The sequence below is a fragment of the Weizmannia acidilactici genome (genome assembly GCF_008974225.1).
Classification (GTDB): domain Bacteria; phylum Bacillota; class Bacilli; order Bacillales; family Bacillaceae_C; genus Weizmannia; species Weizmannia acidilactici.
In genome coordinates this window covers 1-46874 of record NZ_BKZR01000027.1, presented here as the reverse complement: position 1 = coordinate 46874, position 46874 = coordinate 1, and the positions used below count along the sequence as shown (strand labels likewise).

General features: G+C 47.2%; 44 protein-coding genes, 1 pseudogene and 1 other annotated feature. Of the genes and pseudogenes, 7 read left to right on the top strand and 38 right to left on the bottom strand.

The annotated features are described in order from the left end of the window. Positions 1 to 39 precede the first annotated feature (39 nt). The 10 genes from rsmB to GBH70_RS10845 all read right to left on the bottom strand — a co-directional run bounded on the left by rsmB (position 40) and on the right by GBH70_RS10845 (position 11465). Positions 40 to 1380 carry a 16S rRNA (cytosine(967)-C(5))-methyltransferase RsmB gene (rsmB, locus tag GBH70_RS10890; RefSeq protein WP_151681068.1) on the bottom strand — a complete coding sequence of 447 codons (1341 nt, stop codon included), beginning with the start codon at positions 1378 to 1380 and terminating at the stop codon, positions 40 to 42. Next, a complete protein-coding gene (gene fmt / locus GBH70_RS10885) occupies positions 1373 to 2326 on the bottom strand; it encodes a methionyl-tRNA formyltransferase (protein ID WP_151681067.1) in 954 nt (317 codons plus the stop codon). The genes rsmB and fmt overlap by 8 nt, the downstream gene beginning before the upstream one ends. Next, a complete protein-coding gene (gene def, locus GBH70_RS10880) occupies positions 2323 to 2805 on the bottom strand; it encodes a peptide deformylase (protein ID WP_151681066.1) in 483 nt (160 codons plus the stop codon). Before def ends, fmt begins: the two co-directional genes overlap by 4 nt. A 23-nt stretch (positions 2806 to 2828) precedes the next feature. Next, positions 2829 to 5234, bottom strand: coding sequence for a primosomal protein N' (priA, locus tag GBH70_RS10875; protein WP_151681065.1), 2406 nt, complete (start codon positions 5232 to 5234; stop codon positions 2829 to 2831). Continuing rightward, entirely contained in the window at positions 5231 to 6439 is a 1209-nt protein-coding gene (gene coaBC / locus GBH70_RS10870) for a bifunctional phosphopantothenoylcysteine decarboxylase/phosphopantothenate--cysteine ligase CoaBC (RefSeq protein ID WP_151681064.1), read from the bottom strand. The genes priA and coaBC overlap by 4 nt, the downstream gene beginning before the upstream one ends. 163 nt (positions 6440 to 6602) lie before the next feature. Beyond that, on the bottom strand, positions 6603 to 6809 hold the full coding sequence (rpoZ, locus tag GBH70_RS10865; RefSeq protein ID WP_151681074.1) for a DNA-directed RNA polymerase subunit omega: 207 nt from the start codon (positions 6807 to 6809) through the stop codon (positions 6603 to 6605). A gap of 2 nt (positions 6810 to 6811) precedes the next feature. Then, a complete protein-coding gene (gmk, locus tag GBH70_RS10860) occupies positions 6812 to 7426 on the bottom strand; it encodes a guanylate kinase (protein ID WP_151681063.1) in 615 nt (204 codons plus the stop codon). Between the two features lie 2 nt (positions 7427 to 7428). After that, the gene (gene remA / locus GBH70_RS10855) at positions 7429 to 7713 is read right to left on the bottom strand and encodes an extracellular matrix/biofilm regulator RemA (protein ID WP_151681062.1); all 285 of its coding nucleotides are present in this window, start codon (positions 7711 to 7713) and stop codon (positions 7429 to 7431) included. Between the two features lie 15 nt (positions 7714 to 7728). Then, positions 7729 to 8604 (bottom strand): YicC/YloC family endoribonuclease, encoded by an 876-nt coding sequence (locus GBH70_RS10850; protein WP_151681061.1) that lies wholly within the window; start codon positions 8602 to 8604, stop codon positions 7729 to 7731. 179 nt (positions 8605 to 8783) lie between these two features. Beyond that, positions 8784 to 11465: a cation-translocating P-type ATPase gene (locus tag GBH70_RS10845; RefSeq protein WP_151681060.1), complete on the bottom strand. Its 2682-nt coding sequence runs from the start codon at positions 11463 to 11465 to the stop codon at positions 8784 to 8786. A 146-nt stretch (positions 11466 to 11611) separates the two neighbouring features. Here GBH70_RS10845 and GBH70_RS10840 point away from each other — a divergent pair, with 146 nt between their 5' ends. The 5 genes from GBH70_RS10840 to GBH70_RS17235 all read left to right on the top strand — a co-directional run bounded on the left by GBH70_RS10840 (position 11612) and on the right by GBH70_RS17235 (position 16881). After that, positions 11612 to 13321 (top strand): Rqc2 family fibronectin-binding protein, encoded by a 1710-nt coding sequence (locus tag GBH70_RS10840; protein WP_151681059.1) that lies wholly within the window; start codon positions 11612 to 11614, stop codon positions 13319 to 13321. A gap of 381 nt (positions 13322 to 13702) precedes the next feature. Further along, on the top strand, positions 13703 to 14677 hold the full coding sequence (locus GBH70_RS10835; RefSeq protein ID WP_151681058.1) for a bile acid:sodium symporter family protein: 975 nt from the start codon (positions 13703 to 13705) through the stop codon (positions 14675 to 14677). A 139-nt stretch (positions 14678 to 14816) separates the two neighbouring features. Then, a complete protein-coding gene (locus GBH70_RS10830) occupies positions 14817 to 15254 on the top strand; it encodes an Rrf2 family transcriptional regulator (protein WP_151681057.1) in 438 nt (145 codons plus the stop codon). Positions 15255 to 16176: 922 nt separating this feature from the next. Then, positions 16177 to 16329, top strand: coding sequence for a hypothetical protein (locus tag GBH70_RS17240; RefSeq protein WP_253693768.1), 153 nt, complete (start codon positions 16177 to 16179; stop codon positions 16327 to 16329). A 300-nt stretch (positions 16330 to 16629) separates the two neighbouring features. Further along, on the top strand, positions 16630 to 16881 hold the full coding sequence (locus tag GBH70_RS17235) for a hypothetical protein (protein ID WP_253693765.1): 252 nt from the start codon (positions 16630 to 16632) through the stop codon (positions 16879 to 16881). Between the two features lie 828 nt (positions 16882 to 17709). Here the strand turns inward: GBH70_RS17235 and GBH70_RS17230 are convergent. The 6 genes from GBH70_RS17230 to GBH70_RS10795 form a co-directional block, all read right to left on the bottom strand. Then, positions 17710 to 17967, bottom strand: a complete 258-nt coding sequence (locus GBH70_RS17230) for a GNAT family N-acetyltransferase (protein WP_253693762.1) — start codon at positions 17965 to 17967, stop codon at positions 17710 to 17712. 1 nt (position 17968) lies between these two features. Next, complete coding sequence (locus GBH70_RS17225) at positions 17969 to 18220, bottom strand: hypothetical protein (protein ID WP_253693759.1); 252 nt, start codon at positions 18218 to 18220, stop codon at positions 17969 to 17971. Positions 18221 to 18238: 18 nt separating this feature from the next. Beyond that, positions 18239 to 19369: an AI-2E family transporter gene (locus GBH70_RS10810; RefSeq protein ID WP_151681056.1), complete on the bottom strand. Its 1131-nt coding sequence runs from the start codon at positions 19367 to 19369 to the stop codon at positions 18239 to 18241. A 281-nt stretch (positions 19370 to 19650) separates the two neighbouring features. Continuing rightward, positions 19651 to 20991 carry an MFS transporter gene (locus GBH70_RS10805; protein WP_151681055.1) on the bottom strand — a complete coding sequence of 447 codons (1341 nt, stop codon included), beginning with the start codon at positions 20989 to 20991 and terminating at the stop codon, positions 19651 to 19653. Positions 20992 to 21004: 13 nt separating this feature from the next. Continuing rightward, positions 21005 to 21562 (bottom strand): 5-formyltetrahydrofolate cyclo-ligase, encoded by a 558-nt coding sequence (locus GBH70_RS10800; RefSeq protein ID WP_151681054.1) that lies wholly within the window; start codon positions 21560 to 21562, stop codon positions 21005 to 21007. Between the two features lie 223 nt (positions 21563 to 21785). Continuing rightward, on the bottom strand, positions 21786 to 22913 hold the full coding sequence (locus GBH70_RS10795; protein WP_151681053.1) for a transposase: 1128 nt from the start codon (positions 22911 to 22913) through the stop codon (positions 21786 to 21788). A gap of 116 nt (positions 22914 to 23029) precedes the next feature. On the opposite strand from GBH70_RS10795, the pseudogene GBH70_RS10790 reads away from it, so the two are divergent. Next, positions 23030 to 23931: pseudogene (locus GBH70_RS10790) on the top strand (nuclease-related domain-containing protein). 372 nt (positions 23932 to 24303) lie between these two features. Here GBH70_RS10790 and pyrE read toward each other — a convergent pair. The 19 genes from pyrE to pgeF all read right to left on the bottom strand — a co-directional run bounded on the left by pyrE (position 24304) and on the right by pgeF (position 43589). After that, complete coding sequence (gene pyrE, locus GBH70_RS10785; protein WP_151681052.1) at positions 24304 to 24927, bottom strand: orotate phosphoribosyltransferase; 624 nt, start codon at positions 24925 to 24927, stop codon at positions 24304 to 24306. Then, positions 24927 to 25634, bottom strand: coding sequence for an orotidine-5'-phosphate decarboxylase (gene pyrF / locus GBH70_RS10780; protein ID WP_151681051.1), 708 nt, complete (start codon positions 25632 to 25634; stop codon positions 24927 to 24929). Before pyrF ends, pyrE begins: the two co-directional genes overlap by 1 nt. Further along, positions 25627 to 26547, bottom strand: a complete 921-nt coding sequence (locus GBH70_RS10775) for a dihydroorotate dehydrogenase (RefSeq protein WP_151681050.1) — start codon at positions 26545 to 26547, stop codon at positions 25627 to 25629. The genes pyrF and GBH70_RS10775 overlap by 8 nt, the downstream gene beginning before the upstream one ends. Next, on the bottom strand, positions 26544 to 27317 hold the full coding sequence (locus GBH70_RS10770; protein ID WP_151681049.1) for a dihydroorotate dehydrogenase electron transfer subunit: 774 nt from the start codon (positions 27315 to 27317) through the stop codon (positions 26544 to 26546). The genes GBH70_RS10775 and GBH70_RS10770 overlap by 4 nt, the downstream gene beginning before the upstream one ends. Further along, positions 27314 to 30520 (bottom strand): carbamoyl-phosphate synthase large subunit, encoded by a 3207-nt coding sequence (carB, locus tag GBH70_RS10765; protein WP_151681048.1) that lies wholly within the window; start codon positions 30518 to 30520, stop codon positions 27314 to 27316. Before carB ends, GBH70_RS10770 begins: the two co-directional genes overlap by 4 nt. Beyond that, positions 30504 to 31601, bottom strand: a complete 1098-nt coding sequence (locus GBH70_RS10760; RefSeq protein WP_151681073.1) for a carbamoyl phosphate synthase small subunit — start codon at positions 31599 to 31601, stop codon at positions 30504 to 30506. Before GBH70_RS10760 ends, carB begins: the two co-directional genes overlap by 17 nt. Then, a complete protein-coding gene (gene pyrC, locus GBH70_RS10755; RefSeq protein WP_151681047.1) occupies positions 31598 to 32884 on the bottom strand; it encodes a dihydroorotase in 1287 nt (428 codons plus the stop codon). Before pyrC ends, GBH70_RS10760 begins: the two co-directional genes overlap by 4 nt. Then, a complete protein-coding gene (locus GBH70_RS10750) occupies positions 32885 to 33778 on the bottom strand; it encodes an aspartate carbamoyltransferase catalytic subunit (RefSeq protein ID WP_151681046.1) in 894 nt (297 codons plus the stop codon). A 319-nt stretch (positions 33779 to 34097) separates the two neighbouring features. Continuing rightward, positions 34098 to 34637, bottom strand: coding sequence for a bifunctional pyr operon transcriptional regulator/uracil phosphoribosyltransferase PyrR (gene pyrR, locus GBH70_RS10745; RefSeq protein WP_151681045.1), 540 nt, complete (start codon positions 34635 to 34637; stop codon positions 34098 to 34100). 162 nt (positions 34638 to 34799) lie between these two features. Beyond that, positions 34800 to 35711 carry an RluA family pseudouridine synthase gene (locus tag GBH70_RS10740; RefSeq protein WP_151681072.1) on the bottom strand — a complete coding sequence of 304 codons (912 nt, stop codon included), beginning with the start codon at positions 35709 to 35711 and terminating at the stop codon, positions 34800 to 34802. Continuing rightward, positions 35683 to 36180 (bottom strand): signal peptidase II, encoded by a 498-nt coding sequence (lspA, locus tag GBH70_RS10735; RefSeq protein ID WP_151681044.1) that lies wholly within the window; start codon positions 36178 to 36180, stop codon positions 35683 to 35685. Before lspA ends, GBH70_RS10740 begins: the two co-directional genes overlap by 29 nt. Positions 36181 to 36289: 109 nt before the next feature. Continuing rightward, the gene (locus tag GBH70_RS17220; protein ID WP_253693756.1) at positions 36290 to 36733 is read right to left on the bottom strand and encodes a hypothetical protein; all 444 of its coding nucleotides are present in this window, start codon (positions 36731 to 36733) and stop codon (positions 36290 to 36292) included. Next, the gene (gene ileS, locus GBH70_RS10725; protein ID WP_151681043.1) at positions 36720 to 39488 is read right to left on the bottom strand and encodes an isoleucine--tRNA ligase; all 2769 of its coding nucleotides are present in this window, start codon (positions 39486 to 39488) and stop codon (positions 36720 to 36722) included. The genes GBH70_RS17220 and ileS overlap by 14 nt, the downstream gene beginning before the upstream one ends. 94 nt (positions 39489 to 39582) lie before the next feature. Next, positions 39583 to 39804 (bottom strand) — a binding site (T-box leader). Positions 39805 to 39859: 55 nt separating this feature from the next. Continuing rightward, entirely contained in the window at positions 39860 to 40369 is a 510-nt protein-coding gene (locus GBH70_RS10720) for a DivIVA domain-containing protein (RefSeq protein ID WP_151681042.1), read from the bottom strand. 113 nt (positions 40370 to 40482) lie between these two features. Next, positions 40483 to 41259 carry a YlmH family RNA-binding protein gene (locus tag GBH70_RS10715; RefSeq protein WP_151681041.1) on the bottom strand — a complete coding sequence of 259 codons (777 nt, stop codon included), beginning with the start codon at positions 41257 to 41259 and terminating at the stop codon, positions 40483 to 40485. A gap of 73 nt (positions 41260 to 41332) precedes the next feature. After that, complete coding sequence (locus GBH70_RS10710; RefSeq protein ID WP_151681040.1) at positions 41333 to 41605, bottom strand: YggT family protein; 273 nt, start codon at positions 41603 to 41605, stop codon at positions 41333 to 41335. 5 nt (positions 41606 to 41610) lie between these two features. Beyond that, the gene (locus GBH70_RS10705; RefSeq protein ID WP_151681039.1) at positions 41611 to 42063 is read right to left on the bottom strand and encodes a cell division protein SepF; all 453 of its coding nucleotides are present in this window, start codon (positions 42061 to 42063) and stop codon (positions 41611 to 41613) included. A 21-nt stretch (positions 42064 to 42084) separates the two neighbouring features. Continuing rightward, on the bottom strand, positions 42085 to 42768 hold the full coding sequence (locus GBH70_RS10700; protein ID WP_151681038.1) for a YggS family pyridoxal phosphate-dependent enzyme: 684 nt from the start codon (positions 42766 to 42768) through the stop codon (positions 42085 to 42087). Beyond that, positions 42765 to 43589: a peptidoglycan editing factor PgeF gene (pgeF, locus tag GBH70_RS10695; RefSeq protein WP_151681070.1), complete on the bottom strand. Its 825-nt coding sequence runs from the start codon at positions 43587 to 43589 to the stop codon at positions 42765 to 42767. The genes GBH70_RS10700 and pgeF overlap by 4 nt, the downstream gene beginning before the upstream one ends. Before the next feature lie 287 nt (positions 43590 to 43876). Between pgeF and GBH70_RS10690 the strand changes: the two genes are divergently transcribed. Then, entirely contained in the window at positions 43877 to 44416 is a 540-nt protein-coding gene (locus tag GBH70_RS10690; protein WP_151681037.1) for a 3D domain-containing protein, read from the top strand. A 40-nt stretch (positions 44417 to 44456) separates the two neighbouring features. On the opposite strand, the gene GBH70_RS10685 is transcribed toward GBH70_RS10690, so the two are convergent. The 3 genes from GBH70_RS10685 to sigE form a co-directional block, all read right to left on the bottom strand. Next, on the bottom strand, positions 44457 to 44735 hold the full coding sequence (locus GBH70_RS10685; RefSeq protein ID WP_151681036.1) for a YlmC/YmxH family sporulation protein: 279 nt from the start codon (positions 44733 to 44735) through the stop codon (positions 44457 to 44459). A 479-nt stretch (positions 44736 to 45214) separates the two neighbouring features. Beyond that, the gene (sigG, locus tag GBH70_RS10680) at positions 45215 to 45991 is read right to left on the bottom strand and encodes an RNA polymerase sporulation sigma factor SigG (RefSeq protein ID WP_151681035.1); all 777 of its coding nucleotides are present in this window, start codon (positions 45989 to 45991) and stop codon (positions 45215 to 45217) included. 156 nt (positions 45992 to 46147) lie between these two features. After that, positions 46148 to 46867, bottom strand: a complete 720-nt coding sequence (gene sigE / locus GBH70_RS10675; protein ID WP_151681069.1) for an RNA polymerase sporulation sigma factor SigE — start codon at positions 46865 to 46867, stop codon at positions 46148 to 46150. Positions 46868 to 46874 lie beyond the last annotated feature (7 nt).

Sequence of the window (46874 nt, the reverse complement as noted above, 5' to 3'; positions counted from 1 at the left end):
ATAGTGATTGAAGTGTTTATGATCAGGCAAATATCAATTTTATTCCATCTCTTTTTTGCGGACGCTGGCGATGAAAAATCCATCCCCACCGAAATCCTGCGGAAAAATTTGCGTCCGGTACCCGTCCACATAATTCTCCATTGCTTCCGGCACATGCAGCGGATAAGGCTCAAAGCCCGGGTGCTGTTTCAAAAACGTTTCAATGGTCCCTTCATTTTCTGCGCGGTCCACCGTGCAGGTGCTGAACACCATAATGCCATCCGGCTTCAACAACCCCGCCATTTCCTCTAAAATTGAGAGCTGCACGTGTTGGAGCGTCTTCATATCTTTTATGTTTTTTACATATTTAATATCCGGCTTCCTCCGCACAACGCCGAGCCCGGAGCACGGCGCATCCACCAAAATACGGTCGAAAGATTCTTTTTCAAAATGCTGCCCTGCTTCCCGGCTGTCCATCACAACCGCTTCAATCTGGCTGAGCCCGAGCCTTTCCGCGTTTTCACGGATCAGCTTGATTTTGTGCGGATGCAAGTCAAGCGCGGTAACTTTTCCCGTTCCTCCAAGCTTTTCTGCAATATGGGTCGTTTTTCCGCCCGGCGCCGCACAGCAGTCGAGAATATGCTGTCCTTTTTGGATATCAAGTGCATATGCGACTGCCATAGAGCTTTCATCCTGGATCGTGATCAGGCCTTCTTTAAAACATACCGAGCGGGCAAGGTTTCCTTTCAACGACCGGACAGCTTCCGGGATCACCGGGCTCGGCTCAATTTTAAAGCCTTCGCGCCCGAGCCTGTCGACAACTTCTTCTACTGATGCCTTATTCACATTTACCCTAGCTGTTTGGACGGGAGGCGCCAAATTGGCTTCACACATCTCTTTTGTTGTCTTATAGCCGTATTCTTCCAACCATCTTTCAACAAGCCAGCGCGGGTGGCTCGTGGCCACAGACAATCTTTCAATCGGATCTTCTATTTCTTTAAAACTTGGGAGTCCCTTTCTTTGTATGGCCCGCAAGACCCCGTTGACCATCCCGGAGATCCCCTGATGGCCACGCTTTTTGGCGATTTCCACTGCTTCAAAAATGATTGCGCGGTCAGGGATTTTATCTAAGTATACCATTTGGTATAAAGACAAGCGCAACAAAATCCGCACCCATGTTTCGATTTTTTTCCGCAAAAACGGGGCGAGGAAAAAATCAAGCGTCTGTTTTCTCTGTAAGGTCCCGTAAGCAATCTCTGTTAAAAGCCCTGCATCCGGACCGGCAAAACCGTATTTTTCAATATAGCTGTTCAGCATCAAATTGCTGTACGACTGGTTTTTTTCCACAGTTTCCAAAAGTTCAAGGGCTGCTTCGCGGACGTTTTTCCTTACTTTATTCATCTTCTTCTCCAAATTTCATGCCGGCAGAAAAGTTAGAGCCGGCGCCGTTTAAAAATCGTGCTGCCGGCATCTTTTTCTTTCCGGCAGGCTGTAATTCTGTAATTTTTATCCCGGTCGTGTTACCTGTTGCAACGACAATCCCGTCCTTTTGCAGCTCAACGATTACACCCGGATCCATTTTTTGTGGAAGCGCCACTTTTTCGCTTTTCCATATTTTAATGGTTTTCCCGCCGAGAACGGTATACGCTACCGGCCAAGGGCAAAGGCCCCTGATCTGGTTATAGATGTCCTCCCCTGTTTTTTCCCAATTGATTTTTTCCTGCCCGCGCGTAATGTTATAGGCAAAAGTCGCTTTTTCCTCGTCCTGAGGAATGGCGGTAATTTCTTTCGCTAGGATTTTCGGAAGCGTCTCGGATAAAAGTTCCGCCCCAACTGCGCTCAGCTTCTCATGCAGCGTGCCGACATCATCGGTTTCATCGATGTCAACTTCCCTTTGGCTGATGATATCACCGGCATCAAGTTTTTCCGCCATATACATGATCGTAATGCCCGTTTTTTTCTTCCCCTGCAAAATGGCGTAATGGATCGGGGCCCCGCCGCGGAGCTCCGGAAGCAATGAAGCATGGACATTGATGCAGCCGTAAGGGGGCGCATCCAGCAAGGCTTTCGGTAGGATCTGGCCGTATGCGCAAGTCACAACCACATCCGGCTTCAATTCCAAAATCGGAGTGAGACTTTCCGACAGCCGCAGCTTTTCAGGCTGGTACACCGGAATATGGTGTTTTTCCGCTTCCACTTTGACAGGTGGAGTCGTTAATACGTGTTTTCTCCCAACCGGCCTGTCCGGCTGCGTGACAACACCGGCAATTTCATAACCATCGCGGATGAGCGCCTTTAAGACCGGTACGGCAAAATCAGGCGTCCCCATAAAAACAACTCTTGTCATTCGGCATCCGCCTCCTCAAACGTTAAATCTTCCTCATCAACATACTCGATAATTTTTGAAGTAAACAAAACGCCGTGCAGATGGTCAATTTCATGCTGCAAAGCGCGCGCCAGAAAATCTTCCGCTTCAATGATGAACGTTTTCCCCTGGGCGTTTTGTGCTTTCACTTTTACATAGTAAGCGCGCGAAACGGTACCGTAAACGCCCGGAAAACTCAGGCAGCCTTCTACATCGGTCTGTTCACCGCGCCTTGCGATGATTTTCGGGTTGACCAAATCAATTCTGCCGGTTCCATCTCCAATATCCACAACGGCAATTTGCTGCCCGATGCCTACTTGCGGGGCGGCAAGGCCGACCCCGTACGCTTCCTGCATCGTTTTGTACATATCATTTAAAACCGCCTTTAAAGAAGGGCCGAATTCCGTGACCCGTTTGCATTTTTTCTCCAAAATGGCGGCAGGGTATTTCACGATCTCCATATGAATCTCATCACTCGTCCCTTTTACATCATCATATTAGGATTGACATCAATCGAGATGCTTAATCCTTCCGAGGCAATTTGATGCTGGAAATGCTCCAGCAAAACGGTTAATGTTTCTTTCAGCCGCGTTTCCCGTTTGTATTTTATCAAACATTGGTAACGATATCTATTTTTCATCCGCGGGATCGGGCATGCTGCCGGGCCGAGAATTATCGTCCCGTCCGACACGCGCGACCGCACAAAGCGGGTGATTTTCTCCGCCGCGGATACGGCCTTCATCACATTTTCGTGGCTGACCGTAATCAAAGTTAAATAGTAGAAAGGCGGATACGACCCCATTTTGCGCATCATCATTTCCTGACGGTAAAAACGCCCGTAATCCTGCTCACCGGCGAATTGGATGCTGTAATGCTCAGGCGTGTACGTCTGGACGACAACTTCCCCTTTCAATTCATGCCGCCCAGCACGCCCGCTCACCTGCGTCAGAAGCTGGAATGTTTTTTCGGAAGCCCTGAAATCAGGCAGGTGCAGCATTGTATCGGCATTTAACACGCCGACAAGGGTGATGTTCGGAAAATCAAGCCCTTTGGCAATCATTTGCGTCCCGAGCAAAATATCGGCCTCCCCGTCCGCAAAACTTTTCAGCATCCGCTCATGTGCCCCCTTGCGTCCGGTCGTATCGACGTCCATCCTGATGACGCGTGCTTCCGGCAAAAGTCTGCCCAACTCTTCTTCCACTTTCTGCGTACCTGTCCCGAAGTAGCGGATGTGGGGGCTTCCGCATTCCGGGCAGGCAGTGGGTACAAACGTTTCATATCCGCAATAATGGCATTTCATTTCGTTCGTGGACCGGTGGTAAGTCAGTGATATATCGCAGTTCGGGCATTGCAGCACATAACCGCAGTCCCGGCACATGACAAAGGAGGAATATCCCCTTTTATTCAGAAGCAAAACAGTCTGCTGCTTTTTCTCAATCCGATCCTTCAGTTTCCCGAAAAGTTCCTTTGAGAACATAGAACGGTTGCCCGCGCGCATTTCTTCCCGCATATCCACAATAGAAACTTTCGGGAGCGGGTGGTTGTTCATACGTTTTTCCATTTTCAGCAATGTATAGACGCCTTTTTGTGCGCGCGCAAACGATTCAAGCGACGGCGTGGCGCTTCCGAGAATGACCGGACAGTGGTGGTTCCGGCTCCTGAATATTGCCACGTCCCTGGCATGATAGCGCGGATTGTCTTCTTGCTTGTAGCTGTTTTCATGCTCTTCATCAATAATGATGATGCCGATATTTTCAAAAGGAGCAAAAATCGCCGACCGCGCCCCGACGACCACTTTTGCTTCTTTTCGGGTGATTTTTCGCCACTCATCATATTTTTCGCCGATCGAAAGGCCGCTGTGCAAAACAGCAACGTCATTTCCAAAACGGCTTTTAAAACGATGGACCATTTGCGGCGTCAGCGAAATTTCCGGGACAAGCACAATCGCTTCTTTTCCTTCATTGAGCACTTCCTGGATCGATTGTAGGTAGATTTCCGTCTTGCCGCTTCCGGTTACCCCATAGAGCAAAAAAATTTCGCTCCTTTTCTCATGGATGGCGGAAAGAACCGGGGCAATCGCCTGCTTTTGTTCGCTTGTCAAAGTATGCGGAACGCTCCTTTGAAAATTCCGGTCTGCATATGGATCCCGGTACAATTCTTCGCTTGTTTCTTCCAGCCACCCTTTTTGGAGAAGGGTTTTGATGACCGACGGGGACACGCCGGAAACCTCGGCCAAATCACTTACGGTTGCCTTTATTTTCGGATTTTTCATGAAAAATTCTAGCACTTGCTTTTGTTTCCTGGCATTTCCCGAAATTTCTTCAAACCGCCTTCGGATTTCTTCTTCAGAAAGCGGGCAGGAAATCATGCGGACGGTTTTTTTATTGGCTTTGTTCTTCACTTCGTAGACGACCTCAACCGTCCCGTTTTTCGCTTCTTTTTGCAAAAATGGCAAGAGGCCGCGCTGATCGGCTTCTTTCCAGTCGATTTCATCCTTCTTTCCAAAAACCTCGTCGAGAAACGGGTTCTGATGTCCATCCATCCTCCGCACCCGTTTTTCGTACTTTGCTTTCATGGCTGCCGGCAGCATCGCCTGGTAAGCGGAAATTTTTAAACAAAGTGTTTCGCTTGCGAGCCAGTCCCCGAGCGCAAGCAGTTCTTTATTCAGGACAGGAGCGAGGTCCTGCGGTTCAATGATTTCACGCAAATGCCCAACTTCGGTGCTGCCCTTTATGCCGGCCACAAACCCCTGTACAGTCCGCGGGCCAAAAGGAACGATAACCCTCATGCCAGGCTGGATCACATTTTCCCATTTTTCCGGAATAAGATAGTCAAAACATTTATCCGTCTGCATGGCCGGAACGTCTACAATGACACTTGCAATCTTCATTTTCCGCCGTCCTTTTCGATCTCGTTGCAAATTTCGCGTAAAATTTCCCTTGCTGTTTCATGTTTGGACAGAAGCGGAAGTTCCCGTTTCGAGCCGTCCCGTTTAAAAATCGTAACAATATTCGTATCCCCGGCAAAACCGGCCCCCTGCCGGCTGACATCGTTGGCGACGATCATATCGGCACGCTTCCGTTCCAATTTATCCAGGGCATATTTTTCCAGATTGTCCGTTTCCGCGGCAAACCCGACCAAAAACGGCTTGTCCGCTTTTTCGCCCAATTCTTTTAAAATATCTTTTGTCCGCTTCAGTTCGAGCACAATGTTGCCCGGCTGCTTTTTCATTTTTTTATCCAGTACATTTACCGGCGTATAGTCCGCAACCGCAGCGCTTTTAATAATGATATCCGCTTCCTTGTAGCGTCCCATTACAGCTTCGTACATATCCGCCGCGCTCTCCGCTTTTACCACTTCAGCGCCGTGCGGGGCTTTTAAATTGTCCACACTTGTGACAAGCACAACCTTTGCACCCATTTTTGCGGCTTCGTCAGCGATCGCAAACCCCATTTTTCCGGACGAACGATTTGAAAGGAATCTTACAGGATCGATTTTTTCGATCGTCGGGCCGGCAGTAACGAGTACGGTTTTCCCGAATAAAGGTTTAGTCGCCCCTCTGAAAAAATCTTCAATGCGCGCGGCGATTTTCTCCGGTTCTTCCAATCTCCCTTTTCCGGTATAGCCGCAGGCAAGATGCCCTTCTCCCGGTTCGATCAAATGGTATCCAAAGCTTTGCAGCATTTCCATATTGCGGCGGACAACCGGGTGACCGTACATATGTACATTCATTGCCGGCGCCACCCAAACCGGCGCAGTGGTTGCCAATATTGTCGTCGTCACCATGTCATCAGCGATCCCGTTCGCCATTTTTCCGATGATGTTGGCCGTTGCCGGCGCGACAAGTACAAGATCGGCCCAGTCGGCCAAATCGATATGGGCAATTTTCTCCGGATGTTTTTCATCAAACGTATCCGTGTACACATCGTTCCGGGAAAGCGCTTGAAACGTTAAAGGCGTGACGAACTGACAGGCCGATTTTGTCATGATCACCTTTACGACCGCGCCGGCCTGCGCCAGTTTGCTAGTGAGCGCAGCCGCTTTATATACGGCAATGCCGCCCGTGACGCACAATAATATTTTTTTTCCTACCATCAGTAAGCCCCCTGTTTGGATTCTATCGGTAAATCATTCAGCTATGTTCATTCTAGCAAAAAAGCAAATATAAGAAAAAGGGCTGACGCAACTCTGGCCAGTCCCTGCTAAGCGTTTCATTTTCCATCCCATTCCGGCGCCAAAGCCGGGTCCTGCTTTCGGATTAGGAAGCCGGTTCATCTTGTTTAATCCGAAGCGCGCCGACATAAATTTCTTCAAGCGCCTTTCCTACATTTTTATCCGAAACATATTTTTCCAGCACTTCATTATGGTGTTCCTGCAACTCGCGAGCGCGTTTTGCCGCAATTGTGACAAGGGAGTATTTCGAATCGATGATTTTCAGCAGTTCGTCAATGGATGGATAGAGCATGTTCATTCAACCTCCAAAAGTTTTTTATACAGCTTGGCGACGCGCGAAGTTCGGCAATGTTCAGCAACGACAATTGCTTTAATTTTTTCGCAGGCGTTCTCTATTGTATCATTTTCCACGACATAATCATACAAATTCATCATTTCAATTTCTTTGCGGGCTTTCTCCATGCGGCCGCGAATCAGTTCCGCAGATTCCGTACCTCGCTGTGTAATCCGCGTCTCCAGCTCGGAAAGGCTCGGCGGCGCAAGGAAAATAAACAGGCCGTCCGGAAATTTTTCACGGACCTGTTTGGCACCCTGCACTTCGATTTCCAGAAAAACATCTTTTCCGGCTTCAAGCGTTTCCTCGACATAATCAACCGGCGTCCCGTAATAATTACCGACGTATTCTGCATACTCAAGCAGTTTTCCCTGCCTGATCAGCTCTTCAAATTCTTCGCGTTCTTTAAAAAAATAGTCCACCCCGTCAATTTCGCCTTCCCGCGGTTTTCTTGTCGTCATCGAGATGGAATATTCAAATTTCGTATCCGGCTGCGAAAAAATCGCTTTCCTTACTGTCCCCTTCCCGACACCGGACGGGCCGGATAACACAATCAGCAGTCCTTTTTTCTCCAATTCTATACCTCCTCGCCATCTGTTTCCCTGTCGCTGACACGGTGCGCCACCGTCTCCGGCTGCACAGCGGAGAGAATCACATGGCCGCTATCCATCATAACCACTGCGCGGGTTTTTCTTCCGTAAGTCGCATCAATTAAAGTGCCGCGGTCCCGCGCATCCTGGATCAGCCGCTTAATCGGGGCCGATTCCGGGCTCACAATCGAAATGATGCGGTTTGCCGAAATGATATTGCCGAAACCGACATTAATGAGTTTTACCAATTTTATCCTCTCCCCACTCGCCATTGATATAGTACAATTTCATTCTATATTTTGTACTTGCTCGCGCATCTTCTCAAGCACCGACTTCAGTTCCACAACGGCTGTGGAGATGGCGGAAGCATTCGCTTTCGAGCCGATCGTATTGACTTCCCGGTTCATTTCCTGGATCATAAAATCCAGCTTCCTGCCAATCGGTTCATGAAGCGCCAAAGTCTCACGAAACTGCAGCAGATGGCTCTCAAGCCTTGTGATTTCCTCATGAATATCGGATTTTTCGGCAAACAGCGCCGCTTCCTGCACAATTCTCGCTTCATCCAGCTGGCCGTTTGTGATTTCCTGCATCCGTTTTTCAAGCTTTAACATGTATGTATGGACCAGTGTTGCAGCGTGCGCTTTTATTGTTTCCAACAGTTTTGAAAGGGACTGAAGATGGTTTTCCAGATCCCGCTGCAGCTGGGCTCCTTCTTTTTCGCGCATCAACCTCAACTGCCCGGCCGCCTCCCTGCAGGCCTCCATAACAAGCGCGATAATCTCTTCATTGTCCTCTTCTATTTCTTCTATTGTAACTAAATCTTCGTGATTTAATAACTCACGGATGCCAAAACCTGATTCAATTCCGTATTTATCGCGGAGCCGGCTTAAAAACCGGTGATACTCATCGAGCAAATCCCAGTCGACCCGCAGCTGCCGCTTGACAAGCCCCTCGCCTGAGATCGTGACAAATACATCCACGCGGCCACGCTGGATATAGCGGCCGATGATTTTCTTCAGCTGGTCTTCTATTTTCACAAGCTGTTTCGGCATTCTCATTTGGTATTCGCAAAAGCGATGGTTGACAGACTTTATTTCTACCGTCACACTGAACAACTGTGTCTGCTGCCGCCCCCTGCCGTAGCCCGTCATGCTTAAAACCATCTTCTCACGCCCAATCTTATAACATCTTCCGCATTTTTACCGGCAAAATCGCTTTTATGGAGATTATACCGCGCCGGTTTTAAGAAGAAAAGGAAATTTTAATCGGGACTGTTTGGTGATTTTCTCCAAAAAGAAAAGTAATAGAGGTATCCCTATTACTTTTAAGATTATAGCATAGTTTAAGCTTTTTTTCTTATATAATATGTTCCGGCAAGCAAAAATGTCGGGATTGCACTCATACAAAGAATGAGCAGCCAATCACTTGGTAAAATCGGAAGCGTATGGAAAACCGGCTGGAGCGCAGGCACATAAATCACAACCAGCATCAGCAAAACTGATGACAGGACAGCCATAACAAGATACAGGTTCCCGAACGGGTTTCGCGCCAGCACAGAACGCTCGCTGCGGCAGTCAAACACATGGATCAGCTGGGCGAGGACGAGCGTGGCAAAAGCAACGGTCTGCGCATAAGCCAAATTGTCAGTATTTTGATAATAAACCGTCATAAAGGCGACCAATGTAACAAGCCCAATCAAAAATCCGCGCGAAACCACTTTCCATCCGAGCCCGCGCGCAAAAACGCCTTCGCGCGGGTGGCGAGGTTTCCGCTTCATCACATCTTCTTCCGGCTGGTCGAGCCCGAGCGCCATGGCCGGCAGCCCATCCGTAACAAGGTTGACCCATAGAATTTGGATCGGCACGACCGGGAGCGGCAAAGACAAGAGCATCGCAAACAGCATGACAAGAATTTCTCCGACATTTGACGCCAGCAGATAACGGATAAACTTTCTGATATTTTCATAGATATTGCGACCTTCCTGGATCGCCGCTTTGATCGTCGCAAAATTATCATCTAGCAGTACGAGCGAAGAAGCTTCTTTCGCCACATCGGTGCCCGTGATGCCCATGGAAATGCCGATGTCCGCCGTTTTGATTGCCGGCGCGTCATTGATGCCGTCCCCTGTCATCGCAACAATATGGCCCCGGTTTTGGAAAGCTTTTACGATTTTCAGTTTATGGTCCGGAGACACGCGCGCAAAAACGGAAACCTCCTCAATCATATCTTCCAGTTCATCAACCGTCATGTCGTTCAGCATCGTACCGTCGATCACTTTTGGATGTCCGCTGTGCAAAATCCCGAGCTGCCTTGCAATCGCTTTTGCTGTAACAGCATGGTCGCCAGTGATCATCACGGTCCGGATGCCTGCTTCTTTGCATTCTTTGATGGCTTGTCTGACTTCCGGGCGCGGCGGGTCAATCATCCCCTGTAATCCGATAAAAATCAAATCTTTTTCCGCATCGCGTTCGCTACTGATTTTTTCCCCGGCTATAACCGGCTTAAAGGCGATCGCGATTGTTCTAAGTGCCTGCGCAGCCAAACCATCGATCGATTCCTGCACTTTTTCGCGGTATTCATTTATTAGGGGTTGTTCCCGGCTCCTCCAAAGCACCGACCGGCATATATCCAGCAGCACGTCCGGCGCGCCTTTCGTGATCACGTATCGCTTGCCGTGCTTATCGCGGATCATCATACTCATCATTTTCCGCGTCGAATCAAACGGAAATTCTTGTTCAATCGTAAACTCTTTTAACAGCAAATCTCTTGTCAAACCGGCTTTCAGGGCGGAAACGAGTAGCGCGCCTTCCGTCGGGTCGCCGTCCACGAAATATTCTTCATTTTTCATTTTCAGTTCGGCGTGGTTGCACAAAAGGCCAAACGTCAACAGCTGGTATAAGCTTTTTTCTTTTAAAGGGTGGATTTCCGTTTCTCCTTGCTTAAAAATTCCTTTCGGCTCATAGCCCGTTCCGGAAACTTTCCAAGTCTCCCCGCCGCTCCACAAGTGGGTGACGGTCATTTTGTTTTGCGTCATCGTACCGGTTTTGTCCGAACAAATGACGGTTGCGCAGCCTAGTGTCTCGACCGCCGGGAGTTTCCTGACGATTGCATTTTTGCGGATCATGCGCTGGACACCGAGCGACAGGGCAATCGTGACAATTGCCGGCAGGCCTTCCGGAATCGCCGCCACCGCAAGCGACACGCCTGCCAAAAACATGGAATACAAATCATGCCCGTGCCAGACGCCGACAAGCACAACAAGAAGCGTTAAAAGAAGTGCAACCACAATCAAAATTTTCCCTAACTGCTCGAGCCTTCTTTGTAAAGGGGTTGTAAGAATTTCTGCATTTTGGATCATATCGGCGATTTCGCCCATCGCGGTTTTCATCCCGATTCCGGTGACAATGCCGATCCCGTTTCCGCGTGTCACCATTGTGCCCATAAACGCCATATTATGCAAATCACCCAGGCTCACATTTTCTCCAGAGATCGGGGTTGCCGATTTCGGTGAAGGGATCGATTCCCCTGTCAGCGCCGATTCTTCTATTTCCAAATTGTTCGCTTTTACAATCCGGAGATCAGCGCCGATCCGATCCCCGCTTTCAAATTTCAAAATATCGCCGAGCGTCACTTCTTTGGATGGAATTTTTACCCAGTGGCCGCTGCGCAGCACATTGACTTGCGGCGCCGAAAGTTCTTTTAACGCCTCGAGGGATTTTTCAGCCCGCCGCTCCTGGGAAAAACCAAGAAAGCCGTTAATCAAAACGATGGCAATAATCGCAATGGCATCAACATACTCGCCCAAAAGACCGGAAATCACCGTTGCGGCTAGCAGGACGAGCGTCATAAAATCTTTAAACTGGCTTAAAAAGAGGATGAGGGCAGATTTTTCTTCTCCTTCCTCCAGTTCATTAAAGCCGTACTGCCTGATCCTTTTTTCCGCTTCTTTTTCAGTGAGCCCTTTTTCAAGATCAGTGCTCAATGCCTGTTCTACATCTTTTCCGCTCATTTCATGAAACATCATTGGAATACACTCTCCCCCTGCTTCTGCCCATTATCGTCTTAATAGCAACATATTCAGCCCTGTCCAAAAAAATGATATAATTTAAAAAGCCAACAACCGGCGCTTGCGGCTCTGCCCGCGGGCGCCACAGAATTGAGGAATGTCATATGTCTTTTGACGGATTATTTACAAGGGCCATGGTGAAGGAACTTCGTGACGCGATAAAAGGCGGACGGATCAATAAAATCCACCAGCCTTACCAAAATGAGCTAATCATGATTGTGCGTGCGAACGGAAAAAACCATCGCTTGCTTTTGTCGGCACACCCGAGTTACGCAAGGATTCAGCTGACGAATGAAGCAACTGATAACCCGCCGGATCCGCCGATGTTCTGTATGCTTTTGCGGAAACACCTTGAAGGTTCGGTCATAGAAGATATTTACCAGATCGGCCTTGACCGTGTTGTTGTGTTCGAAATCAAAAGCCGCAATGAAATCGGGGATATTTCGTACAAACAGCTGTATATGGAAATCATGGGACGCCACAGCAATATTATATTAGTAGAAAAAGAACGGAACATGATTATGGACAGCATCAAGCATGTCCCACTGGCTGTGAATACGTACCGGACCGTCCTGCCGGGCCATGAATATGTTTTGCCGCCGGAGCAGCACAAACAGAACCCCCTGGAGGCTTCGAAAGATGATATAATTGCCGCGCTTGACTGGAACAGCGGAAAAATGGACAAACAGATCGTTTCGCAGTTTGCCGGGGTTTCCCCGCTCCTTGCGAAAGAAATCATGCACCTCGCGAAATTTTCCAACCCGGAAGCCGTTTCGGAAGCTTTTTTGTCCGTGATGGGGCGAATTAAAGTGTATGACATTGAACCCGTCATGATTACGGGGGCGCAAAAAGAGTCGTTTTATATGATTCCTCTCCAGTCTTTGGAAGGTGAAGTGAAAACTTTTGGCAGTTTAAGTACACTGCTTGACCGTTTTTATGTCGGGAAAGCAGAACGTGACCGCGTCAAACAGAAAAGCCATGATCTCGAGCGTTTTATTAAAAATGAACTGGAGAAAAACGAAAGTAAAATTAAAAAGCTTGAAGCGACGCTCGATTACGCACAAAATGCCGAGCAGTTCCAGTTGTATGGCGAGCTGCTGACGGCAAATCTCTATGCTGTGGAAAAAGGCATGAAAAAAATCGAAGTGCAAAACTATTATGATGAAAACGGCGCAATGGCGGTAATTGAGCTTGATCCGCTGAAAACCCCATCGGAAAATGCGCAAAGTTATTTTTCGCGCTACCAAAAGGCGAAACATGCGCAAACGGTGGTACAGGAGCAGATTGAAAACGCGAAAAATGAAGTGTTGTATTTCGAAAACCTCCTGCAGCAGCTCGAGACCGCATCCCCGAAAGATATTGAGGAAATCCGCGAAGAACTTGAGGAAGAAGGCTATTTGAAGAACCGCCATCGGAGGGCGCAGCGGCAAAAAGCGCACAGGATCACCCTTGAAAAATACGAAGCTTCTGACGGTACAGAGATTTTGGTCGGGAAAAACAATAAACAGAACGATTATTTAACAAATAAAGTAGCGGCCCGCGATGAAATTTGGCTGCATACGAAGGATATCCCGGGTTCGCACGTGGTGATCCGCAGCAAAAACCCGTCCCCGGAAACGATTTTAGAGGCCGCGAACCTGGCCGCCTACTTCAGCAAAGCGCGCCAATCCGCTTCCGTTCCTGTCGACTACACAAAAGTGCGCTACGTGAAAAAACCGAACGGTGCTAAACCAGGATTTGTCATTTACGAAAACCAGCAGACGGTATATGTCACCCCGGATGTAGAAAAAGTGCTGGTGATGAAGAAAGGGTGAACGGAGACAAAAGTGTGGAGGGCATTCTGCAGCCGGACAGCTGGCAGAATGCCCTCCATATTGCTTTTGAAAGGTAAAATTTCCGATTGCGTTATGGTTTTAAATACTTCCCCCACAATTACTCTCGGTCTTCATTTGGTTACTTATGATCAAAACGATCAATTTACAACTGTCTACTCGTTTTACAAAGCCCCTTAGGACCATTACGGTTCCTTTACTATTGCCTTTATATCTCTCCTAAAGTCTAAAACGCTGCCTTAACTAACGCATTACGCGCTTAATTGATTCAAAAATCTTAATATATCAAAATAATGTTCTTGATTTATTTTATCATATATTCTATCATTTTAGAAAACACTTTATATTTTTGGGGGTCTTTATATGGCAGTTGTTGAAAAAATCAGCGCTTTTGCAGGAAAGACATTCACCTTATGGGTGCTGATTTTTGCGGTGATTGCTTATCTCTTACCGCAGCATTTTGCATGGATTGGGAATTATATTGTACCTTTATTGGGAATTGTTATGTTCGGGATGGGACTGACACTTGATTTGTCGGATTTTAAAGAAGTATTTAAAAGACCGTTAGAAGTAGCACTTGGCGTGATCGGGCATTTTATCATCATGCCACTCATCGCCTTTTTGCTCGCTGCCAGCCTTAACCTTCCGAAAGATATTGCCATCGGGGTAATTCTCGTAGGATGCTGCCCGAGCGGCACCGCTTCAAATGTCATGGTATTTCTCGCGCGGGGGAATGTGGCGCTTGCGGTTGCGATTGCTTCTGTGTCAACGATTTTGGCGCCAATCGTGACGCCGCTGTTAATTCTGCTGTTTGCCAGCAAATGGGTACATGTCAGTGTGCTGTCTTTATTCCTTTCAGTTGTGCAAGTCATCATCGTCCCGTTAGTGCTCGGGTTTATCGTGAAAAAATTCTTTGGCAAACAGGCGAGGACAGGTGCAAAAGCGATGCCGCTCGTATCGGTTGTCGCCATCGTGCTAATCGTTTCGGGCGTTGTTGCCGGGAGCGCCGAAAAAATAGCACAGACGGCTTTATTGGTCTTTGCCGTAGTTATTCTGCATAATTTGCTTGGCTTTGTCATCGGCTTTTTCTTCGCCCGCTTGTGCGGCATGGATCTGGCCAAACAAAAAGCGGTATCCATGGAAGTCGGCATGCAGAATTCTGGGCTGGGCGTGGCCCTTGCTACAGCCCATTTCTCACCGCTTGCTGCCGTTCCAAGCGCGATTTTCAGCGTTTGGCACAACCTGTCGGGTTCTGTCTTAGCAAATATTTACAGCCGGATGAAAGATAAAAATCTCGAAACCGCCAATTCGGATCCTTCCGCAAGTCAGCACGCCTAAAATCTCGTACCTTGAAAATGCCATTAGGAACTTTTCCTAAGGGCATTTTTTATTCCTTTTCTCCCGAATATTAAGGTATACTTATAAATGAAAGTGTTACACGATTGATTGCTGTCATCACTTAAGGAGGATTTGCAATATGTCCATCAGCAGCCGTTTTGCTGTCGGCATTCATATACTCGCATTACTGGAGATCAATAAGAACGGTGTGAATGCATCGGAGTTCCTCGCCAAAAGCGTGAACACAAACCCGGTTGTCATCAGAAAAATTATGGGAATGCTGAAAAATGCCGGGCTCATCCATGTCCGCCCTGGAGTTGCCGGCGCGGAACTTGCCAGAGATATAAATGAAATTACCCTGCTTGATATCTATAAAGCTGTGAATGTTGTGAAAGAAAATGAATTGTTCAGCATTCACGACCATCCGAATCCGGAATGCCCTGTCGGGCGCAACATCCAGGGTACGGTGCAGGCGGTATTTGCCTGTGCGCAATCAGCGATGGAAAAAGTACTCGGGAACGTAACGCTTGAAAATATCGTGAAGGAGATTAAAAAGAAGGAAAAATTGAATGCATAATGATTCCAGGTAAAAGACCGAATTGCCGAGAAAAAGCCGTTCGGCCTTTTTTACATGTTCCTCTATAAATAAACCATATTCTTCCATAAACCGTTCTTCGTCTTCCAAATACGGATTGTGGTTACTTTTCTAAAAAAATAATCCATTTTGAATTTGGGTATAGGATCCGCCATTTTTTTGAGTACATAACTGGGTATTGGTCCCCCCTCGCCACACCTGGCATTCCTCCCCAGGAGTTACTACTAAGCTAATCTGTCCAAAAGTTGACGGTACAAAATTTCCTCTTTTTGACGGTAAACATGTCCAAGTGCTGTTCTTATTTAATTTTGAGTAATTTTTTGACGTAATGAAATGTCCGGTTTTTTAGTATTTTAACTCAAAAAGTAGCGGTGACGTTTAAGTTGTCCAAATGGGGGCGTTTCAGAGCATGATTTGGACAGAGATATTTGACTTCGCTACTGGGTGTACCGTTCTTAAAATAGCACGAAAATACATAGTCTTGCAGAGTCGAAATGTATAAAGGCAACTTGACATGGAGCCTCTGCGGGCATGATTCCCAAGCCAGGAAACCAGTAGTCTCTGGGGCTGGCTTCACCAAACGAGGCTATCATGCCCGCCTCTCACCACTAGTCATTGTATTTTTTATAGCAGTCGACATTTTAACACTTTTATAATTTGTACTTGACTGTTCTTTTCATGTTTGCTGACTAATGACGGAACGATCCAATCAAAAAACCTCCTTCTATTTGATTTTCAGGTAAAAACATATATACCCCTTTTCCGGAAATTTTCAACTTCCTTTTTAAAAAATATTTCATATTGTTATAATTTTTGTGAGAGAAACAGTTTAATAGGAAAGGAAGTTATACCACTGGAACAGTGGATGGATGCGTTAAAAATAAATAAGAAAGGGTGGGACCGGGTGGCCGGGGATTTTTTTGCCGCAACCGCACTGCCCGGATACGGCCCCTTTACCCCGGCAGAAAAGGAACTCAAATTGTTCGGGGATGTCCGGGGAAAGAAAATTTTAGAAATCGGGTGCGGCAGCGACCATTCGCTGAAATATCTGCATTGAACAAGGAGTAGGCGAATGATGGGGGCTTGACTTTTCTGACACACAGATCTGTACAGCGAAAACCGTTTTAGCAAATGCAGGAAATTCGGTCCATTTGTTCATCAGCCTCATGGAAGAAAATCCGAGTTTACCTGCCCAATATTTGACATTGTCTTTTCAATTTTTGCGTTGGGCTGGACAACAGACCTTCCAAAAACCTTGGCGAACATTTTCGGATACTTAAAACCCGTCGGAACGTTCATCTTCAGCTGGGAGCATCCTTTTTACAGCAGAATTGCATACAATGGAAAACAGTTCATCATGAAAGAATCTTATCATGATGAGGAGCCGCTTCAAAAAGAATCGTGGCATGGCGTCCCGATTGTGATGCATCAAAGGAAAATCAGTACCTTTGTTAATGAACTGATCCGCCACGGTTTTATCATTGAGAACATGGTAGAAGAATTTTTCGGCGAAACCGATACGAACAGCAATCCAAATGAATGGTATGTCTCTCAAAAAGCTGCGCTCGTCCCGCCGACGATTATTTTTAAAGCTTCCAAACCACAATAAGGAAGTTTTCCATGGAGCCCTGGGATATCTATGATATCAATAGGAATTTCACAAACAGAAAACATATCCGCGACATTCTACTGGCTGAAGGGGATTATCATCTGGTTGTACATGTATGGATTTAAATGATGAAGGGAAATATCTTACCACAAAACGGCATCCCGGCAAGCCCCCTCCAAATCTTTGGGATGTACGGGCAGGTCTGTTTTAGCTGGAGAAACGAGCCTTCAGGGCGTCCTCTGGGAAGTAAAAGAAGAAATTGGGATTGAGTTGCCAAAAAATAAAATGGAATGCATAAAAAGCGCGGACGGGACCAGTTTTATGATTTTTACGAAGTTTGGCTCATTCGGATAAACGTTCAATTTGATAACCTTACACTCCAAAAAAAAGAAGTGATTGATGCAAAATGGGTTTCAAAATCCGATTTGGAAAAATGTTTAAAGCTCATCAATTGGTTCCAACACTCGAATATTTTTCTGATCTTCTTCCCTAATGTCATAGGAATATGAAAAAAGAGGACTTACCAGCCGGTATGGGTAGACATTCATCACCTTTCCGCCGTTGATGTCTACCCCAAAATCACTGCAGAAAAGATTCTTTCTTTGATAGACAGGCCTATTTCTTCGTTTTCCGGGCAATCAAGATAATATTAAACACCATGCCAATTACGCTGACGATTCCGCATACTGTAAAAAGCGGATTTTGGGACTTTTTCCATAAATACAGATATGCGGCAATAACGGCAATGAAAACAAACAACTCCAGATTTAACACGAGAAACCCGGTTTTGTTTTTTCCTTTTCCACGTTTCTCCTCTCATTTCCTCGTTTACAACGTCATCCAGTATCTTTGTGTAACCCTATCTCCATGGTCCATTTCATTTTCAAGAATGCCGCCATTTTTTACGATCGTTTTGGCGGATCCAGTATTCTTTTTATCGCAGGTGAGCAGCACGCGTTCAAGCCCGAGTTCTTTTGCTTTTTCAAGTGGCATTTCAAGCATTTTCGAAGCTAAGCCTTTTCGACGTTCGGAAGGCCGGATGCCGTAGCCGACGTGGCCGCCGCTCTCAAGCAAAGCATCATTCAAATCATGCCTGATCTCTAGCGTCGTAAATTTTATTGTTTTCATCTGCCAAAACATACAATGTCGCCAGCACAAATCTCCACCTATACATGGCATCCGTTTCCTGAGAGCGCAAATTCCGGATAAAATCTTCACAGGAACGGCCGCCTAATTTTGATTTGGATGGGACAATCCTTTCCCCGCGATTTTCCCATTCCTGTAAATATTTCTTGTATTCTTCTTTCATTTTCAATACCGGTTTGACCAGTTTATACATCATGGCACCTTTTTTCTATCAATCTATTTGCGGAGAATGTAAACGTTTATGCACTTGATCGCCAGCCAATTTATAAAGGGTCGCAGCCACCGGAACGCCCAAAAGCATACCAACAACGCCGCCAAGACCTCCCCCGATAATCACCGCAGCCAACACCCAAAGACCAGGTAGGCCGATCGATGACCCGACCACTCTCGGATAAATAATATTCCCTTCCACTTGCTGGAGTACAACAATAAAAATCAAGAAAAACAGGGCTTGCATCGGATTCACTGTCAGGATCATAAACGCGCCGAAAGCCGCCCCCAAATAAGCGCCGACGACCGGAATTAACGCCGTTGCGCTGATGAAAGCCCCGACCATGGCAGCGTACGGAAAATGGAGAAGAAACATGCCGGCCGTACATAAACAGCCTAAAATGACCGCTTCGACACACTGCCCAACGATAAAACTGGAAAAAGTATCATTTGCAACCCTTAAAACATAATATATTCTTTCCGACGTTTTCTTTTTCAAGAATGCCCGGATCACTTTATCGGCCTGCGCAGACAATTTTTCCTTGCTGGCTAAAATATAGACGGCAAAAATGATCGCAATGATGAGATTCATCACACCGCTTGTAAATGCCCCGGCAATGGAAAAGGTTGAATTCAGGATCCCGGTCAGCATTTTCGATAAAGAAGATGTCAATTTTTTCGTGACCGAATCAAGATCCACCTGCAGGCTTGATATTAATTTTCCGATACTGGAATATTGGCCACTGTTCGCCTGGAAATATGCCACGGTTTTGGAGTAGAATTCAGGAATGGCATTGATAACTACTGTAATAGCTTGTACCAATTGCGGAACAATAATCAGGATTAATATCGAAACGATCCCAAAGATCACCAGAAAGGATAACAAAATACCAGCCGTTCTCCGTGTTTTCCGGATCATTTTGTTGCCCGAATTTGGAAAATAAATGTGCTCGATTTTTTTCATTAAAATATTCAGGACGTAAGCGATCACCGCCCCCAGCACCAACGGAAATGCAACGTGCCAAATATTGCCGATCGCTTTAAGGATCGTTCCAAAATATTTGACGCAAAGCACGGCGATAACCGCCAGCAATATGTATTTTACCAATAAGCTAAACCTTATTTCTTTCATCCATGCCCCTCCATTTTTACCTCTTTCTGCACCAAGAAGTTTTTGCGGCAACTTTTCTTATTAACTTGATTATATTTGAAAAGAATAGAATTTACCGGATCATTTTGGCATCAAAAGAAAAATTAATTGTTGTCCAGTTTGACAATCAACCGAATAGCCGGATTTATCCTTTCCTACGCTGTTAAAAAGGTCGGTGTGTTTGAACCCCCCAGAAACAAGATAAGAAAATGCAGTTGAAAAAGGAATCAAGCTTATCAGAGAAAAGAGATGAAAAAGCTTTTTTAACTATCTGCAGCGTTTACTTCCCTCTCCGCACGATCATTTTGGATAAAGAAAGATGTCAAGAGTGCCAAAATACTGCCGCAGAAGCCAAACAAGAACAAGTGGTGTATGCCCTGCATATACGTTGCACCGCTTGTTAAAAAGGCGCCCATGACCGTCACCCCGATCGCAGTACCCATATTACGGGTAAACATAAAGAACGATGTTGAAATTCCTTTTTCGTGCCCGCTTACCATCTGCTGTGAACCAATAATCCCTACCGTTGAAATCAATCCAAAAGCTGCGCCGTGCACAATCATCACAAGAAAGACATAGTAGAAACCATGGCTTGGATTTAAGAAGATCCATAATAACCCTGAAATCAACAAAAGCAAATTTCCAATCATAAACAATATCCGGTAACCGTATTTTAAAATCCATTTTCCGGCAGGGACAGCGGCAGCCATCCAGCCGATGGACGATCCAAGCAAGGCAACCCCGCTCATTAACAGCGAAAGACCTGTCACTTTTTGCAGAAACAGCGGAATATAACTGGAAGCGCCAAACAACGCCACCGTTCCAATAAAGCTATTCACATTGATCCGTGCGATCGTTTTGTTTTTGAACATCGAAAGCGGAACAATCGGTGAACCTTGCCGTTTTTCATAAAAGTAAAAAACAATAAGAAAAACAACGCCAATTACTGCATATAAAATTTGGTTCCGGTGGACAACCGTGTCTAAAAGCAATAACGTGATCGACACGGCAAATAAAACCGCACCAATATAATCGACACTCGCCTTTTTCGGCTCGTAATGTTCTTGGTACGGCAACAGCGTGAGAAACGAAATGAGGCAGACCGGCAAATTTACAAAGAAGATCCATCTCCAAGTAAAATATGTAACGAAGAAAGACCCCAACAGCGGGGCAAGAACGGCGGACAAGCCCCACATGCCCGTAAACAGGGCCTGGATTTTCCCCCGGTTTTCAACGGAAAACAAGTCTCCAGCAATAATCGCCGGAAACGGCACCATGAACCCTGCCCCAATTCCTTGAATCGCGCGGAACACAATTAATTCGATCATCTCTGTTGCAAGCCCGCACATAAGCGATCCGACTAAAAACAAAAGAATGCCGAATCCAAACACTTTCTTTCGGCCGAATAAATCGGACAATCTTCCCGCGATCGGAGAAAGAATGGTACTTGTAATCATATAGGATGCAAATGCCCATGCATACAGGTCAAACCGGCCGAGCTCTTTTGCGATCACGGGCATCGTCGTGTTCATAATGGTCGAATCAATCGATGACACCAGCATCGCCAAGACGATACTGATCATAACGGAAGTTCTGTTGCTCATGTACTCTCCCCTTTTACTTTAAAATCCCGTTCTCAGTAACGATGTGCTTAACGGCAATATCATAAGATTGGAGAGGCAGGTCCTCTCTTATCTGTTCGGAATAAACCAAAGAGACCGTATCATTTGGAAAATCTGCAAGAAACCGGTCGTAATACCCGCCGCCAAAACCGATCCGGTAGCCTTTTGTGTTAAAAACAAGACCGGGAACAACCAGCAAATCGATTTTCTGCTTGTCGACTTGCTCCGTTTCATTAGTTTTCGGTTCCAAAAGGTTAAAGAAGCTTTTCTCCAGTTGCCCAAAAAGGTCGAGCCGGTAAAAGAGGAGCTTTTTTTCTTCCGGCACGCATTTCGGCACACAAACTGTTTTTCCCTGCCCCCAGCCGGTTTCGATGATGGGCTTTGTGTCCCATTCAAATCCTTGGGAAACCGTAATGCCGATCGTTTTGGCATGGTTCCATAAATTTGATGAAAATAATCGGGCATGCAGTTTCTCTTCTATGTTCTGTTTTTCCCGTGCGTCCAGGCTTTTTAAATAGGCAATCATTGACTTCCGCAGTTCCGTTTTGTCCATTTCCTCAACTCCAAAGCTCATTATGAAAAATTTTTTCTTTTTCATCATAACATTTTATCCAGGGAGTTTAAAAGGAAAAGCGCCTAAGCCGTATACTTGGGGGTGTCCCAATGCAAGCTTTTATGGATTTGCCAAGTTATTTTTAATAATAAATTCATGGTCAGAACCGGAATGAAAGAACCTTGGGAAACCGCCCGGGTACATGGGGAATGAGGAAATTTTTTCAGTTCTCATTCTCTTCCAGGATCGATCGTTTCGGCAATTCCCGTATCACATCCCGGATCCGTTTCATTCGCTTGTTCCCCTGGCCGATGACGCGAAGCAGGTTATAGGCGAACATGCCAAAATGCAGGACGAGTTCGTTTGTTTTGTCATGTTTGGATGGCAACTGTTTAAAATGAAGATCAGACTTGAATTCACGATTGATTTGATTACAAACTTTCTGATGTTCGTTGTAAAGCTGCAAAACGGCTGCTGCCGGGATACCCAGCGTTGTCCAGTACAATTCCATCTCATATTGCGGCATCAAAAAGATTTGCCCGTTTTGATCAATGGTCCTTTCAATCATTTTAAAAACTTTACGGACGGTTCTTCCCTGACCGTTTACAGTAACGTTTTCAGGCACAAATCCAAAATATACATTCTCCCCTTCGCGTTCAATGCAGCACATGCCGTGTTTCAGGGCGTTTTCAATCCATGCATCCGTATTTTGCGGAGTTTGTCTCAAAATAAAATCCATTTCATGTTCAAGCAATACCGATACAATTTCAGTGCTGTCCTCCCCGGTATCAAGCCGCCAAAGAAAAGGGCCGGCTGCCAATTTTTGCGCAGACTGGACGGTTTTTTGAATGAATTGCAGTTCCGTAGCCGTTTCAAATTGGATGCAGTACCCTTCCTGACCGATGAAAGCAAATGGACCTTCAATCTCAACTGATACATACGCTTGATCTTTTATGAACACCGGGCTGACCGGCGCATTGGTTTGGTGAATCAGTTCCAGAGACTCTTCCATTAAAATGCCGTTCCATTCATCCGATAAGGCAGCCTCGTCCAACCGGTGCTCCAAAACCGCGCTGGAAGGCACCCTTTCGAGATTGAAAGAAGAGCGGAAAAACGTGTCATTGCGGAAAGCTTCAATTGCGCCAAAATCCTTCTTTCCAAGGCAAAGCAGCCCGATATAAGACTTGGCCACATCCCCGTTCGAATATCCAAGGTTTCGTTTAATATTTTCCGATATGGCATTGTCAAGCCTTGAAGCAAGGTTCGTTTGCTGGAGGAGAAACCCCACCACCGCCAAACCCGAACAGAATGGCACAGACCCTGTGGTATACTCGATGCGAAATTTGTTCATAACATCACCTAAATAGATTGATATTTTTATTATACTAAAAATGGGTGCCTAATTTTTCTATTTGATATATAATCAACTTGTAGTCTGAATTTTTTTAATCAGGGAGGAAGTGAACCATGCTTTATAAAGATCGTACAAAATCTCTTGAGCTGTTTATTTTTAAATCGTTAAACAGACGAATGGATCTCACTGAAAAAGACAAGCAGTACTATTGGAATCTCGAAAAAGGATACGAAGGGGAGCGTCACTTGGACTTGCTGACAGAGAAACTTGAATGCGATTGCTTAGTATTGAATGATTTGCGTCTCTACTTGAACAATACGACATTCCAGATAGATACGCTTGTGATTACCGGGGAAACCATTTACGTGTTTGAAGTGAAAAATTATGAAGGCGATTTTTACTACGAAGGGGAAAGAATTTATGAAATAAGTCCGAGATCAGCAACCCGCTTATTCAATTGAGGCGTTGCGAATCGCTTTTCCGGCAGCTGCTCCATTCGCTTGGATTTGACATGCCTGTCGCTGCTTCCGTTATTTTTATTCACCCCGAATTCACTCTTTATCATGCCCCTCTGAATACGCCACTTATTTTCCCGACTCAAATCAACCGGTATTTTAAACATTTGAATTCATTGCCTGCAAAGCTGAACGGCAAACATAAGAGACTGGCGGAAAAACTTCTGTCGCTTCATATTGAAGAATCGCCTTTTATGCAGCTGCCCCGGTATGAATATGAGCAGTTACGGAAAGGGATTATTTGCGCATCGTGCGGTTCGTTTTCTTGTGCTGTTCAGGGAAGGAGCATCGTTTGTGAAAACTGCGGGCACCGCGAAACCGTTGAAGCGGCGTTCATATGGAGTATCAGGGAATTTCAAATGCTGTTTCCTGATCGAAAAATTACAACGAAGGGAATCTATGATTGGTGTAAAATCGTGGATTCGAAGAAGAGGTTAAATAGAATACTGGAGAAAAATTTTAATAAAGCATGTAGCGGTAGGTGGTCCTACTACAAATAATTTTGCTGGCTGTATTTTTTTAAAGAACACTGTAAGTTTTAGTTAACACATTTCGTAAAGGGCGGCGTTTTTGTTTGTTCAATGATATATTTGCTTTATTCTTTTGATTATGCAGTTTCTTTGTTTTTCTTCCTTTAGTCTTGTTTGTGTCTCTGAAAAAGACAATATTTATCTTTTTGGCTGCCTCAATTAGACAATTGCTGAACGGGGCGGATCCCTTTTGTCCTTTTAGCTGCCTGTAAAAGATAATTCTTTTCGGGTTTGACAGACTTTTGTCTTTTTCCACTTTTGTAAATGACAGTTTCCCCTAATTTTTTCTGTACTGTGTCTTTAAACATAAAAAGGGCCTCAACCAGCCCTCCAGTTCACAAGTCATTTCCCCCAATTCTCCGAATCCTGCCTCCATTCCTGCAGCGTTGCCAAGTCTTCTTCCCGGATCAGGCCTTTTTCCACGCCTACCTCAAGCAGCGTGGTATAATTCGATAAGGAATAAGCCGTAATGCCTTCCCGTGTAAAATTCTCCGCCCCGGCCGGCAGTTCGTATGTAAAGATCGTGACAACGCCAAGCACTTCGCAGCCGGCATCACGCAAAGCACGGACAACTGTAAGCACACTTCCGCCGGTTGATATTAAATCTTCCACAACGACAACTTTCTGGCCGGGTGCGACCCGTCCTTCGATTTGATTGCCTTTCCCATGCTTTTTCGCGCTCGAACGCACGTAAACCATCGGCAGGTTCATCAGATCGCTTACAAACGCGGCGTGTGCGATGCCGGCTGTTGCGGTTCCGGCGATGACTTCTGCTTCCGGAAAATGCGCTTCAATCAGCTTTTTCAGCCCGATCGCAATTTCTTTCCGCAAATTCGGGTACGACAAAGTAATACGGTTGTCGCAGTAAACCGGCGACTTGATGCCCGATGACCATGTAAAAGGCTCGTTCGGTTTTAAAAAAACGGCTTCAATATCCAGTAATTGTCCGGCGATATAATTTTCCATTATTCTTTCCCCCATTGCTGTTTAACCTTTAAGTAGGCAGTATACGGATCGGCTGCTTTCGTAATCGAGCGCCCGACAACGATTGCGGTTGCGCCGAGTTCCCGCGCTCTCTCCGGCGTGACAACACGCTTCTGGTCGGACGCACCATCCCCGGCCAGGCGGATGCCCGGCGTCACTTTTAAAAAGGCAGCGCCGATCCGATCCATGATATCGCGGGCTTCGAGCGCCGAGCAGACCACGCCGTCAAGCCCGGATTCGTAAGCAAGCGCGGCATAATCGAGAACGGATTCGCGCAACGGCTTTAAAATGCCCTGTTCTTTCTGCATCTGCGTTTCTGATGTGCTGGTAAGCTGCGTCACCGCGATGAGCGCGGGGCGTTCTCTCCCGGCGCGGGTACCGGCATCAAGACCTTCGAGCGCAGCTTCCATCATCTCGGATCCCCCGGCGGCATGGACGTTGACCATGTTCACATCAAGCGCAGCCAGCCCTTTCATCGACTGCCGCACCGTATTCGGGATGTCGTGCAGTTTTAAATCGAGAAAAATGTCATGCCCCATTTCCTTCAGGGAAGCAATCAAGCCCGGGCCGGTTTGATAAAATAATTCCATTCCCACTTTCACATAGAGCGGTTCGCCGTGAAACCCCTGCAGAAATTCCCGGGTATCCTCCCACGAAGGAAAATCCAGGGCAATGATCGGTTTATGCATATTGTTTATGGCTCCTTCCAACAAACTCTGTAATCTTTTTAACGCCGAGCTGTTCCATCACTTCCGGCAGTTTTTGGATAATGCGAGGGCAGATGAGAGGTTCAATAAAATTGGCGGTGCCGACTGCGACTGCGCTTGCGCCGGCGTATAAAAATTCAATGACATCTTCTGCCGTTTGGATGCCGCCCATTCCAATGATTGGAACTTTCACCTGTTGACTTACTTGGTAAATCATCCGGATGGCCACAGGTTTAATCGCCGGCCCGGATAAGCCGCCCGTTTCATTGGCAAGCACCGGCCGCCCCGTCTTCAAATCCAGCTTCATGCCGAACAACGTGTTGATCATTGTCAGCCCGTCCGCACCGCCGGCTTCCACCGCTTTCGCAACCGCAACAATATCAGTCACATTTGGGGAAAGTTTCACATATACCGGCACTTCGGAGACGGTTTTGACTTTCCTTGTCAGTTCATACGCCATGACCGGATCAGTGCCGAACGTAATGCCTCCCGATTTTACATTCGGGCAGGAAATATTGAGTTCAAGTGCATGGACATTCGGCGCTTTTGAAATATGCTCCGAGACATACACATAGTCTTCAATCGTGGATCCGGCCACATTCGCAATGATCGGGACATCGTAGTATTCCAAAAACGGCAGCTCTTCGGCCATTACTTTTTCAAGTCCCGGGTTTTGCAGGCCGATCGCGTTCAGCATGCCGGCTTCCGTCTCCGCAATGCGCGGGGGCTGGTTACCGAAGCGCGGTTCTTTTGTTGTGGCTTTGATCATGATCGCGCCCAATTCGCTTAAATCATACCATTGGCTGTATTCCCGCCCGTAGCCGAAGCAGCCCGACGCCGGCATGACCGGATTTTTCAATGATAATCCGGGCAATTCCACACGCAAGTCGGTCATATGAGCACCTCCCCCATTTCAAATACAGGGCCGTCGCTGCAAACCTTTTTCGTGGCATTATCCGGGCTATTTTTTGTCCGGCAGACGCACCCGTAGCAGGCGCCGATTCCGCATGCCATCCGTTCTTCGAGTGAAAAAAATCCGCGCCGGCCCGGGTATTCCGTTTCCAATGCCCGCAACATCGCCGCCGGGCCGCATGCGTAAATACAGTCAAAGTTCCATCCATCACCGGCCAAAGCATCTGTTACAAACCCTTTTGTTCCGCGGGAGCCGTCCACTGTTGCTACGGAGGTTGGGGCGAGTGCAGAAAATTGATCGATATAAAAGGCGTGCGCCGCCGATTCAAATCCGAGCACATGCCGGACCTCGACGCCTCTTGCTTTGAGTTGTTTAGACAGTTCGTAAAGCGGGGGAACTCCGATGCCGCCGCCGACAAGGAGCGCTTTTTGCCCGTGCCGGAGTGCATCAACCGGAAACCCGTTGCCTAAAGGGCCGAGCACATCCAATTTTTCCCCTGGATTCATTTCCGCCATCATTTTCGTCCCTTTCCCCTGCGCCCGGTAAAGAATTGTGATTTCGCACCTGTCCCGGTCCAATTCCGCAATGCTGATCGGCCGCCTGAGCAGCGGGTCAATTCCGCTGCCGACTTTAATATGGATAAATTGGCCGGGGCGGGCTATTTGCCGGACCAAATCACCCGCAAGCACCATTTCATAGATGTCTTTTGCAATGCTGCTATGCTTTTTGACTACCATTTGTTCCTGCATCATGCGCGTATCACCTGCTGTTCTTCTTGTGCAATCGGACGGATCGAGAAGCTCATCGATTCCAAAATGGACAGGATCGCGGCTGCCGTATCGAGCGAAGTCAGACACGGGATGCCGCTTTCGACCGCTTGCCTGCGGATTTGGAACCCGTCGCGCTCGTACTGCTGCCCTTTTGTGATCGTGTTCAGGACAAACTGCACTTCGCCTTTTTGGATCGAGTCGAGCACCGTATCGCCATCTCCCCCGATTTTTTCCACTTCTTCAACAACTAACCCGTTTTCCCTCATAAATTTTGCCGTTCCTTCTGTTGCTTTTAACGTAAAGCCGATATCAATGAAGCGTTTCGCGAGCGGCAGGGCTTCCCGCTTGTCTTTATCGGCAATGGTAAACAGAATGCTGCCGTTCAACGTCAGTTTTGTGCCCGCAGCAGCCAGCCCTTTGTACAAGGCTTTTTCGAAAGTCAGATCGCGGCCCATGACTTCGCCTGTCGATTTCATTTCCGGCCCGAGCGTCGGTTCAACCCGTTTCAATTTGGCAAAAGAGAAGACCGGCACTTTGACGAACACTTCCTGTTTTTCAGGCCTCAGCCCGATGCCGAAACCGAGTTGTTCTAGCGATTCACCTATCATCACTTTCATGGCAAGTTTGGCCATCGGGACATCGGTAATTTTGCTTAAAAACGGCACGGTTCGGCTCGATCGCGGGTTGACTTCAATCACATAAAGCTCATTGTTTGAAACGATAAACTGGATATTCATCAAGCCTTTAATTTCAAGTCCTGCCGCCAGCTTTTTGCATGTTTCAACCATTTCCGCTTTCAGATCTTCTGCCAAACGCTGCGGCGGATAAACCGCTATCGAGTCTCCCGAATGGACGCCGGCGCGTTCGATATGTTCGACAATGCCGGGGATGAGCACATCTTTGCCGTCCGCAATGACATCGACTTCAAACTCTTGGCCGGTAACATAGCGGTCAACGAGCACCGGCTGGTTCGGGCTTACCTTTACCGCCGTCTTCATGTACTGGCGCAAATCATCTTCATGGTAGACAATTTCCATCGCACGGCCGCCGAGCACGAATGAAGGGCGCACCAAGACCGGATATCCGATTTCTTCCGCGATTGCGACCGCTTCTTCCACTGAAGTACCGGTTTTTCCAAGCGGGCGTTTAATGCCGAGTTGGCTTAAAACATGGTCAAACTTGTCGCGGTCTTCAGCACGTTCCAAATTTTCAAGCGTAGTGCCGAGAATGCGCACGCCGCGTTCAGCCAGTTTTTCCGCGAGATTGATTGCCGTCTGGCCGCCAAACTGGACTACAACTCCTTCCGGCTGTTCAAGATCAATAATGTGCATGACATCTTCAATTGTCAGCGGTTCAAAATAGAGCTTATTGGAGATGCTGAAATCGGTTGAGACCGTTTCCGGGTTGTTGTTGATAATAATCGCTTCATAACCCGCTTCCTGGATCGCCCAGACAGCATGTACCGTTGCATAGTCGAATTCAATCCCCTGACCGATTCGAATCGGGCCTGACCCGAGAACGATGATGCTTTTTCTGTTTGTGACAACCGATTCGTTTTCCTCTTCATATGTACCGTAAAAATACGGCGTTTCCGATGCGAATTCCCCTGCGCATGTGTCGACCATTTTATACACCGGCAAAATTCCATGCTGTTTCCTCCACTCGTATACTTTTTCTTCTCCCGTGTTCCACAATTTGGCGATCACGCGATCCGCAAAACCCATCACTTTTGCTTTTTGGGCAGCTTCAACATCCCACGATGAATCAAGCAGCGTTTTTTCGAAGCGGATGATTTTTTCGAGCTTATACAGGTAGAACAGGTCAATTTTGCTCCAGTCGTGAAGCTGTTCGATTGAAATCCTCCTTCTTAACGCTTCTGCCAGGTAAAATAGGCGTTCATCCCCGGCGTTGCGGATTCGCTTTTCGATCGTTTCCATGCTGATTTCCCCGCCGTTTTCCAGCTCCAAATGTTGGAGGCCGATTTCAAGCGAGCGCACGGCTTTTAACAGCGATTCTTCAAACGTGCGGCCGATCGCCATCACTTCGCCGGTCGCTTTCATCTGGGTGCCGAGCCTGCGGTATGCTTGTTCAAATTTATCAAACGGAAAACGCGGGATTTTTGTGACAACATAATCGAGCGCCGGTTCAAAATTGGCGTAAGAGGTGCCGGTAACCGGGTTTTTCATTTCGGCAAGCGTCAGGCCGACCGCTATTTTTGCCGACAGTTTCGCAATCGGGTAGCCGGTCGCTTTTGATGCAAGCGCCGATGAACGGCTCACACGCGGATTGACTTCGATGACATAGTAGTCAAAACTGTTCGGGTCAAGCGCAAGCTGCACATTGCAGCCGCCTTCGATGCCGAGCGCACGGATAATTTTTAAAGAAACATTGCGGAGCATTTGGTATTCTTTATCGCTCAACGTCTGGCTAGGAGCGACAACAATCGAGTCGCCGGTATGGACGCCGACCGGGTCGATATTTTCCATATTGCATACGACAATGGCGTGGTCTTCGCTGTCGCGCATCACTTCGTATTCGATTTCTTTAAAGCCGGCGATGCTTCTTTCAAGCAAGCACTGACGGACAGGGCTTTGGAGAAGGCCGTTAGTGACCGTTTCAACCAATTCTTCTTCATCATGGCAAATGCCGCCGCCGGTTCCGCCCAATGTGTAAGCCGGGCGCACGATGACCGGATAGCCTGCTTTCTGAACAAATTGGTATGCTTCTTTCAGCGAGTGGATGATCATGCTTTCCAGCACAGGTTCATGGAGTTTTCCCATCAGGTCGTGGAATGCTTCGCGGTCTTCCGCCTGTTCGATCGCGGACAGTTTTGTCCCGAGCACTTCAACGCCGTACTGGTCGAGAATGCCGGATTTCGCCAATTCCATTGCAATATTCAAGCCGGTCTGGCCGCCGAGCGTCGGGAGCAGGGCGTCCGGGAGTTCTTTCCGGATGATGCTGCTGACAAATTCAGCGGTAAGCGGTTCAATATAAACTTTATCCGCCATTTCCGTATCGGTCATAATCGTCGCAGGATTGGAGTTGACCAAAACGACCTGATAGCCTTCTTCTTTGAGGGCAAGACAGGCCTGCGTTCCCGCGTAATCAAATTCAGCAGCCTGGCCGATGACGATCGGTCCGGACCCAATCACAAGGATTTTTTGAATATCAGTGCGTTTTGGCATATTTGTGTTCCTCCTGATGCTGATCGATCATGTTTAAAAACTGGTCAAATAACCGGTTTGAATCGTGCGGGCCGGGTGATGCTTCTGGATGATACTGGACGGTGAAAGCCGGATATATTGTATGGGCCAGCCCTTCAATCGTACCGTCGTTTAATGCCCGTTCCGTCACCATCAGGCCGGTTCCCGATAGCGATTTTTCATCAACTGCATAGCCGTGGTTTTGCGATGTGATCACCGTTTTGCCCGTTTGGATGTCCTGGACGGGATGATTGACGCCACGGTGGCCGAATGTTAATTTAAACGTATCGGCGCCGCAGGCAAGGGCAAACAGCTGGTGGCCGAGGCAGATCCCAAACAGCGGCAATTTTCCAAGCAGGCCTTTGACCATTTGGATCCCGCATGCGACATCTTTCGGATTGCCGGGGCCGTTTGAAAGCATGACGCCATCCGGCCGGAGCGACAAAATCTCAGCTGCCGTAACGTTGTAAGGCATCACCGTAACGCGGCAATTCCGTTTCGTGAGCTCTGTTAAAATGCTTTTTTTTGCGCCAAAATCGACAAGAACGACATGTTTGCCCGGCCCATCTATTTCATACCGCTTTTTTGGGGAAACTTGCGCGACCGCATCACGGACGGACGGCTTCGCTTTCAGGCCGGCAATTACCGTATCAGCATCTTCATTTTCTGCGCAGATCGCCGCCCGCAGCGTTCCGAACGCCCGGATTTTCCGCGTTAATTTTCTTGTATCAATGCCGGCGATCCCCGGAATCTCTTTTTCCTTTAAAAATTCACCAAGCGACAAAGTGCTCCGCCAGTTGGACGGGTATTCCGCCGCTTCTTTTACAACGAGACCTGTTACATACGGCCTTGACGCTTCGAAATCGTTCCAGTTGATGCCGTAATTCCCGACCAATGGATATGTAAATGTCACGATTTGGCCGTAAAATGACGGGTCTGTCAATGTTTCCTGGTAGCCGGTCATTCCGGTTGTAAAGACGATCTCCCCATATGAATCTTTTAAACTGCCAAACCCCTCCCCTTTGAAAATGGTGCCGTCTTCCAAGATCAATTGTCTTTTCACTTTACCGCCAACTCCTTTCCCCATACCAATTCCCCGTTTGCCCATGTTGCTGCCGGAAAACCTGTGCAAACGCGGCCCCCAAACGGGGAGTTTTTCCCTTTTGATAAAAATTCATACGGAATGATGATTTTCCGCTCCTTTATGTCCACTGCCGTGATGTCGGCGGCTGCCCCCACTTCAAGCACGCCGTACGGAAGGCCGAATGCCTTTGAAGGTTTTACCGTCATCCAGTCGACAAGCTGTTTCAGCGTAAAAATTCCTTGTTCGACAAAATGCGTATATAAAAGCGGAAAAGCAGTTTCAAATCCGGTGATGCCAAACGGTGCCAGTTCAATGCCCTTTGCTTTTTCTTCCGCGGCGTGTGGAGCGTGGTCGGTTGCGATAAAATCGATCGTTCCGTCCAAAAGGCCTCCAATTAATGCGTCTCGGTCTTCTTTTGTCCGAAGTGGCGGGTTCATTTTCCAGTTTGCATCCGCATCCGGAATATCGTCTTCGCACAAAAGCAGGTGGTGCGGCGTTACTTCCGCCGTTACCGGAATACCGGCCCTTTTTGCATCGCGGACAACCCGGACCGACTCTTTCGTGCTGATATGGCAGACATGGTAATGGCAGCCGGTTGCCTCCGCAAGCAGTACATCGCGGGCAATCTGCACCGACTCGCATACGGAAGGGATTCCTTTCAAGCCGTGCGCTGCCGCAAATTTCCCGTCATGCACGCAGCCGCCGTGTATGAGCGAGTTGTCTTCGCAGTGGGCCACAATCGCCATTCCAAGCGCTTTTGCCTGTGCCATAGCGCGAAGCATTTGGTCCGCTTCCTGCACGCCCACGCCGTCATCAGAAAAAGCAAAGGCGCCTTGTGCTTTTAAACCGGCAAAATTGGAAAGCTCTTTTCCTTGTTCATCAAGCGTGATCGCCGCATAAGGCAGTACGCGCACCACCGCATCCTGTTTGATTTTTTCCTGCACAGCCGCTAGCCTCTCCGGCCGGTCGGTCACCGGGTTTGTGTTCGGCATCGCGGCGATTGTCGTAAATCCGCCTTTTGCCGCCGCCATCGTCCCGGTACGGATCGTTTCTTTATGTTCAAACCCGGGATCCCTCAAATGCACATGCAGATCTACAAAGCCCGGTAAAATCGCAAGCTCTTCCGCTTCAAATACAGCCTCGCCTGCGGTTTTCAGGCCCGCTCCGATTTCCGCAATTTTGCCTCCCTTTACTCGGATATCTTTTTGCACCAGCTTTCCGTTTTTATCCAATACAACGCCGTTTTTGATCAACCAGCCCATTCAGCAAACCACCTTTTCTTTTTGTAAAATTGCTTTTAAAATTGCCATCCGGACAAAAACCCCGTTTTCCATCTGTTTAAAAATCCGCGAGCGGCCGCATTCCACGAGGCAGCTTGCGATTTCAACATCGCGGTTGACCGGCGCCGGATGCATAATGATGCTATTCGGCTTCATCATCCGCTCCCTTTCCACTGTCAGCCCGTATTCGTGGTGGTATTCTTCTTTGGAAAGATGCGCGGTTTCTTTATGGCGCTCATGCTGGATCCGAAGAAGCATCACCACATCCGCTTCCCTGACGCCCTGGTCCACGGATATATAATCAATGTTCATTGTCGGATCATACCATTCGACAGGCCCCGAGCACTTTACGGTTGCGCCGAGCTTTTGCAGGGCGCACGCGTTCGACCTGGCCACACGGCTGTGCACGAGGTCCCCGATGATGCAAACGTTTAAGCCGCGGAACGTGCCAAATTCTTGTTGGATCGTTAAAAGGTCCAGCAGGCACTGGGACGGATGCTGGCCGCTGCCATCGCCCGCGTTTACAATCGAAAGTTCCACGTTCCCGGTCAGTTTTTTGTAATATTCATCTTCCTGATGGCGGATGACAACGACCCTGACGCCGATCGACTGCAAAGTTTTCACCGTATCGTACAAAGTTTCGCCCTTCAGCACGCTGGATGCCCCGACTTCAAACGGGAGCAGTTCCAAACCGAGCCGTCGCTCCGCCACTTCGAAACTGCATTTTGTCCGCGTGCTCGGTTCATAAAACAGATTTACTGCAAAAACCGGTTCCGGTGTTTTCCATTGCGCCCCTTTTGAAAAAGCATCCGCTTCTTCCAGCAGCTCAAGAATTTCATCATTCCTCAAATCGGACATCGTCAGGAAATGCTGCATGTTAACATCCTCCTTATTTTTTCAAGCGGCAGCCTGTGCTCGTGTTTCTCCAGCTTCATCGCCATCCTGCAGTTCCGTAAAAAAACACCCTGCAATCAAGCAGGGTGCGCGAGAACAGGCACAGCAAGGCGAATGCCATGCTACGCCGGCACCCTTTCAAGCCTCTCTGGACTTGTGATTAAAAGGTGTTCCGTATTGACTTTTCATATCTAGGCCACGCGATTTCAGCGATTCCCAAAAAAGCCCTCTTTGCCGCGAGGGTGCAAAGAGGGCCCTAAAACCATCCTTTGCACACCTCACGGGACATGTTTTAAAAGGATTATTCGTTGATGCTGACCTGGTCCCGCCCGTCAACATCTGTTAATTGTACGACAATTCTTTCCGACTGGCTCGTCGGGATATTTTTCCCGATAAAGTCGGCTCGGATCGGCAGTTCCCGGTGGCCGCGGTCGACAAGCACCGCCAGCTGGATCCGGCTCGGACGGCCGCTGTCCATGAGCGCATCCATGGCGGCGCGCACCGTTCTGCCCGTGTATAACACGTCATCCACCAAAATCACTTTTTTATCCGTAATGCTTGACGGCAGTTTGGTGCCTTTTACTTCCGGTTCGCCATCGGCCGTTTTTTTGCTTAAATCATCGCGGTACAGCGTGATATCAAGTTCACCGACTTCCACCGGGCACCCTTCAATCTGCTCAATCCGGGCGGCCAATCGTTCAGCCAAATAAATGCCGCGCGTTTTGATTCCGACGAGCATCGTATCTTCAATGCCTTTGTTCCGTTCGATAATTTCGTGGGCGATCCGCGTCAAAGCCCTGCGGATCATGACTTCATCCATTACGATCGCTTTTTGGACCATGTTGTCACCTCTGGGAAAAAATCAAAGCCTTCCGCTGGGAGAGGCAGGAAGGCTTATTTGTAAAAAGTATCGTTCCCTTGCCAGCCTCACGGGACTGTTTTTAAAAGGCTTATGAAGTTATTTTTACCTTAAACTTTTTTCGGCGGTTTGTCAATTCTTTTTTCACAAACCTAATCTCAGCTTGTTTAAAAGCGCTTGGAAATCGTCCGGCAGCGGTGATTCGAACTCAAGATATTCCCCCGTGCGCGGATGGCGGAACCCGAGCACCCCGGCATGGAGCGCCTGCCCGCCGAAATCGATCGTTTTTTTCGGGCCGTATTTCGGGTCGCCGGCAAGCGGATGGCCAATATATTTCATATGGACGCGGATTTGGTGGGTGCGCCCAGTTTCCAGCTGGCATTCAATAAACGTATACTTGTTAAAACGTTCCAAGACGCGGAAATGGGTGACCGCCGGCTTGCCATTGTCCACTACAGCCATGCGCTGCCGGTCAGCAGGGTCCCTTCCGATCGGGGCATCAATCGTCCCTGCATCATGCGGGATATTGCCGTGGACGAGCGCATAATATTTGCGCGTTACCGTTTTTTTGCTTAGCTGCTCCGCCAGTTTTTCATGTGCCATATCGTTTTTGGCGACCATTAAAAGCCCTGATGTGTCTTTGTCAATGCGATGGACAATGCCGGGGCGGAGCACGCCGTTAATACCCGATAAATCTTTGCAATGGTACATTAAGCCGTTCACAAGCGTTCCCGAGATGTGCCCGTTTGATGGATGGACAACCATGCCTTTTGGCTTGTTGACGACAAGCACATCAACATCTTCATAGTAAATATCAAGATCCAAATTTTCCGGCAGAATATCAAGCACTTCCGGTTCAGGCACTTCCACCCCGATAATGTCCCCCGCGGCGCATCTGTAATTCGCTTTTTCTTTCTTCCCGTTTACGATTACATTTCCATCTTTGATCCATTGCTGGACTTGCGATCTCGACCATTCTTCCTGCATGGAGGAAACGATTTTATCAAGCCTTTCATTTGCTTCATGTTCAAGAACGGTGTGGTCCATTTTTTCTATCAATTTTCTCCTTTGTCTTCCTCTCATCAAAAAGCATAAAAATAAATAACAGCACAACGCCAATGGTTAAACTGGAATCAGCCGCGTTAAAAACGGCAAAATCGTAGCTGCCGAAGCGCAAATGGACAAAATCGACCACTTCGCTGCGGAACAGGCGGTCGATAAAATTGCCTACCGCACCGCCCAAAATGAGCCCGAGACTGATGCCGAGCAATAACCTGTTTTTGGCGTATTTTTGGATGTAATAAATAATACCGGCAACCACGGCCACAGTAATCACATAAAACAGCCACATTTGCCCTTCCAGTATGCTGAAGGCAGCGCCTGTGTTGCGTGTCGATGTAATAAAAAAGAAGTTCGGGATGACTTCGATGCTCTCCCCGATGTACATATTTTTTAAGACAAGCCATTTTGTCAGCTGATCAATGCCGATTACAATGAGTGCAATAGCATAATATAAAATAAACAATTGGTTTTCCTCCGCCCCTGTTTGTGTGGCCGCACGACTTACTTTGCCGCCGGCCGCATGTTTTCTTTCTGCATTTTACCATAAACAAAGGGCAGCGAAAAGAAAAGGACTAATGGAATATGTCATATGGGACGGGTACTTTTCCATACACCCAGATATTCTGCCAGTCCGCCGGCGACAGAAGCGTCGGGATTTCCTGCAGCCACTCCTGCGGAATTGCGTCTTCATCCACGGTATTGATTCTGGATAAAGCCGTTTCGATATCTTTTTGTTCTTCTTGAATCAAGCTTTGCACAACCTCGTGCTTCGATTCATAAGCGCTTAATTCTTCTTTCAGGGATTGCAGTAACGTCTCGATCTCATTGCCCAATTCGCCCAGCCCCCCATTCAGGTTGTTGCTTTTAGCATTCCCGGGCTGCCGGCGGATTTTCGGAAAAACGTTTACTAAAAGTAACAAAATCATGTAATGGTAAGCTGTTTTTCCAGCATAAAAAACCGGCGCTGCACCCGTAATAGAAGCAGCACCGGCTTCACCGAAATCACACTTGCGCATTCAACGTTTTCACGACAGATGCGCAGCGCGGGCAAAGGGTTGGATGATCATGGTCATGGCCGACATCAGGTGTAACAACCCAGCAGCGTTCGCACGTTTCGCCTTCCGCTTTTTCCACAATAATCGCGGCATGTTCCAATTTTAAAGCATTTTCCGGCGCTTCATCAAGCGAACCCGCCACTTCAAACCCGGAGATGATGAACAATTGTTTTTTGCTTTCCGAAATGCTGTCCAGCAACGCTTTTGTTTCATCATTGACATACAAAGTTACTTTTGCGGTCAGCGATTTCCCGATCACTTTTGCATTCCGTGCTTCTTCCAATGCTTTCAGGACATCATCCCGCAGCGCCATGAAGGCATTCCATTTTTCTTCCAGTTCTGCAGCATTCGGATAATCGACATATTCAGGCATATCGGTGAGCTGCACGCTTTCTTCCGTGACGCCCGGGATATACTGCCAAACTTCATCAGCTGTATGCGGCAAAATCGGTGAAAGCAATTTTGTCAATGCAATGAGACATTCGTACAAAACGGTTTGCATTGCACGGCGTTCCGGATTATCCGCCAGTTCAATGTACAGCACGTCTTTTGCAAAATCCATATAGAACGAGCTGAGGTCGACTGCGCAGAAATTGTTGACGGCATGGTAAATGGTTGCATACTCGTAATGTTCATAAGCATCGCGCACTTCTTTTACGAGTTTGTTCAATTTCACAAGCATAAATTGGTCGACTTCGCGCAGGTCTTCGTAAGCAACCTTATTTTTTGCCGGATCAAAATCGTTCAGGTTCCCGAGCATGAAACGGAACGTATTGCGGATTTTCCGGTAAACTTCTGACACTTGTTTCAAAATATCATTGGAGATGCGGACATCAGCCTGATAGTCAACTGATGCGACCCACAGGCGGATAATGTCTGCCCCAAGCTGGTCGACCACTTTTCCCGGGGAAATGACGTTGCCGAGCGACTTACTCATTTTGCGGCCTTCCCCGTCAAGTACAAAGCCGTGGCTTAAAACACCGTCGTACGGAGCGCGCCCTGTTACAGCAACACCGGTAATCAGGGAAGAGTTAAACCAGCCGCGGTATTGATCTGAACCTTCAAGATACAAATCAGCCGGGCGTTTTAAACCTTCCTGAGAAGCCAAAACGCCTTGATGCGAAGATCCGGAGTCGAACCAAACATCCATAATATCCGTTTCTTTTGTAAAAATGCCGTTTGGGCTGCCCGGATGCGTGAATCCTTCCGGAAGCAGGTCTTTCGCCTCCCGTTCGAACCAGACATTGGATCCGTACTGGCGGAACAGATCGGATACGTGCTGGATGGTTTCTTCCGTGATGATCGCTTCGCCGTTTTCCGCGTAAAATACCGGAATCGGCACGCCCCACGCACGCTGCCGGGAAATACACCAGTCGCCGCGGTCTCGGATCATATTATGCATGCGGATTTCGCCCCAAACCGGCGTCCATTTTACATCTTTGATGGCTTCCAAAATATCATCGCGGAACATGTCAATAGAGGCAAACCATTGCGATGTCGCCCGGAAAATGACCGGTTTTTTCGTCCGCCAGTCATGTGGATACGAGTGCGTCAAAAATTTCAGTTTCAACAGCGCACCCGCTTTTTCCAATGCTTCGCAAATCGGTTTATTCGCTTTGTCGTAAAACAAGCCTTCAAATCCCGGTGCCTCTTCTGTCATCATACCTTTGTCATCAACCGGGCAAAGCACATCAAGCCCGTATTTTTTGCCAACGATGAAGTCGTCTTCCCCATGTCCGGGGGCGGTGTGGACGCAGCCGGTACCACTGTCGGTGGTAACGTGGTCGCCGAGCATGACAAGCGAGTCGCGGCCGTAAAGCGGATGTTTTGCCACAATATATTCCAAATTTTTTCCCGGAACGGTTTGAACCACTTCCGCATTTTCCCATTCCAGCACCCCGCTGACTTCTTCCAGTAAGGCTTCGGCAACAAGGTATTTTTGCCCGTTTACTTTTGCAACGACATAGTTGATATCCGGATTCACGGCAATCCCAAGGTTTGCCGGAATCGTCCACGGGGTCGTTGTCCAGATGACGATTTTCGTATCTGTGTCCAGGACGCCTTTTCCGTCTTTCACGTCGAAAGCAACATAAATGGAAGGCGATTTGATGTCCTTATATTCGATCTCCGCTTCCGCAAGCGCCGATTCGCTCGAAGGGGACCAGTAAACCGGCTTTAGGCCTTTGTAAATATAGCCTTTTTTCGCCATCTCGCCGAATACTTTAATCTGCTCGGCTTCATATGCCGGACGCAGCGTCAAATAGGGATGTTCCCAATCGCCGCGCACGCCAAGGCGTTTAAACGCTTTTCTTTGGCGGTCAATCTGTTCATAGGCATATTCTTCACAGAGCTTCCTGAATTCGGCAACCGACATGGCTTTCCGGTTCACGCCTTTTTTCGTCAGCTCCTGCTCGATCGGCAGCCCGTGCGTATCCCAGCCCGGCACATACGGCGCATGGTAGCCGGACATTGATTTATAGCGGTTGATGATGTCTTTTAATGTTTTGTTTAACGCATGGCCCATATGGAGATCGCCGTTTGCGTACGGAGGCCCGTCATGAAGGACAAACAGCGGCCTGCCTTCCGTACGTTTCATCACTTTTTCATAGATGTTCATTTCTTCCCACCTTGCCTGGATTTCCGGTTCTTTTTTCGGCAAATTTCCGCGCATCGGGAAGTCTGTTTTTGGCATTAATAGTGTGTCTTTATAATCCATTCTGATCCTCCTGCCTTCTTGTAATGCAATTTAGAATTTTCCGTTAGGTTCATCCTTGCCAAAAATCCATTAAAAAAACCTTCCCATCCCCAAAAATAGGGACGAGAAGGTTTCCCGCGGTACCACCCTAGTAGGCATAAGACGATGCCCGCTCGACATCCGTAACGTGGATGGGCCGCTTTTATCTACTGGCCATTTCGGCGTTCAAGGCAAGAACTCAAGGGGGATATTCAAGTTACGTTCTTTGCCGGGCTCCCACTGTCCCCGGTTCGCTTTGAAAGTTGGCGTAACCCTACTGCCCTGTCATCGTTTTTTCATATACAGTATTTAATGTAATTCATTATATGTGGTTTTTTTCCTTTTCGTCAAGCCTAATTTACTTCTTCTTCTTCAAGTTCGAGGTCCGTTGCGTCGACTTCAAACTCCATCAGTTTATCCCAATCATCATTATTGATGAGGTCAAGCTGCGCTTCGATCAGCATTTTGAAGCGTGTTCTGAACACTTTCGACTGCTTTTTCAGCTCTTCAATTTCCAAAGCGATTTTCCTTGCTTTCGAGAGCGCTTCATTGACGATCCGGTCGGCGTTTTTTTCCGCCTCACGGATGATCAGTTTCGCTTCTTTCTGTGCGTTTCCCTTCACTTCCTCCGCTGCTTCCTGGGCAACAACAATGGATTTATTTAACGTTTCTTCAATGGAAGTAAAATGGCTCAAGCGCTCATTTAAAGAAGCCACTTTATCTTCCAGGCTTTTCTTTTCACGGATCAGCATTTCATAATCTTTAATGAGCTGGTCAAGGAATTCATTTACTTCGTCTTCATCATAACCGCGGAACCCTTTGCTAAACTCCTTATTATGTATATCTAACGGCGTTAAAGGCATGTGGCCACCTCCTGTTCAATTTGCCTTCTTCCTTTTTCAAAAGATTGCCTTCCCTCCTTGTTATTATACTGGAATTCGACGATTTTTTGGGAAAATCCTGCTAATAAATCAAATTATTTTAATATACCCGCCACAATTCGCCATTTTTCTTTTTTTGTTTTGCCTTCCACCCGGAACATCCGGCTTCTGCCGTATCCCCGCACCGAAAAATAATCGCCCTCCCGGCACTGGAACGCCGGGTCTTCAACCGTTTTCCAGTTCACTTTTATAAGACCGCGCCCGATCAGCATTTGCGTTTTCTGCCTTGAGATATTGTAAATAGCGGATAGGACCGCATCAAGGCGCAGCGAACTGACCGTTGCCTTTTTTTCCTGCCATTCCTCTTCAACGCTAATGGCTTCTTCCAGTGTTTTTTTCACTATCCGGACTGTCGTTTTGCCGATCTGACGGAACTCCATTTGGATAAAGTCCGTATATTCCGCCGCAATGAAAAATTGGGTACGGCCGCCGCGGATCAGGATATCCCCGAATTTTTCCCGTTTTAAGCCGAGGGACATCAGGGATCCGAGCACATGCTTATGCTCAAATGAAACAAATTTGGACGGATATTCCACTTCAAATAATGCGATTTGAAAATCTTGCGTTTCAGGTGAAAAATAGTCGGGAAAAAGCAACATCCTTTTCCGCTCGCTCTCCGGCCTGCCGCCATAAGCCTGTACGCGAATCCCGCTTTGCGTCCCGATAATCATTTCCACAATTTGCTGCATGCGCGGATCCAAAAAATCCGTTAGTTTTGGCGCATAAGCATCCTCTACATACTGCCTCCAGGCAATCACCTTGTCGACAAACTCTTTTTCATCCGGCCGAAAATGCTGATAAATTGAATCCATAGAAAATCTCCTTTGAATGAAAAAAAGGAACAGACATGTCCCTTTTTTTGGAAAAATAAACGTTCAATCTTACTCACATCAACCACGAGAAAACCTGCGCAATCCCAGCTCTTGCCAAATCCAAAACGAAAAAAGCCACAATCGGAGAAATATCAATCATGCCGATCGGCGGGATAATCCGGCGGAACGGTTCCAAATACGGTTCCGAAATCCGCGCAAACAGGCGCCCGATCTCGGTATCCCTGATATTAAACCATGACATAAAAATGTAAATCAGGAGGATGTAGGAGTAGATTCTCATTAAAAGTAAAATGATTGTTAAAATTGAGCCTAAAATTGAATCCATTCGGTTTAAGGCCACCTCGTATCGTTATAATCCTGCTCCTGCAGGAATTCGGAAATTTTTCCGGAAACTTCGACGTTATCCGGCGTACAGAGAAAAATATTACTTCCGATCCTTTGGATATCACCCGCAATTGCATAAACCGTCCCGCTCAAAAAATCGACAATCCGCTTTGCCTGGTCATGCGGCATGCTTTGCAAATTGACGACGACAGCCCGGCGGTTTTTTAAATGGTCGGCGATTTCCTGTGCATCGGCATATACCCTTGGCTCTTCAAGAATAACTTTTGATGATTTTTGGACACTCTGCAGGCTGACAACGTTTTGCCGCGCATGCCTTACCGGTTTTTGTGCCGGCGGTTCAGGCTCCGGTTCGTATTCTTTTTCCATCATTTCTTCTTCCTGGTCATCGTATTCATCATCAAGCAAAAAAAACGACTTAAATTTTGTTTTTAATCCCATTCCTTTACACCTCCGTTTGTTTTAACGTGAACCGACAAGTGCGGTACCAATCCTTACAAAAGTTGCGCCTTCTTCTACAGCAATTTCGAAGTCGTTCGACATGCCCATCGATAGCTCATGGCATGGGGCGTAATCCAAGTGGAGGCTCTCAACTTCCTGTTGCAACTGCTTTAATCCGCGGAACGTGCTTCTGATCGTGTTTTGGTCATCCGTCAGCGGTGCCATTGTCATAAGGCCGACAACAAGGATATGCGGAAAATCCTTCATTTTGTGGACAAAATCAAGCACTTGCCCGGGTTCCATCCCGTGTTTCGATTCTTCCCCCGAAACATTCACTTGGATAAAGCACTTCATTTGTTTATCGGCTTTAGCCGCCCGTTTTTCTATTTCTTCCGCAAGGCTGAGGCGGTCCAAAGAGTGTATGTAACTTACTTTATCAATAACATTTTTTACTTTTCTTGTCTGCAGCGTCCCGATAAAATGCCAAACAGGGCGGTTGCCGAGGGTTTTATATTTTTCAAGCAGGCCGTCATCCCGGTTTTCGCCGAGATGGCGGATCCCCGCATCAAGCGCCTCCTGTGCCCTATCTGCAGATACATACTTTGTCACTGCGATAATTTCAATATCCCCGCGTTTCCTTCCTGCGCGTTCACACGCTTTTTCGATCCTTTCATTGATGTTTGCGAGGTTTTCAGAAACTTTCATCTCTCTGGTGCTCCTTTTATCCCGATAAAGCCGAGCATTCTTCCGGTGCGGCCGCGGTCGCGCCGGTGCGAAAAGAAATCTTCTTCCCGGCAGCTTGTGCACAAATTGCTGATCTGTATGCGGCTTTCCGGAATGCCTGCTCGCTGCAATATGATTTGATTTAAATGTTTTAAATCCAAGGCGTACTGCCCCGGAGTTTTTTCAACATACGGCAAATCTCCGGCCTTTCCGAGCCAGGGGAGGGCAGCCTCGATAACACGGTTGTCAACGACATAACAATTCCGGCATATGGACGGCCCGATGACAACTTCAATTTCACTTTCCGGCACACCATCCTTTACCCAGTTTTCAACCATTTTAGCCGCGATGCCACGGGTTGTCCCTCTCCATCCTGCGTGCACTATCCCGATCCGCTCATGTTTCGGGGCAAAATAGAAAATCGGCACGCAATCCGCAAAGGCCAGCACAAGTAATATGTCTTTTTCATCGGTGTATAATCCATCAGTATGAGGAAAAGACGATCCGTAATCAGCCGCGCCTTTTCCACGGTCATGGAGGGTAACTTTTTGCACATGGTCTTCATGCGTCTGTTCGGCTCCCACCCAAGATGATAAAGGGAAACCGGTCCTTTCCGCAACAATTTGCCGGTTCTGCCTCACAAAATCAATATTGTCATTGACATGAAAAGCGAGATTTAAACTGCCGTTAAACATTTTGCTTGTACCGCCGCCTTTTACGGTAAACCCTGCGGCAATCCCGCTTTTCTCCCAGCTTCCGACCGTATAATATTCGGCTGCCGTTTTGGTAAACGGTTCTTCCATATGGCCTTCACCCGGCTTTCCTGGAAAAATTCTGTTTGTTTTATTATAACGTTTTACGCCGATATCTTCTATATCTTTTCTTTTTGAATACGTTTTTCCCATTCTGATTTTATTTATAACAAATTTACCCAAAATTCGCAACTTTTTATGTTGATAGGAAAAATACGCCTGCAACTCGACAAATGTAACCGGTTTGTAATATAACTAATAAACCGTTGTTACTTTCCTGTTATACAACTCTGCTATTCTATGAATAACAAAAAACTTACATAAAAGAGGTACTAGATTTGAAAAAAATTTGGTTATCTTTATTCACAGTCTGCATCTTTTCTTTTGGTACAGGCCATGGAGCATTTGCAGCAACGACGACTTACACAGTAAAAGCAGGAGATTCATTATATAAAATCGCAAAAAAATACCATGTTACCGTGGCTAAGTTAAAAAGCTGGAACCACTTAAAATCGGATATGATTAGAGTCAAACAAAAGCTGAAAGTGCAAAGCAGCTCATCCTCAAAAAAAGTTTCAACTTCATCCGTTTCTTACCGGACCATTAAGGTAAAAGCAACTGCTTATACGGCAGGTTCCGGCAGCGGAATTACGGCTACCGGCATCAACCTAAAAAAACATCCGAATTCGAAAGTGATCGCGGTTGACCCGAAAGTCATCCCGCTCGGTTCCAAAGTTTACGTTCCGGGTTACGGAACGGCAATTGCCGGAGATACCGGCGGCGCCATTAAGGGTAAAAAAATTGATGTTTTTATTTCGAGCAAAAAGAAAGCCATCCAATGGGGCGTCAAAACAATCACGATTAAAGTTTATAAATAAAAAACGGCTGTCCGCCGTTTTTTTGTTTTCCTCCTGCTGCCTATTTTTTCGGTTCCTGGAGCTGCTGCTGTGTATAAGGCGATTCTTTAAAGCGGACTAATATAACATCGGTGCCGATTTTGACGATGTTGTTCCAAGGGATGACAATTTCATCATCTTTTCCGAACAGGCCGAACATTTTCCCTGATGCACCGCCTACAATGATGCTTTCGATCGTCCCGGTATCCAAATTGATGTCTATATCCTCCACATTTCCAAGTTTCCTGCCGTCCGATATGCTAACAACATCTTTGATTTGAAAATCCGAAATACGGACCATGCGCTCTCCCCCCCTGTTGTCGTGCTGCTCTATAATACAAGTTTATGCGCACCGGGCGGGATTTACGAATAAAACATCCATAATCGTCTTACTCGCAACCATTGCATGAAAAAGGTCTTCTGCACACATTCGAACTATTTTTTCACAGAAAAAAAGAAGGCTGTGATAATCGCGAAATCCGCTTCGCTCCCTGCGTCCGCGAGCCTCCCCGCCGATACCTCAGCACAGGGATTCTTCTTGCACGCTTATCCCGCAGGAGTCTCAGAAATGAGCAATCATCAACAAAAAATAGCATAACCAAAAAGAAAAACGGGGGGCAGACTCCGCTTTTCTTGATCCAGCTGCGGCGCCATGGTTCTAGTGGATTTCTAAGCATTCTCCATGAAATAAGTCAGCATCGGGTCGCTAAGAGCACAGCGTGTTTCCTTTATTTAAGTCTAATATTATGAAATCCATACGCCCAAAGCGCCTACGCTTTCTTATTGAATATTCTTATTCATTTGCCTGATGGCTGCTTTTTCGAGGCGGGAAACTTGTGCCTGGGAGATGCCGATTTCCTCCGCGACTTCCATTTGTGTTTTGCCTTGGAAAAACCGTTTCCGGATGATCATCTTCTCCCGTTCATTCAAGCGCCTCATCCCTTCATGTAGCGCAATTTCTTCAATCCATTGGGAATCTTTATTTTTTTCGTCGCTCACCTGGTCCATGACATAAATCGGGTCGCCGCCGTCATTGTAAATTGGCTCAAACAGCGACACGGGATCCTGGATCGCATCGAGCGCAAACACAATATCTTCATGCGGAACATCCAGCTCCCTGGCGATTTCTTCTGTTGTCGGTTCTTTTGAAGTGGTGCTCATCAGTTTTTCCCTTACCTGCAGGGCTTTATAAGCGATATCTCTTAATGAGCGTGATACGCGGATTGGATTATTGTCCCTTAAATACCGCCGGATTTCCCCAATAATCATCGGAACGGCGTACGTAGAAAAGCGGACATTTTGATTTAAATCAAAGTTATCGATGGATTTCATGAGTCCGATACATCCAACTTGGAACAGATCGTCCACATATTCCCCGCGGTTGTTAAAGCGTTGGATCACGCTCAACACAAGCCGCAGATTGCCGTTGACGAGCTTTTCCCTTGCAGATGCATCGCCGGCATGCATTTGCTTTAAAAGTTCCCTCATTTCCTCGTTTTTCAGAACGGGGAGTTTGGAGGTATCCACCCCGCAAATTTCCACTTTGTTGCGCTTCAAATCTTTTCCCCCCTATCAGGAATCAGGAGCTGCTGTTCAAAAACAGTATCTCCCCGGGAGGGAAAATTATGCACCGCGCCCAATGCAAGGGCAGGGTGCAGAGCGCATCAAAAACTTTGCCGGCTGTGCTTTCCGGCCGCCTAAAAAATTTTTCTGCTATACCATTTTATTGAATTTTTTTCGTAATCTTTTAATTATCCTTTTTTCCAGCCTGGAAATATAAGACTGCGAAATACCCAGCATATCCGCGACATCTTTTTGCGTCTTTTCTTCTTTCCCCTTCAGCCCGAAACGCAGTTCCATAATTTGTTTTTCACGGTCAGAAAGCTGATGGAGCGCGCTGTATAATAATTTTTTATCCACATTTGCCTCGAGGTCTCTCGTAATGATGTCATCATCCGTGCCGAGTACATCCGAAAGCAGCAGTTCATTTCCGTCCCAATCGATATTTAATGGCTCGTCAAACGAAACTTCTGACCGCAGCTTGTTGTTCCGCCTTAAATGCATTAAAATTTCATTTTCAATACAGCGGGATGCATATGTTGCCAATTTGATCTTCTTTTCAGGGTTAAAAGTATTTACAGCTTTAATGAGGCCGATCGTGCCAATGCTGATTAAATCTTCAATGTTGATGCCGGTATTTTCGAATTTACGCGCGATATAAACGACAAGCCGCAGATTCCGCTCGATCAAAATCGATCGTGCCGCTTTATCTCCGGACGGCAATTTCTTCAATAGCATTTCTTCTTCTTCTTTTGAAAGCGGCGGGGGCAGTGCTTCATTTCCTCCAATATAATAAATTTCATCCGCTTTCATCCCAAGTTTGAACAGGAGTTTGTACCAAAAATAAGAGAGTTTCAACCGTAAATGTTTCACAACCATC

Bases quoted from the DNA above. Each gene is read 5' to 3' on its own strand.
- carB (WP_151681048.1), bottom strand. From the start codon at position 30,520: ATGCCAAAACGCACTGATATTCAAAAAATCCTTGTGATTGGGTCCGGA.
- def (WP_151681066.1), bottom strand. From the start codon at position 2,805: ATGGAGATCGTGAAATACCCTGCCGCCATTTTGGAGAAAAAATGCAAA.
- pgeF (WP_151681070.1), bottom strand. From the start codon at position 43,589: ATGGAAGAACCGTTTACCAAAACGGCAGCCGAATATTATACGGTCGGA.
- GBH70_RS10750 (WP_151681046.1), bottom strand. From the start codon at position 33,778: ATGCAGCATTTCCTGACGATGTCCGATTTGAGGAATGATGAAATTCTT.
- GBH70_RS10685 (WP_151681036.1), bottom strand. From the start codon at position 44,735: ATGGTCCGTATTTCGGATTTTCAAATCAAAGATGTTGTTAGCATATCG.
- rsmB (WP_151681068.1), bottom strand. From the start codon at position 1,380: ATGAATAAAGTAAGGAAAAACGTCCGCGAAGCAGCCCTTGAACTTTTG.
- GBH70_RS10715 (WP_151681041.1), bottom strand. From the start codon at position 41,259: ATGGATTCAATTTATCAGCATTTTCGGCCGGATGAAAAAGAGTTTGTC.
- GBH70_RS10805 (WP_151681055.1), bottom strand. From the start codon at position 20,991: ATGAGCAACAGAACTTCCGTTATGATCAGTATCGTCTTGGCGATGCTG.
- priA (WP_151681065.1), bottom strand. From the start codon at position 5,234: ATGAAGATTGCAAGTGTCATTGTAGACGTTCCGGCCATGCAGACGGAT.
- GBH70_RS10830 (WP_151681057.1), top strand. From the start codon at position 14,817: ATGTCCATCAGCAGCCGTTTTGCTGTCGGCATTCATATACTCGCATTA.
- remA (WP_151681062.1), bottom strand. From the start codon at position 7,713: ATGGCGAGTGGGGAGAGGATAAAATTGGTAAAACTCATTAATGTCGGT.
- GBH70_RS17225 (WP_253693759.1), bottom strand. From the start codon at position 18,220: ATGTATAAACTGGTCAAACCGGTATTGAAAATGAAAGAAGAATACAAG.
- GBH70_RS10775 (WP_151681050.1), bottom strand. From the start codon at position 26,547: ATGACCGACTTGCGTGTGGAATTGCCCGGATTATCATTGAAAAATCCG.
- pyrR (WP_151681045.1), bottom strand. From the start codon at position 34,637: ATGGTCCAAAAAGCGATCGTAATGGATGAAGTCATGATCCGCAGGGCT.
- fmt (WP_151681067.1), bottom strand. From the start codon at position 2,326: ATGACAAGAGTTGTTTTTATGGGGACGCCTGATTTTGCCGTACCGGTC.
- pyrF (WP_151681051.1), bottom strand. From the start codon at position 25,634: ATGCATAAACCGATCATTGCCCTGGATTTTCCTTCGTGGGAGGATACC.
- GBH70_RS10835 (WP_151681058.1), top strand. From the start codon at position 13,703: ATGGCAGTTGTTGAAAAAATCAGCGCTTTTGCAGGAAAGACATTCACC.
- GBH70_RS17220 (WP_253693756.1), bottom strand. From the start codon at position 36,733: ATGCGCAAGTGTGATTTCGGTGAAGCCGGTGCTGCTTCTATTACGGGT.
- rpoZ (WP_151681074.1), bottom strand. From the start codon at position 6,809: ATGCTCTATCCATCCATTGACGAACTGCTGAAAATCATCGATTCGAAA.
- pyrE (WP_151681052.1), bottom strand. From the start codon at position 24,927: ATGGAAAATTATATCGCCGGACAATTACTGGATATTGAAGCCGTTTTT.
- GBH70_RS17235 (WP_253693765.1), top strand. From the start codon at position 16,630: ATGAAAGAATCTTATCATGATGAGGAGCCGCTTCAAAAAGAATCGTGG.
- GBH70_RS10710 (WP_151681040.1), bottom strand. From the start codon at position 41,605: ATGGATTCAATTTTAGGCTCAATTTTAACAATCATTTTACTTTTAATG.
- GBH70_RS10810 (WP_151681056.1), bottom strand. From the start codon at position 19,369: ATGAAAGAAATAAGGTTTAGCTTATTGGTAAAATACATATTGCTGGCG.
- GBH70_RS10850 (WP_151681061.1), bottom strand. From the start codon at position 8,604: ATGGTTTTAAGCATGACGGGCTACGGCAGGGGGCGGCAGCAGACACAG.
- GBH70_RS10840 (WP_151681059.1), top strand. From the start codon at position 11,612: ATGTCTTTTGACGGATTATTTACAAGGGCCATGGTGAAGGAACTTCGT.
- GBH70_RS10795 (WP_151681053.1), bottom strand. From the start codon at position 22,913: ATGAACAAATTTCGCATCGAGTATACCACAGGGTCTGTGCCATTCTGT.
- GBH70_RS10770 (WP_151681049.1), bottom strand. From the start codon at position 27,317: ATGATGCAGGAACAAATGGTAGTCAAAAAGCATAGCAGCATTGCAAAA.
- ileS (WP_151681043.1), bottom strand. From the start codon at position 39,488: ATGGATTATAAAGACACACTATTAATGCCAAAAACAGACTTCCCGATG.
- GBH70_RS10800 (WP_151681054.1), bottom strand. From the start codon at position 21,562: ATGGACAAAACGGAACTGCGGAAGTCAATGATTGCCTATTTAAAAAGC.
- GBH70_RS10720 (WP_151681042.1), bottom strand. From the start codon at position 40,369: ATGCCTTTAACGCCGTTAGATATACATAATAAGGAGTTTAGCAAAGGG.
- GBH70_RS10845 (WP_151681060.1), bottom strand. From the start codon at position 11,465: ATGATGTTTCATGAAATGAGCGGAAAAGATGTAGAACAGGCATTGAGC.
- coaBC (WP_151681064.1), bottom strand. From the start codon at position 6,439: ATGGTAGGAAAAAAAATATTATTGTGCGTCACGGGCGGCATTGCCGTA.
- pyrC (WP_151681047.1), bottom strand. From the start codon at position 32,884: ATGGGCTGGTTGATCAAAAACGGCGTTGTATTGGATAAAAACGGAAAG.
- GBH70_RS10705 (WP_151681039.1), bottom strand. From the start codon at position 42,063: ATGGGATTAAAAACAAAATTTAAGTCGTTTTTTTTGCTTGATGATGAA.
- GBH70_RS10700 (WP_151681038.1), bottom strand. From the start codon at position 42,768: ATGAAAGTTTCTGAAAACCTCGCAAACATCAATGAAAGGATCGAAAAA.